48 protein-coding genes (1 of these 48 cut by a window edge) are annotated in these 57,373 nt (G+C 63.9%); 32 read left to right on the plus strand and 16 right to left on the minus strand.

Annotated elements, in window-relative coordinates:
- The first annotated feature begins 144 nt into the window (after positions 1-144).
- From ACJJV2_RS03910 to ACJJV2_RS03930, 5 genes are all read left to right on the plus strand, one after another.
- Positions 145-1,515, plus strand: coding sequence for a TolC family outer membrane protein (locus ACJJV2_RS03910; RefSeq protein ID WP_405278427.1), 1,371 nt, complete (start codon positions 145-147; stop codon positions 1,513-1,515).
- A 379-nt stretch (positions 1,516-1,894) separates the two neighbouring features.
- Entirely contained in the window at positions 1,895-3,046 is a 1,152-nt protein-coding gene (gene alr / locus ACJJV2_RS03915) for an alanine racemase (RefSeq protein ID WP_405278429.1), read from the plus strand.
- 60 nt (positions 3,047-3,106) lie between these two features.
- A complete protein-coding gene (gene lpxL / locus ACJJV2_RS03920) occupies positions 3,107-4,024 on the plus strand; it encodes an LpxL/LpxP family Kdo(2)-lipid IV(A) lauroyl/palmitoleoyl acyltransferase (RefSeq protein WP_216061341.1) in 918 nt (305 codons plus the stop codon).
- 8 nt (positions 4,025-4,032) lie between these two features.
- Positions 4,033-4,416 carry a hypothetical protein gene (locus ACJJV2_RS03925; protein ID WP_043331395.1) on the plus strand — a complete coding sequence of 128 codons (384 nt, stop codon included), beginning with the start codon at positions 4,033-4,035 and terminating at the stop codon, positions 4,414-4,416.
- Between the two features lie 431 nt (positions 4,417-4,847).
- On the plus strand, positions 4,848-5,009 hold the full coding sequence (locus tag ACJJV2_RS03930; RefSeq protein WP_043331394.1) for a DUF1328 domain-containing protein: 162 nt from the start codon (positions 4,848-4,850) through the stop codon (positions 5,007-5,009).
- Positions 5,010-5,230: 221 nt separating this feature from the next.
- On the opposite strand, the gene ACJJV2_RS03935 is transcribed toward ACJJV2_RS03930, so the two are convergent.
- The 5 genes from ACJJV2_RS03935 to ACJJV2_RS03955 form a co-directional block, all read right to left on the minus strand.
- The gene (locus ACJJV2_RS03935; RefSeq protein WP_159055846.1) at positions 5,231-6,580 is read right to left on the minus strand and encodes a DUF2254 domain-containing protein; all 1,350 of its coding nucleotides are present in this window, start codon (positions 6,578-6,580) and stop codon (positions 5,231-5,233) included.
- Positions 6,581-6,936: 356 nt separating this feature from the next.
- Positions 6,937-8,598: an energy-dependent translational throttle protein EttA gene (ettA, locus tag ACJJV2_RS03940; protein WP_043331392.1), complete on the minus strand. Its 1,662-nt coding sequence runs from the start codon at positions 8,596-8,598 to the stop codon at positions 6,937-6,939.
- Between the two features lie 193 nt (positions 8,599-8,791).
- Positions 8,792-9,037, minus strand: coding sequence for a PA3496 family putative envelope integrity protein (locus ACJJV2_RS03945; RefSeq protein WP_405278433.1), 246 nt, complete (start codon positions 9,035-9,037; stop codon positions 8,792-8,794).
- A gap of 299 nt (positions 9,038-9,336) precedes the next feature.
- On the minus strand, positions 9,337-9,777 hold the full coding sequence (locus tag ACJJV2_RS03950; RefSeq protein ID WP_043331389.1) for a PAS sensor domain-containing protein: 441 nt from the start codon (positions 9,775-9,777) through the stop codon (positions 9,337-9,339).
- A gap of 279 nt (positions 9,778-10,056) precedes the next feature.
- The gene (locus tag ACJJV2_RS03955; protein ID WP_234368299.1) at positions 10,057-11,364 is read right to left on the minus strand and encodes an MFS transporter; all 1,308 of its coding nucleotides are present in this window, start codon (positions 11,362-11,364) and stop codon (positions 10,057-10,059) included.
- A 352-nt stretch (positions 11,365-11,716) separates the two neighbouring features.
- Between ACJJV2_RS03955 and ACJJV2_RS03960 the strand changes: the two genes are divergently transcribed.
- Positions 11,717-12,040, plus strand: coding sequence for a SelT/SelW/SelH family protein (locus ACJJV2_RS03960; RefSeq protein WP_054555551.1), 324 nt, complete (start codon positions 11,717-11,719; stop codon positions 12,038-12,040).
- Positions 12,041-12,092: 52 nt separating this feature from the next.
- On the opposite strand, the gene ACJJV2_RS03965 is transcribed toward ACJJV2_RS03960, so the two are convergent.
- Entirely contained in the window at positions 12,093-13,118 is a 1,026-nt protein-coding gene (locus tag ACJJV2_RS03965; protein WP_213114228.1) for a zinc transporter ZntB, read from the minus strand.
- Between the two features lie 144 nt (positions 13,119-13,262).
- Between ACJJV2_RS03965 and ACJJV2_RS03970 the strand changes: the two genes are divergently transcribed.
- Complete coding sequence (locus ACJJV2_RS03970; protein WP_043331386.1) at positions 13,263-14,183, plus strand: DMT family transporter; 921 nt, start codon at positions 13,263-13,265, stop codon at positions 14,181-14,183.
- 39 nt (positions 14,184-14,222) lie between these two features.
- On the opposite strand, the gene ppk2 is transcribed toward ACJJV2_RS03970, so the two are convergent.
- Both ppk2 and ACJJV2_RS03980 read right to left on the minus strand, forming a co-directional pair.
- Positions 14,223-15,143 (minus strand): polyphosphate kinase 2, encoded by a 921-nt coding sequence (gene ppk2, locus ACJJV2_RS03975; protein WP_279839886.1) that lies wholly within the window; start codon positions 15,141-15,143, stop codon positions 14,223-14,225.
- 190 nt (positions 15,144-15,333) lie between these two features.
- Complete coding sequence (locus ACJJV2_RS03980; protein ID WP_405278437.1) at positions 15,334-16,074, minus strand: arylesterase; 741 nt, start codon at positions 16,072-16,074, stop codon at positions 15,334-15,336.
- Between the two features lie 92 nt (positions 16,075-16,166).
- On the opposite strand from ACJJV2_RS03980, the gene ACJJV2_RS03985 reads away from it, so the two are divergent.
- The 10 genes from ACJJV2_RS03985 (at position 16,167) to ACJJV2_RS04030 (ending at position 28,600) form a co-directional block, all read left to right on the plus strand.
- Positions 16,167-16,970 (plus strand): ABC transporter ATP-binding protein, encoded by an 804-nt coding sequence (locus ACJJV2_RS03985; RefSeq protein WP_405278438.1) that lies wholly within the window; start codon positions 16,167-16,169, stop codon positions 16,968-16,970.
- On the plus strand, positions 16,963-19,686 hold the full coding sequence (locus ACJJV2_RS03990; RefSeq protein ID WP_405278439.1) for an ABC transporter permease: 2,724 nt from the start codon (positions 16,963-16,965) through the stop codon (positions 19,684-19,686). The genes ACJJV2_RS03985 and ACJJV2_RS03990 overlap by 8 nt, the downstream gene beginning before the upstream one ends.
- A gap of 232 nt (positions 19,687-19,918) precedes the next feature.
- Positions 19,919-21,181, plus strand: a complete 1,263-nt coding sequence (gene glyA, locus ACJJV2_RS03995) for a serine hydroxymethyltransferase (protein WP_054555546.1) — start codon at positions 19,919-19,921, stop codon at positions 21,179-21,181.
- 277 nt (positions 21,182-21,458) lie between these two features.
- Positions 21,459-21,740 carry a DUF6506 family protein gene (locus ACJJV2_RS04000; RefSeq protein WP_153636358.1) on the plus strand — a complete coding sequence of 94 codons (282 nt, stop codon included), beginning with the start codon at positions 21,459-21,461 and terminating at the stop codon, positions 21,738-21,740.
- A gap of 222 nt (positions 21,741-21,962) precedes the next feature.
- Positions 21,963-22,847 (plus strand): FadR/GntR family transcriptional regulator, encoded by an 885-nt coding sequence (locus ACJJV2_RS04005; RefSeq protein ID WP_405278442.1) that lies wholly within the window; start codon positions 21,963-21,965, stop codon positions 22,845-22,847.
- A 92-nt stretch (positions 22,848-22,939) separates the two neighbouring features.
- Positions 22,940-24,022, plus strand: a complete 1,083-nt coding sequence (locus ACJJV2_RS04010) for a TRAP transporter substrate-binding protein (protein ID WP_405278444.1) — start codon at positions 22,940-22,942, stop codon at positions 24,020-24,022.
- A gap of 166 nt (positions 24,023-24,188) precedes the next feature.
- Entirely contained in the window at positions 24,189-24,845 is a 657-nt protein-coding gene (locus tag ACJJV2_RS04015; protein WP_153636355.1) for a TRAP transporter small permease subunit, read from the plus strand.
- Positions 24,845-26,146 carry a TRAP transporter large permease subunit gene (locus tag ACJJV2_RS04020; RefSeq protein ID WP_043331381.1) on the plus strand — a complete coding sequence of 434 codons (1,302 nt, stop codon included), beginning with the start codon at positions 24,845-24,847 and terminating at the stop codon, positions 26,144-26,146. The genes ACJJV2_RS04015 and ACJJV2_RS04020 overlap by 1 nt, the downstream gene beginning before the upstream one ends.
- Positions 26,147-26,450: 304 nt before the next feature.
- Complete coding sequence (locus tag ACJJV2_RS04025) at positions 26,451-27,347, plus strand: HAD-IIB family hydrolase (protein ID WP_348471454.1); 897 nt, start codon at positions 26,451-26,453, stop codon at positions 27,345-27,347.
- Between the two features lie 41 nt (positions 27,348-27,388).
- Positions 27,389-28,600, plus strand: coding sequence for a glycosyl transferase (locus tag ACJJV2_RS04030; RefSeq protein ID WP_405278448.1), 1,212 nt, complete (start codon positions 27,389-27,391; stop codon positions 28,598-28,600).
- An 88-nt stretch (positions 28,601-28,688) separates the two neighbouring features.
- Here ACJJV2_RS04030 and ACJJV2_RS04035 read toward each other — a convergent pair whose 3' ends face one another.
- Together ACJJV2_RS04035 and ACJJV2_RS04040 are read right to left on the minus strand one after the other, a co-directional pair.
- Positions 28,689-30,587: a sugar phosphorylase gene (locus ACJJV2_RS04035; protein WP_405278450.1), complete on the minus strand. Its 1,899-nt coding sequence runs from the start codon at positions 30,585-30,587 to the stop codon at positions 28,689-28,691.
- Positions 30,588-30,951: 364 nt separating this feature from the next.
- Positions 30,952-31,200: a GlsB/YeaQ/YmgE family stress response membrane protein gene (locus ACJJV2_RS04040; RefSeq protein WP_043331379.1), complete on the minus strand. Its 249-nt coding sequence runs from the start codon at positions 31,198-31,200 to the stop codon at positions 30,952-30,954.
- Between the two features lie 400 nt (positions 31,201-31,600).
- Between ACJJV2_RS04040 and nrdR the strand changes: the two genes are divergently transcribed.
- From nrdR to lon, 9 genes are all read left to right on the plus strand, one after another.
- The gene (gene nrdR, locus ACJJV2_RS04045; RefSeq protein WP_043331377.1) at positions 31,601-32,089 is read left to right on the plus strand and encodes a transcriptional regulator NrdR; all 489 of its coding nucleotides are present in this window, start codon (positions 31,601-31,603) and stop codon (positions 32,087-32,089) included.
- 258 nt (positions 32,090-32,347) lie between these two features.
- A complete protein-coding gene (gene ribD, locus ACJJV2_RS04050) occupies positions 32,348-33,502 on the plus strand; it encodes a bifunctional diaminohydroxyphosphoribosylaminopyrimidine deaminase/5-amino-6-(5-phosphoribosylamino)uracil reductase RibD (protein WP_404326983.1) in 1,155 nt (384 codons plus the stop codon).
- Positions 33,503-33,658: 156 nt separating this feature from the next.
- Complete coding sequence (gene ribBA / locus ACJJV2_RS04055) at positions 33,659-34,813, plus strand: bifunctional 3,4-dihydroxy-2-butanone-4-phosphate synthase/GTP cyclohydrolase II (RefSeq protein ID WP_405278453.1); 1,155 nt, start codon at positions 33,659-33,661, stop codon at positions 34,811-34,813.
- Between the two features lie 111 nt (positions 34,814-34,924).
- Complete coding sequence (ribE, locus tag ACJJV2_RS04060) at positions 34,925-35,407, plus strand: 6,7-dimethyl-8-ribityllumazine synthase (protein WP_405278455.1); 483 nt, start codon at positions 34,925-34,927, stop codon at positions 35,405-35,407.
- On the plus strand, positions 35,404-35,919 hold the full coding sequence (gene nusB, locus ACJJV2_RS04065) for a transcription antitermination factor NusB (RefSeq protein ID WP_043331373.1): 516 nt from the start codon (positions 35,404-35,406) through the stop codon (positions 35,917-35,919). The genes ribE and nusB overlap by 4 nt, the downstream gene beginning before the upstream one ends.
- Position 35,920: 1 nt before the next feature.
- Positions 35,921-37,039 (plus strand): thiamine-phosphate kinase, encoded by a 1,119-nt coding sequence (thiL, locus tag ACJJV2_RS04070; RefSeq protein ID WP_405278456.1) that lies wholly within the window; start codon positions 35,921-35,923, stop codon positions 37,037-37,039.
- Entirely contained in the window at positions 37,036-37,509 is a 474-nt protein-coding gene (locus ACJJV2_RS04075; protein WP_043331372.1) for a phosphatidylglycerophosphatase A, read from the plus strand. Before thiL ends, ACJJV2_RS04075 begins: the two co-directional genes overlap by 4 nt.
- A 115-nt stretch (positions 37,510-37,624) precedes the next feature.
- The gene (locus tag ACJJV2_RS04080) at positions 37,625-38,905 is read left to right on the plus strand and encodes a DUF945 family protein (RefSeq protein ID WP_043331371.1); all 1,281 of its coding nucleotides are present in this window, start codon (positions 37,625-37,627) and stop codon (positions 38,903-38,905) included.
- Positions 38,906-39,142: 237 nt separating this feature from the next.
- Entirely contained in the window at positions 39,143-41,593 is a 2,451-nt protein-coding gene (gene lon, locus ACJJV2_RS04085) for an endopeptidase La (protein WP_084589197.1), read from the plus strand.
- Between the two features lie 342 nt (positions 41,594-41,935).
- Here the strand turns inward: lon and ACJJV2_RS04090 are convergent, their stop codons facing one another.
- Positions 41,936-42,277, minus strand: coding sequence for a YegP family protein (locus tag ACJJV2_RS04090; protein ID WP_043331370.1), 342 nt, complete (start codon positions 42,275-42,277; stop codon positions 41,936-41,938).
- 430 nt (positions 42,278-42,707) lie between these two features.
- On the opposite strand from ACJJV2_RS04090, the gene ilvD reads away from it, so the two are divergent.
- A complete protein-coding gene (gene ilvD, locus ACJJV2_RS04095) occupies positions 42,708-44,552 on the plus strand; it encodes a dihydroxy-acid dehydratase (protein WP_107336223.1) in 1,845 nt (614 codons plus the stop codon).
- 170 nt (positions 44,553-44,722) lie between these two features.
- On the opposite strand, the gene ACJJV2_RS04100 is transcribed toward ilvD, so the two are convergent.
- The gene (locus tag ACJJV2_RS04100; protein ID WP_405278459.1) at positions 44,723-46,336 is read right to left on the minus strand and encodes a diguanylate cyclase domain-containing protein; all 1,614 of its coding nucleotides are present in this window, start codon (positions 46,334-46,336) and stop codon (positions 44,723-44,725) included.
- 826 nt (positions 46,337-47,162) lie between these two features.
- Positions 47,163-48,731 (minus strand): helicase HerA-like domain-containing protein, encoded by a 1,569-nt coding sequence (locus ACJJV2_RS04105; RefSeq protein ID WP_405278461.1) that lies wholly within the window; start codon positions 48,729-48,731, stop codon positions 47,163-47,165.
- 649 nt (positions 48,732-49,380) lie between these two features.
- On the opposite strand from ACJJV2_RS04105, the gene ACJJV2_RS04110 reads away from it, so the two are divergent.
- On the plus strand, positions 49,381-49,740 hold the full coding sequence (locus ACJJV2_RS04110) for a hypothetical protein (protein WP_405278464.1): 360 nt from the start codon (positions 49,381-49,383) through the stop codon (positions 49,738-49,740).
- A gap of 224 nt (positions 49,741-49,964) precedes the next feature.
- Here the strand turns inward: ACJJV2_RS04110 and nudE are convergent, their stop codons facing one another.
- Positions 49,965-50,561 (minus strand): ADP compounds hydrolase NudE, encoded by a 597-nt coding sequence (gene nudE / locus ACJJV2_RS04115; protein ID WP_317292952.1) that lies wholly within the window; start codon positions 50,559-50,561, stop codon positions 49,965-49,967.
- 201 nt (positions 50,562-50,762) lie between these two features.
- Between nudE and yrfG the strand changes: the two genes are divergently transcribed.
- The 4 genes from yrfG to ACJJV2_RS04135 all read left to right on the plus strand — a co-directional run bounded on the left by yrfG (position 50,763) and on the right by ACJJV2_RS04135 (position 54,800).
- The gene (gene yrfG / locus ACJJV2_RS04120; RefSeq protein ID WP_082388286.1) at positions 50,763-51,473 is read left to right on the plus strand and encodes a GMP/IMP nucleotidase; all 711 of its coding nucleotides are present in this window, start codon (positions 50,763-50,765) and stop codon (positions 51,471-51,473) included.
- Positions 51,470-51,862 (plus strand): RNA-binding S4 domain-containing protein, encoded by a 393-nt coding sequence (locus ACJJV2_RS04125; RefSeq protein WP_192837546.1) that lies wholly within the window; start codon positions 51,470-51,472, stop codon positions 51,860-51,862. Before yrfG ends, ACJJV2_RS04125 begins: the two co-directional genes overlap by 4 nt.
- Before the next feature lie 154 nt (positions 51,863-52,016).
- On the plus strand, positions 52,017-52,931 hold the full coding sequence (gene hslO, locus ACJJV2_RS04130) for an Hsp33 family molecular chaperone HslO (RefSeq protein ID WP_052384283.1): 915 nt from the start codon (positions 52,017-52,019) through the stop codon (positions 52,929-52,931).
- Between the two features lie 309 nt (positions 52,932-53,240).
- Positions 53,241-54,800, plus strand: coding sequence for a phosphoenolpyruvate carboxykinase (locus ACJJV2_RS04135; RefSeq protein WP_043331365.1), 1,560 nt, complete (start codon positions 53,241-53,243; stop codon positions 54,798-54,800).
- Between the two features lie 132 nt (positions 54,801-54,932).
- Here ACJJV2_RS04135 and ACJJV2_RS04140 read toward each other — a convergent pair whose 3' ends face one another.
- Positions 54,933-55,775 carry a lytic transglycosylase domain-containing protein gene (locus tag ACJJV2_RS04140; protein WP_405278467.1) on the minus strand — a complete coding sequence of 281 codons (843 nt, stop codon included), beginning with the start codon at positions 55,773-55,775 and terminating at the stop codon, positions 54,933-54,935.
- Between the two features lie 175 nt (positions 55,776-55,950).
- A protein-coding gene (locus ACJJV2_RS04145) for a proline--tRNA ligase (protein WP_043331364.1) crosses the window boundary here: on the minus strand, positions 55,951-57,373 show its 3' portion. The gene runs 308 nt beyond the window's last position; the window shows 1,423 of its 1,731 coding nt (coding positions 309-1,731); its start codon lies off the right edge, out of view — the gene reads right to left on this strand; its stop codon occupies positions 55,951-55,953.

Below are 57,373 nucleotides of genomic sequence, written 5' to 3' on the forward strand. Positions count from 1 at the left end.
AGACTAAGGCCACTTTTTCCACGACCCGCTTGAGCAGGGCTGAGGCAGTAGTCCAGCCGATGTGTGAGCTACCTTTTACCTTGTCCTGGTGCTTTCGAGGCGCCATGCAGGTCACGACTGTCACTGATCAGGAACAACGCATACATGGCCAACATTCGCATACTGCCACTGGTGCTGGCGATGGGTTTTGCGACCCAGGCTCAGGCTGCCAATCTGCTCGACATCACGCGTGATGCATTGACCCACAACGCCAGCCTGTCCTCCTCTCGCTCGCTCTATCAGAGCGTCGAGGACAATGAGCGTATCGAGCTTGCTGACCTGCTGCCCCAGATCACTGCCACGGGGACCGTGTCGCGTACCGATGTCACCGGCAATTCCCAGAGCGGCACCGAAGGCGATTACACCGACAGCAATATCGTGGTCAACGTCAACCAGCAGCTGTTCGATGCCGCCGACTGGTATGAGCTCGCGACCAGCAAGGACACCACCCGTCAGCAGAAACTGCTGCTGGATTCCGATCAGCAGCAGCTGCTCTATGACGTGGCGTCTGCCTATTTCACCATCCTGAACAATCGTGATGTGCTCGATGCGCGCATTGCTCAGGAAAAGGCCTTCTCCCGCCAGCTGGACCAGGCCAATCAGCAGTTCGAGGTCGGTCTGATCGCGATCACGGATGTGCAGGAAGCCAAGGCATCATTCGATGACGCGCGTGCCCAGCGCATCGCGGCCGAAGCCGATCTGCAGGTCAGCTTCGAGGCCCTGCAGCAGCTGACGGGCCAGCAGTACGATTCCATCGATGGTCTGGAAGAAGATCTGGCGATCGAAGCGCCGGTGCCGGCCAGCCGCGGCAAGTGGGTCGAGATGGCATTGTCCAACAACCCGCTGATCGGTGCTGCCCAGAAGGGTGTCGATGTCGCCAGAGGCGATGTGAAGACCTCCCGCGCAGGCCACCTGCCGGAAGTCGGCGCCTTCGCGACCTACTCCTACGATGAAACCGACATCGATACTGCCGGGGGGTATCAGGAATACAACCAGATCGGTATCCAGGCCTCCCTGCCGATCTATACCGGTGGCCGCACCTCCGCCCAGGTACGTCAGAGCACCCATCTGCTCGAGCAGAGCCAGTACGACCTGCTCGACCAGCAGCGCTCCACCACCCAGAGTGTGCGTTCGCTCTACAGCCAGGTGCGCAGCGACGTCCTGACCGTCAAGGCGCGCAAGCAGGCGATCGTCTCCAGCCGCAGTGCACTGGAAGCGACTCGCTCCGGTTATGAAGTCGGCACCCGTAACATCGTCGATGTGCTGGACGCCGAGCAGGCCCTGTATCAGGCGCTGGCGGACTATGCCTCCTCGCGTTACACCTATGTGCTCGACCTGCTCAACCTGCGTCAGGCGGCAGGTATCATCGATATCAACAGCGTGCGTGACCTCAACGAGAGCCTCAAGGCAGATCGTCAGGTATCCCTGGTGCTGAATGATGAGAGCTCCGACGAGCTGGAAAACGTGACGCCCTGATCGTCCCGCGCTGGCTTACGTCACGTGCTGCATGCACCCCCGCAGGCCTTGCCTGCGGGGGTGCATGCGTTTTGGGGCATGCGTTTGAGGGCATCAGTTGGTCAGGCCACTGATCGTCAGGCATGTGTTCACCAGGCAAGTGATGGTCAGACAGCAAGGCGCCAAAAAGCAGCGCGCAAGGGCAGCGCGGCCTCGAGGCAAGCGGTTTTGCAGTGGTTTCGGTCGAAAATCCTGCATGTGTTTTAACAGCTAGTGGTTTCTATCGGTAATTTGGGAAAAGTTTGGTGGTTTACAGCGTGACCTGACGGCGATGATGGAAAATAATTGAGGGGCTTGCTCTGCTGTCTGTCATTTTCACCGATCACTCTGGAGTCCCCACATGTCCCGCCCACTGCGCGCTGATATTGATCTCGATGCACTGCGTCACAACTATCAGCTGGCCTGCGAGCTGGCGCCGCATTCGCGCGCCCTGGCCGTGATCAAGGCGGACGCCTACGGGCATGGTGCGGTGGCGTGCGCGCAGGCATTGGCAGATCTCGCCCCCGCCTTTGCGGTGGCCACGATAGAGGAGGCGCTGGCGCTGCGGGCGGGCGGCATCTCTCATCCGATCGTGCTGCTTGAGGGGGTGTTCGAGGCCGCGGAGTACGCCTTGGCGGCCGAGCATGACTTCTGGTGCGCCATCCACAGCGAATGGCAGTTGGCGGCCCTCGAACAGAGTGAGCTTGCGCAGCCCTTGTCCTGCTGGATCAAGTTCGACTCGGGGATGCATCGTCTCGGCTTCACGGCCGAGCAGGTGCTGGACGCCAAGGCGCGCCTCGAGGCGAGTGGCAAGGCGCGTGATCTGCACCTGATGACGCACTTCGCCAGTGCTGACAGCCTGACGCCGGACTACTTCCAGCAGCAGATGGCCGCGGTGACGGCCCTGGCGGCCGAGGCGGAGCTGCCGCTGTGTCTGGCCAACTCACCGGCGACGCTTGCCTGGCCAGAGACGCATGCGGCCTGGAACCGCCCGGGAATCATGCTCTACGGGGCAGACCCGCTGGAAGGTGCCAATGACGCCAGTCGGCGCCTGAAGCCGGTGATGACGCTGTCTTCGGCCATCATCGCCGTGCGTGAGATCGCCATCGGCGAGCCGGTAGGGTACTCGGGGCGCTTCGTGGCGACGCGTCCGACGCGTATCGGTGTCGTCGCCTGCGGTTATGGTGATGGCTATGATCGCCACGCCGTGGATGGTACGCCAGTGCTGGTGGATGGTCAGGAAACGGTGCTGGCCGGCAAGGTGTCGATGGACATGCTGACGGTGGATATCACGGACCTGCCCGAGGCGGGTGTCGGTTCACGTGTGGTGCTGTGGGGCGAGGGGCTTGAGGTCAATCGCGTCGCCTCCAGCTGCGATACCATCAGCTATACACTGCTGACGGGGCTGCTGCCGCGCGTGCCCAGACGCTATCATGGCGGCGTTGGCAGTGTGGCGGACGACAAGGGTGTCGCGCAGTTGGCCAGCGCTCAGCCGCTGGATACGCACGCCTGACCTGACGGCAAGGCTCGCGCGGTCTACAATGGCCGCCGTTGCCCGTCGAACGAGAGAGTCATGGCCAAGAAGAGCTATCCCGAGAGTTTTGCACACCCCCGCTACTGGCTGACCTGGCTGGGCATCGGTGCCATGAAGGCCTCGGCCTATCTGCCCTGGTGCGCCAAGTTGTGGCTGGGGCGTGGCCTTGGTGAGCTGGCATGGCGCTTCGGCAAGCGTCGTCGTCATATCACCGACACCAACCTCAAGCTGTGCTTTCCCGAGTGGAGCGAGGCGGAGCGCGCGCGTCAGGTACGCAAGACCTTCCACGCCAACGGCATCGGTATCTTCGAGACGGCCACCGGCTGGTGTCGTGATCCGGAGCATATGCGTGATCGCGTGACCTTCAAGGGGCAGGAGCACATGGAGCGCGCCATGGCCCAGGGCAAGGGGGCGCTCATCGTGGGCATCCACTTCTCGACCCTGGATCTGGGCGGCGCACTGCACTCGCTGTTCTTCCCGGCCGATGTCGTCTATCGCCCCCACGACAACCCGCTGTTCGAGCGTTTCATGACCCGTGCGCGCAATCGCATCTTCGGGATCGCCATCGATCGTCACGACCTGCGGGGCGTGGTACGTCGCATCAAGAGCGGCCATGGCGTGTGGTATTCACCGGATCAGGACTTCGGCCGTGATGTCAGCGTGTTCGCGCCGTTCTTCGGCATCGATGCCGCTTCCATCAAGCTGACGGCCAAGATCGCCCGCATGACGGGCGCGCCGGTGATGCCCTTGATGTTCCACCGCAATCCGGACAATCGTACCTATACGCTGGAGTATCTGCCGGCGCTGGACAACTTCCCGAGTGGCGATGATGTCGCCGATGCCACGCGCATCAACGCCTTCATCGAAGGGGCGATCCGCAAGCATCCCGAGCAGTATCTGTGGCTGCACCGTCGCTTCAAGACACGTCCCGAGAAAACCGATCCGTCCCTGTACTGAGGTGAACCATGAGCAACGACATCTCTTCTCACGTCACCTTGGCCGAGGTGGAAGCGCGGCTGGCCGCTGGCGATACCTTCGTGCTCAATCAGGTCGCGGAATGGTGCCCGGATTGCACCGAGCGTCAGCGTCCGGCATTGCCTGCTTTCGAGGCGGCGCTTGCCCGTGGCGGTCTGCCACTGGTGACCCTGTGCGTGCAGCAGACCCGTGGGGTCTATCTCAGCGATGCTCATGCACAGCTGAGTGAGCGCATCGGCGGTGCGGGCTATCCACGCACCTTGCTGGTTCGCCACGGCCAGCCGGCGAGCCTCGACAGTGGATTGAACCGCGTCGAGGTGATGAGCGAACCCGATCTCGTCGCCTACGCCGAGGCCTTGATCGCCGCGCTGTAGACCGTCACCCCTGGCATCGATCATCTGCCGCTGTCAGGGGGATGACGCGAGTGATGCACACAGCAAAGACCCCCGTTCGGCATCTCGCCGAACGGGGGTCTTTGCTGTGCAAAGCGGCACCCGACAAGCAACATCACCTGCCCGAGCTGCATGCGTGCGGTCAACCGAGTGCCGCCTATCGTGTGCCTATGACAAGACGTGCGGATGACGGAGCAGGCTTTCAACCCATCAGAAGAGCTGAGGCAAATTCTTTTACTGAAGTGCGACATCATGTTGACAAAGCTTTAGTTTATTACCATCTTGGCAATAACGAGTCAGGTGGTTGACACGCCTCCTGATCGCCGCTTTCAGCACCCTGGGGTGCGCCTGAGGCGTCATCCGTCAGGGGCTGACTCCGCTGCGACAATTCTCACATGACATAAGGAATTGACATGCTCAACTACGCCATCATCTTTCTGATCGTCGCTGTCATTGCCGCCGTACTGGGCTTCGGCGGCATCGCCGGCACCGCAGCGACCATCGCCAAGGTCCTGTTCGTGATCTTCCTGGTGCTGTTCCTGGTGTCCTTCTTCAAGAGCCGCCGCAAGCCGTGAAGCTCTGACTTACTGCCACGGATCAGACTGACGGCAACAGGCCGCAAGCCATCACCTGATCGGATAGACGGCTTTGAGACAGTACGGCTCACGGACAGTACGACGTTGAGATAGTACGGCTCACAGACAGTACGGCTCAGAAATAGTACGACTCACAGACAGCAACGCCCGCGATGGTGATCGACCGTCGCGGGCGTTGCTCGTTCAGGCGCTGGCCTTTTTTACCACTGAGGGCTGGGCAGGTTCAGGCGATGGTGACCGGCCTGCAAGCCGTGTTCGATGAAGCGGCGATCCACCTCGAATTCGGCCTGGGCGAGAATCGCCTCCACCACCTTGTCGGCATGCTGTTGCAGCAGCACCAGATGGCCGTATTGCGCGCCCATCAGCGACAGGGTCTTCAATAGCTCCAGCAGGGCCAGACAGATCGAGAGGTCATCACGGCCATAATGCAGAATCGGCGTGATGGAGCGGTAGAGGAGGCTTGCGAAGGACTCCATCTGCCAGCTGACGCGAACGGCCTTGTGATCATCCACGCAACAATTGCACAGCGGCACCGACATGCGCTCGCTGAGCAGCTCCGTCAGCTGGTGCATGCACAGCCGTGCCGTGCCGGGGTCATTGATGCCGGGTGACAGTGCCTTGATGGCGACTTCCATCAACTGGGTCAGGCCATGCTCGTGCAGGTCCTCGACGGACTCCCCATCCAGATAGCCAAGCGCGGCACGCAGGTTCTTGATCAACTCGGCCTGCTGCTCTTCATCGAGTTCTTCCCCCGCCGTCGCGCCCTCTGGCAGGCCGTTGGGCCACTCGATGCGCATCAAGGGCATGCCGCTGACGATGAAGGCGCCCAGCGCGAAATCCAGATGCACCACCATGTCATGCTTGATGGCCAGCTGGCGTAGCGCCGAGAAATCGACCTGCTGGATATAGCCACGCCGGCGTGCCCGCAGCAGCTGGCACTGGTCGTCGTCACGGCTGACCTCACGCTCGCAGAAGCCATCGTCACGATTGCGCTGACGCAGGCGCTCCAGCGAGAGGCGGGTGCGCCCGGACAGGCGCCGTGCGACGGCATTGATCTGCACCGACTGCGAGACCTGATGGATGAAGTAGACGAACATCCCCAGGCAATTGACCATCATCAGCACGCCCAGATAGACCGCCAGCGAGCGCCACAGGGTCGGGGAGTCTCCCGTATTGGGCACCATCAGATTGACCAGCAGGAACAGCAGGCTGCCCAGGTAGTGGCCGAGCACCAGCTGGTGATGGCGCTCGGTCACCAGGCCCAGCAGCAGCTTGTGGGAGAACTGCGCGCCGGCCTGGGTGAGCACGCTCATCACCATGGTGAAACTGAAGACCATCAGCGAGATCAGGCCGCCGACCAGCGCCGCCAGCAAGGTGCGCGGGGTGTCATGTTGCTTGAAGGTCAGTGCTTCGAAAAAGTCGCTATTCGGCAGCGAGGAAGGGTCCGGCAGCCCGGAGGGCATCACCGAGATCAGTCCCAGCAGGGTATAGACCATGGCCAGCATGCTGGGGAGATAGGCGATGCTGGTGGTCCAGGTTCGCAGCCACATGAGGGGTTGCTGTAGCCAGCGATTCATAGACGATTCCCGAACGGATGGATTGGCAAGCTCCTGTTATGACGGCTCGCGCCGAGCACTGCAAGTCAGCATGACGTGCTGGCAGGAGGGTTCAGGGGGCGAGGAGGGGAGGAAAGAAGCAGAACAGGGCAGAGCAAAGCGGGCGGAACAGGGCGTACAGAGCGGCCAGAACCGAACAGGGCAGACTGAGCGGACGAACTGGAACGGACAGGCTGGAACGGGCAGACTGGAACGAACAGCAGGGCCCGATGGCAAGACGCCCCCACCGGGGGACCGGTGAGGGCGTCTTGCGGCTTGCGTCGATCAGCGTGGCTGACCCCGCCGGCTCATCAGGCGTCGATACGCTTGTACTTCATGCGCTTGGGAGCATCGTTGCCGACACGCGCGTGATAGTCCGCTTCGTACTCGGTATAGCTGCCTTCGAAGAACACCACGTTGGAGTCACCCTCGTAGGCGAGGATGTGGGTCGCGATGCGATCCAGGAACCAGCGGTCGTGCGAGATGACCATCGCGCAGCCCGGGAAGGCCAGCAGGGCCTCTTCCAGTGCACGTAGGGTCTCGATGTCCAGGTCGTTGGACGGCTCATCCAGCAGCAGCACGTTGGCAGCCTGCTTCAGGGTCTGGGCCAGCTGCAGACGGCCACGCTCACCACCGGACAGATCAGACAGACGCTTCTGCTGGTCAGTGCCCTTGAAGTTGAAGCGGCCGACATAAGCGCGCGACGAGACTTCATGGCCATTGATGTTGAGCATGTCCTGACCGCCGGAGACGGCTTCCCAGACGGTCTGATTGTCTTCCAGGCCATCACGCAGCTGCTCGACGTAGGCGACCTTGACGGTCTCGCCCAGCACGACTTCGCCGCTGTCCGGGGTGTCCTTGCCGGTCACCAGCTTGAACAGCGTGGACTTGCCCGCACCGTTGCCGCCGACGATACCGACGATGGCACCCTGGGGGATGGTGAAGGACAGATCATCGAACAGCAGCTTGTCGTCGAAACGCTTGGTGACGTTGTGCAGCTCGATGACCTTGTCGCCCAGGCGCGGTCCCGGCGGAATGTAGATCTCGTTGGTCTCGTTGCGCTTCTGGAAATCACCGGACTGCATTTCCTCGAAGCGGTTGAGACGCGCCTTGCTCTTGGCCTGACGGCCCTTGGGATTCTGACGAACCCACTCGAGCTCCTGCTGGATGGCCTTGTTGCGCGAGGCTTCCTGCTTGGCTTCCTGCTGCAGGCGAGCGTCCTTCTGCTCGAGCCACGAGGAATAGTTGCCTTCGAAGGGAATGCCCTGGCCACGGTCCAGCTCGAGAATCCAGCCGGCGACGTTGTCGAGGAAGTAGCGGTCGTGGGTGATGGCGACCACGGTGCCGGAGTAGTCGTGCAGGAAGCGTTCCAGCCAGGCGACGGATTCGGCGTCCAGGTGGTTGGTCGGTTCGTCCAGCAGCAGCATGTCCGGGCTCGAGAGCAGCAGGCGGCACAGTGCGACACGGCGGCGCTCACCCCCGGACAGCACGCCGACATTGGCATCCCACGGCGGCAGGCGCAGTGCTTCGGCGGCCACTTCCAGCTTGCGCTCGAGGTTGTGGGCGTCAGAGGCCTGGATCAGGTCTTCCAGCTTGGCCTGACGCGCGGCGAGGGCGTCGAAATCGGCGTCCGGCTCGGCGTAGGCGGCATAGACTTCATCAAGTTCGGTCTGGGCGTTCTTGATGTGGGCCAAGGATTCTTCCACGCACTCGCGCACGTTCTTGGAATCATCCAGTTCCGGCTCCTGGGGAAGGTAGCCGACATTCAGACCCGGCATGGGACGTGCTTCGCCGTTGTAGTCCTGATCGACGCCGGCCATGATGCGCAGCAGCGAGGACTTGCCCGAGCCGTTGAGACCGAGCACACCGATCTTGGCACCCGGGAAGAAGGACAGCGAGATGTCCTTGAGAATCTCGCGCTTCGGGGGAACGACCTTGCCCACCCGGTTCATGGTATAGACGTATTGCGCCATGGAATCCCAATTTGGTTGGAGAATGGAATGACGCGCAGATGATAGTGCCCGGCGTCACGCTTGGCCAGCCGGGCAGCCTGTGCCAGGCGAGCGCGGCGACTCACTGCATGACATTCCCTGTCCTGACGTCGACCCCTTCCATGGCCTGTCCGCTCCCTGGTATCCCTTCCCCTGCACGCCGCTGAAGGCGAGCTTACTCCTCTTCGCCCCAGTCGCTGGCGTCGATCAGATCATCGTCGTCGGCTTCATCGTCCCAGCCTTCGCGGATGGAGCGAGCCAGGGCGCGCTCCTCGAGCAGGGCTTCAAGACGTTGGCGGGAGTCATTGCGTTGTGGCTTGGCAGGTGCGCTGGAGGGCGACAGCTCGAAGTCCACATCGGTGGAGCTGTCTTCGGCGAGTGCCGTGGCATCGATATCATCGAGGAATTGTTCACGGGCCATGGGCGGACCTCACGATCTTGGAACGACCTGCCCGATATCCAGCGCCTGGACTGGCCTGTGACACCGGGCACCGCCAGCGGCGATGCGCCGAAGGCTCTCTGGCTATATACCGCCCGTTGACGAGGATGACAAGCCTTTCGCTCAGCCTGTCAGGGCTTTCGCCAACTGCCAAAGGCGAGAGGCCCACAACGACAACGCCCACCGGTGGGGTGGGCGTTGATGGTGCCATGCGGCACCAGATCTTCAGTGACTGCTCTTCAGTGACCGTTCTTCACTCGGCGGCCTTGAGCGTCCGGCGATCAGTTGGACTCGCTGGGGTGCTCCGCGCGCAGGCGTTCCAGCTCTTCCTTGGCGGTCATCAGGCCGGTGACATCCTTCTGGACGCCAACGAAATACTGCAGGTTGTCATGCTCATCGAAGACCGGTGTCATGGAAAGTTCATTCCAGAACAGGCTGCCATCCTTGCGATAGTTGCGCAGTATCTCGCGGCAGGGGCGCTTGTCGCGCAGCGCGGCACGGATGTTGTCCAGCTGCGGCTGATCGCGGTCATCATTCTGCAGGAAGCGGCAATCGCGGTAGAGAATCTCGTCGGCGCTGTAACCGGTGAGGCGCTCGAAGCCCTGATTCACGTAGATCAGGATGTTCTCATCGCCTTCCTGTTCCGCCACCACGATGCCATCGTCCGAGGCATTCACGACTCTCTCGAGCAGCTCGGGGCTGATCATGTGGGGTCTTTTCATCTGACTCTGATCCTTGCGGCTTAAGAACCCGGCCCTGAAGACCGAGCCCGAGAGTACGGGTATTAGGGTGCCTGTCCGTGTGCCCGGACATTCCAGCACCATGATCGGTTTCACTATGGCGGGGAGACGCGGCTTATGCAATCGCAGCCGCTAATGTGACAGGGCCCGACATCGTGGTCAGGCCCTGTCAGCGTAAGAGTCGATCAGATAAATAAGGGGGAGAGAGGGGTACAGGGGTAAAGGGGTAACAGGGGAGCCGTCACGCCCGCCCCGGCATGTTCAGTCGTCCTCCACCTCTGGCAGGCGCTGCGCGCAGAGCGCGGCACAGGCCGCGACGACCGCCAGGATCATCAGCAACCATTCACTGCCCAACCACTGGGCGAGCCCGCCGATCAATAGCCCCAGTACCAGCATCAGCACGCCGGTCAGGGTGTTGGAGAGCGCGACGTAGAGGGCGCGATTGTCAGAGGTGGCGAGATCGACCACGTAGGTCTTGCGTCCCAGGCGGATACCGGCGTGGGCGATCACCAGCAGCCCGTAGACCAGCGCGTAGCTCCAGATGTTGTCGGCCAGTGCCTGCGGCCACCAGGCCATGCTGCCGGCCAGGGCGCAGCAGACGGCGGCGCCGGCCCCTGCGTTGCGCATCACGCGGCGGCTGGAGGTGTCGGCTAGCCTGCCCCAGATGGGGCTGGCCAGCATGCCGGCCAGTCCTGACACCACCACCAGCACGCCCAGTCCGCCCAGGCTCTCACCGCTCTGCTGCTGGCCGAGCAAGGCGATATACGGCAGTGCCAGGGCGCTTGAGAGCAGCAGGGCGCGTGCCAGATTGAAGTTGCGGAAGGCGGCGTCATGCTTGAGCTGGATGACCCCGTCACGCACTGTCTCCCAGGCATTGGCACCGCCGCTGGTGGCACCGCTGTCCTCGCGGATCATGGCGGCGCACAGGGCATTGAGTGTCCAGCCCAGCGCCGCGATGGCCATCAGTATCGCCAGCACCTGCTGCCCGGGCTGCTCGCCCAGCAGCATCAAGGCGACACCGGCCAGCAGGGTCATCGCCCCCGCCACACTGCCACTCCAGCCCATCAGGCGCCCGCGGCGCTTCTTGGCGATGGTCTTGCCCAGCACATCCTTGGTGGCGATGGAGGCCACCCCGCGCCCGAGCGACAGCAGGATCAACAGGATCAGTACCAGGCTGCCCGCGAGGGTGCCATCGAGTCCGTGACGCGTGGCGAAGTTGCCCTCGGCCAGCAGGCTGATCATCACCAGCCCCAGTGCCATCAGCGCCTGGATGGAGGCCCCGGCAACCCATACCCACTTGCGTTGCGGCAACGGACGAATGAAGCCTGCCACCAGCAGCTGAGGCAGCAGGGCGCCCGCCTCGCGAATCGGCACCAGCAGCCCCACCATCCACACCGGCGCACCGATCAACCCCAATAGCCACGGCAGCACCAGCCGCGCACTGGCCATCTCGTCGGCCAGTTTGGTACCCAGCGAGGCCAGCAGATGACGCCAGAAATTGCCGGGTTGCTGGTGACAGGCATCCTCGGAGATGTCCTTGCACATGCGCGAATCTTCATCGCCGGTCATGCGCTCGAAGAAGCGACTCTGACCGCTGCCCGACGGCCTCTCGTGGGCTTTGTCTGCAGACTCCCGCTCAGTCTCGCGGTCTTGAGCGTCTGACGGTGAGGAGGCCTCGGTAGAGGAAGACAGGGGTGACATGTGGCCAGGGCTCCGCTATCGGCGTCGTGTACGGGAAGTCGTGATGCAGATCACGCCCGTGTCGCCGGTTGAAGAAGGATCGATCGCAGTGCGACGTCACTGAAGGAATGACTGCTCGAGTATAGTTTATGTACAGTTTGTGTGTAGGTTTTTGGTGTTGACCATTGCGCGACAGTGCAGTGAAGTGATCATTACATCATTGATTGGAGTAGGCACCACCATGGATCAGGCATCCACGCTGAAAGTCCGGATTCACTACTGCACCGGCTGCAACTGGCTGTTGCGAGCGGCCTGGTATGCACAGGAACTGCTGTCCACCTTCGGAGAAGACCTCGGTGAGGTGGCCTTGGCGCCGAGTCACGGCGGCCATTTCGAGGTGCTGTGCCAGGCCACTCCTGATTCGGAGTGGCTGGTACTGTGGGAGCGCAAGCGCGACGGCGGCTTCCCCGACAGTCGTGATCTCAAGCAGCGCGTGCGTGATGTCCTCGACCCTGAGCGTGATCTGGGTCATATCGACCGCGCCAGTCGTGAGCAGGGCTCGTAAGCAGCGCTTGTAAGTAGCGCTTGTAAGCAGCTCCGCTACGCCATGGGCGCGCTCACCACCATTTCTTGCGCTTGAGCAGCCACATCTGCATCGCCACCACGCCCAGCGTGATGCCGACGAAGGCAGCGAAGCCCCACTGGCTGTCGCTGCCCGGTATGCCGCCGACGTTGACTCCCAGCAGGCCGGTGAGAAAGCCCAGCGGCAGGAAGACGGCGGTGATCACCGACAGCAGATACATGCGCTGGTTGAGCTGCTCGTTGTGCTCACTCATGCGCTGTTCATGGATGATCAGCGCGCGCTCCTGCATGGCCTGGAAATCCTCCACATAGCGCGACAGCTGGTTGGCGATCTCACGCAGGTCCAGACGCGCCTGTTCATCGATCCACAACGGCCCCTGGGAGAGTTGTGCCAGACAGTCGCGCTGCGGCCCCATGAAGCGTCGCAGGGTGATCAGGGGGCGCCGCAGGCGGGTAATGTCATCGGGGTCGATCTCGACATCATTGAGCTGGTCTTCCTCGATGATGGCGAGCTGCTCATCAAGGCGATGGCTGAGCTCCGCCACGCGATCGACCAGCGCATCGCTGAGCATCGCCAGCAGCCAGGAGATGCTTTCCGCGCCCTGGCCGGCTTCCAGTTGCTCACGCACCTGAGTGATCGACTGGAACGGTCGGCGGCGCAGGGTGATCAGGCGGGTCGGGCTCATCCACAGGCGCAGTGACAGCAGGTCCTCCGGCGCGGCGCCCGGATTGAGGTTGATGCCGCGCAGCGTGGTGACCATGCCACCGCCGAAGCGCGCCACGCGCGGGCGGGTGTCCAGCTCGGTCAGGGCCTCGATGCTCGGCTCATCCAGCTGGGCAAGGTCGTCCAGGTAGTCATTGACGTCGCCGCGGGTGTAATCGAGGTGCATCCAGATCAGCGCGTCGGGGTCCTGCCATTGCTCGCGCAGGCTGTCGTCATCGAGCAGACTGGCGCCGCCCTTGCCATCCAGGCGATAGGCGCTGACCAGTGCCGTGGTCGGGGCATCTCCCGCGGGGGGCGCAGGTGTCGGCGCGGCTTGCGGATCGGTGGCATCAGTCATTCACGAAATTCCTTTTTGGTGGCGCGGCTTGCAGCAGCGGGCAGGGCACGCGATGCTCGAATGTCAGGCCGTGGGCATTGTCGCTGCCATCGCCATGACACTCATCGCCAGGAAGGCGATACCCGAAATGCGAGGAAGGATGCCATGAGTCAGGATAGGGAAGCCATGCTCTACGGCCTGGGCGCCGTGGCCCTGTGGTCGACGGTGGCGACCGCCTTCAAGCTGGCGCTTGAGCAGATGTCGCCGCTGGAGCTGGTATGGCTGGCGGCGCTGGTGTCGTGGCTGTTGATCGGCGTGCTGATGTGGCGTCAGGGCAAGCTGCGCGAAGCGCTCACCACCGGCTGGCGGGGCGGCTGGCGTACGGCACTCTGGGCCGGGCTGATGAATCCGGTCGGCTACTATCTGGTGCTGTTCGGCGCCTACGCGCGGCTGCCGGGCCAGGAGGCGATGGCGCTCAATTACACCTGGGCACTGGCGATGGCCTTTCTCGCCGTGCCGATCCTCGCGCAGCGCTTGACGCGCATCGATGTCGCGGCGGGGCTGATCGCCTACGCCGGTGTGTGGACCATCGCTACGCGAGGCGAGATTTTCAATGTCGCCTTCGCCGACCCGCTGGGCGTCGGGCTGGCGCTGGGCTCGACCCTGCTGTGGGCGCTCTACTGGTTGCTCAATGCGCGTGACCCGCGCGCGCCGCTGGTCGCCCAGTGGCAGAATTTCAGCATCGCCTTGCCGGTGCTGACGCTGCTGGTGGCCTTCGGGCCGGGCTTTGGCAACTTCATCGGCGCAAGCGCCAACCCCCAGGCGCTGACGGCGGGCATCTATGTCGGCCTGTGCGAGATGGGTATCGCCTTCGTGCTCTGGCAGCTGGCGGTGCACAAGGTGTCGCGCACCGCCAAGGTCTCCAACCTGATCTTCCTGTCGCCGCCCATCTCCTTGACGCTTCTGCACTTCATCGTCGGCGAGCCGATCCTGACCTCGACGCTGGCGGGGCTGGTACTGATTCTGGCCGGACTCGGCCTGCAGCAGCTGCAGAAGGCGCCGGCGGAGCTGTCACAATCGACCTGAGCGAGCCGCGCCGTCAGCGCACAGTCCGCCACTCGATCGTCAGTCGTCGGGCAGGATGAGGCGATCGGCATCCACCACGATCAGCGGGTCCGGGGTGCCGATCATCTTCTTGTCCTTGCCGGGGTAGTCGAGCTGACTGAGTACATGGCGCAGCGCGCCGATACGGGCCCGGCGCTTGTCGTCGGAGCGGATCAGCGTCCAGGGCGCATGATCGCTGTGCGTGCGCGCGAACATCGCCTCGGCGGCATCGGTGTACTCATCCCATTTCTTCTGCGCCACGGCGTCCATCGGTGACAGCTTCCAGTGGGTCAGCGGGTCGGCGGCGCGCTTGGCGAAGCGGATCGATTGCTCCTCGCGGGAGACCGAGAAGTACAGCTTGACCAGGTGCAGGCCATCCTCGACCCACAGGCGCTCCTGCTGGGGCACCTGCACCAGAAAGCGTTCGACTTCCTCCGGCGTGGCGAAGCCCATCACCGCCTCGACCCCCGCGCGGTTGTACCAGCTGCGATCGAACAGCACGATTTCCCCACTGGTGGGGAAGCGCGAGACATAGCGCTGGAAATACCACTGACCCTTTTCCGTCTCGTTGGGCTTGTCGAGGGCGACGATGCGCGCGAAACGCGGATTGAGATACTCCATGAAGCGCTTGATGGTGCCGCCCTTGCCGGCGGCGTCACGCCCCTCGAACACGATGGCCAGACGCCCGCCACTGTCACGCAGCCAATGCTGCACCTTGAGCAGCTCGATCTGCAGCGCGCGCTTCTCGGCCTCATAGACCTTGCGCTTGAGTCGCTCGTCGTAGGGGTAGGCGTCACTGGAGACCGGCCCCAGCGTCATGCGCGGGGCATCGCCAGTGGCGTGCTTCTTGCTGGCCTTGCCCTTGGCGTCCTTGCTCTTGGCATCCTTGGCCTTCGAATGCGCCTTGCCGGCATCCGCCTTCCTGTTGTTGGATTTACTCATGGCAGTACTCCCTGTGAGGATGGGGCCTGGCCCCGACGACCGACGACCCGGGCTGATGATGTCAGCGCTGCAAGGCCTCATGGCCCAGATGGCCTGCCTGACAGGCACTGATCAGGCAGGCGCGGATTGTCATCTCGCGGCAAGGTAGGCGCATGCAAGCTGTCGTGACATGCGCCGCGCCTGATATTGATCACTCCGCTGACGCCGCGTGTTGCGCCAGTGGTGCGAGTGTCGGCCAGATGGTGTCGAGCAGCTGAGGTTGCGCCTTGGCGGTGGGGTGAATGCGGTCCTGCTGCATCAGCTTCTCGCTGGCCGGGGCCGTGGCGATGCCTTCGAGGATGAAGGGCACCAGCGGCACGGAATATTCGTCGGCCAGATCCCGATAGACCTGACGGAAGGCATCGGTGTAGGCCGGGCCGTAATTGGGGGGAATCTCGATGCCGAGCAGCACGGGCTGGGCATCGGCGTCCTCCACGGCCTCGATCATGCTGGCCAGATTGGCCTGCATGCGGGCGGGGGGCAGGCCACGCAGGCCGTCGTTGCCGCCCAGTTCGATCATCACCAGTGAAGGGTCGTGTCGCGCGAGCAGGGCCGGCAGACGGTTGAGGCCGCCTTCGGTCGTGTCGCCGCTGATGCTGGCATTGATGACCTCAGGCGCATCGCTGCCCAGGTTGTCCTCGAGGCGCTCGTCGAGCAGCGCGACCCAGCCCTGGCTGCTGTCGATGCCGTAGCCGGCCGAGATGGAGTCACCGACCACCAGCCACGGGGCCGGCGCATCGGCCAGCGCCACCTGAGGCGTCAGCACGGCCACGAGGCTCAGTGCCGTACTGGCGAGGGCATTGCGCAGCCGCTTGAGTCCCGGCGTGCCGGGGGCTTTGCCACCGCTCGCCAGGCTCTGGGTGTCACGGCGATTCACTAGCCATTTCTGCATTCATCATCTCCATCATCTGCACACTATTCATACCCGTTTCGGGGTCTGGAGTTCGTGCCCACCCCGTTCTCTACCATAAGCGAGCAGACACGATGTCACATAACGCCTCCATTAACGACGCGACGCATGCGTCGGATCAAACCTCGTCAGACGCGCAGGCCAGCGCAACGCCTGCGGCGGTGCTGGAAGTGAGCGGGCTGGCGCAGCGGGTGACCAGTGGCGAAGGGCGCCTGACCATCCTCGAGGACCTGGAGCTTGCCGTGCAGGCCGGGGAGAGCGTCGCCATCATCGGGGCCAGTGGTTCCGGCAAGTCGACGTTGCTGGGCCTGCTGGCGGGGCTGGACAGCCCGAGCGAGGGTGATATTCGCCTGTTCGGAAGTTCGCTTGCAGGGCTTGATGAGGATGGCCGTGCGGCGCTGCGCGCGGGACAGGTCGGCTTCGTGTTCCAGAACTTCCAGCTGCTGCCGACGCTGACGGCGCTGGAGAACGTGCTGATGCCGCTGGAGCTGGCCCCGCAGGGCGATATCGAGGCGCAGGCGCGTGACTGGCTGACGCGGGTCGGGCTGGGAGAGCGACTCGATCACCTGCCGCGTCATCTGTCCGGCGGCGAGCAGCAGCGCGTGGCCATCGCGCGTGCCTTCGTCGCGGGGCCGGGACTGGTGTTCGCCGATGAGCCGACCGGCAATCTGGATACCGCCACCGGCGAGCGCATCGCGGAGCTGCTGTTCACCCTCAACCGCGAGCGGGGCACCACGCTGATTCTGGTCACCCATGATCTGACGCTGGCCAGGCGTTGTGATCGCTGCCTGAATCTCGAGGCCGGCAAGCTGGTGGAGTGGAAGGATGAGGCGAGTGCGCCGGCCGTGGCGACGCCACAAGGAGGCGACGATGTCTGAGCCCCGGGTGTCTGACCGCGCGGCGACATCTTCCGCCAACGCGCAGCGCCCGCGTGGGGCGCGCCTGCCGCTGGCGCTGCGTGGCCTGCTGCGTGACCTGCGCGCCAGTGATGTGCGCGCGCTCTTTCTGGCGCTGATGCTGGCGGTCGCCGCGACCACCATGATCGGCTTCTTCCTGGATCGTCTCGACCGTGGACTCAATCGCCAGGCGAGCCAGCTGCTCGGCGGAGACCTGGTGCTGGAGTCCAGCAACCCGCTCGACCCGCGCTTCGCCGAGGCCTTCCGCGCAGCGGGGCTTGAGATGTCGCCGCAGCTGGGCATGGTCTCGATGGCCTCGCACGACGACAGCTTCGTGCTCTCGAGTCTCAAGGCGGTGTCGCCGGGCTATCCGCTTGCCGGCCGGGTGGAACTGGAGTCGGATGCCTCGGGTGAGGAGGCTCAGGCGTCAGGCACCAGTTCACGCTCGGAGATCCCGCCGCCGGGCGAGGCGTGGATCGTGCCGCGCCTGGCCATGGCGCTGTCGGCCGAGGTCGGCGATACCCTGACGGTCGGACGCAAGCAGCTGACCATCAGTGGCCTGATCACGCGTGAGCCTGATCAGCAGGGCGGCTTTTCCGAGTTCAGTCCGCGCCTGATGTTCAACATGGAAGATCTCGACGCCACCGGTCTGATCCAGCCCGGCTCGCGGATGGAATATCGCCTGCTGGCGGCGGGCGATCCGGCGGCGGTGCAGCAGGCACGCGACGCCATCGCGCCGCTGCTGGCGAGTGCCGACAACGCCGAGGTACGCCTCAAGGACGTGCGCGAAGACCGCCCGCGTCTGGGGCGCTCACTGGAGCGTGCCGACAAGTACCTGAGTCTGGCCGGGCTGGTGGCGGTACTGCTGGCCGGGGTCGCGGTGGCGATGTCGACGCGCCGCTATGTGGAGCGTCATCTGGATAGCGCCGCGCTGTGGCGCTGCTTCGGTGCCTCTCAGCGTCAGTTGTCACGGCTGTTCGCGGCCCAGCTTGGCTGGTTGGCCCTGTTGGCGAGTACCGGGGGTGCGGTGCTGGGCCTGCTGGGACAGATGGGGCTGGTGGCGCTGCTGGAGCGCTTCCTGCCACTGGAGCTGCCTGCACCGGGGCCGCTGCCGCTGGCATTGGGAATCCTGACGGCGCTGGCGGTGCTGGTCGGTTTCGCCGGCCCGATGCTGCTGCGCCTGCGTCAGGTCAGCGCGCTCAAGGTGCTGCGGCGTGAACTGGCCCCGCTGCCTGCCTCGGCGTGGGTAGTGGTGGCGATCGCCAGTCTGGTGTTCGGCGCCCTGATGTGGCTCTACTCGGGTGACCTCATGCTGGCGGCCGGCCTGCTGGTCGGTGGCATCATCGCGCTGGGTCTGCTGATGGTGGTGGGGCAGCTGCTGCTGTCGCTGATGCTCAAGGTAGTGGCACGCATGCGCGGTCAGGGCGGCTGGAGCCGGCCGATTCGCCTCGCCGGCGGCATGCTGGCCAGGCGACGCGGTGCCAGCCTCGGTCAGCTGGTCGCCTTTGCCGTGACCTTCGCGGCGATGGCGTTGATCGCGCTGGTACGCGGTGACCTGATCACCCGCTGGCAGGCGCAGATTCCGACCAATGCGCCCAATCACTTCGCGATCAATATCCAGCCTGGAGAGCAGCAGGCCTTCGGCGAGCAGCTGACCGCGATGGTGGATGAGCAGGCCGGCGACAGCCAGAGCGAGCTCTACCCGATGGTGCGTGGACGCATCACGGCGCTCAAGGGCGAATCCCTGCTGGGACGCACCCAGCAGCGCCTGCAGGCAGCCCAGTCGGATCAGCCGGCGGCAGGCGGCATGCAGGAAGGACGCAGCGACGAGGGGGATGGCGAGCAGCAGGGCGTCCCGCAGCGTGAGCTGAACCTGACCTGGCATCGTGATCTGCCGGACCACAACCGCCTGTCGGCGGGTGAGTGGACGCCGATCAGTGACTTCGCCGATGCAGACAGCGAGGCGCGCAGCCGCCTCGCCGCCACGCGGGGTGTGCCGGTGTCGATGGAGGAGGAGCTAGCCGAGCGCATGGGGCTGGTCATCGGTGACAGCCTGTCGTTCACCATCGGCAGCGAGACCGTCAAGGCGCAGGTGGTCAATCTGCGCCATGTCGACTGGGACAGCTTCCTGCCCAACTTCTACGTCATCTTCCCGCCCGGCGCGCTCGAAAGCTTCGCCCACAGCTACATGACGGCGTTTCATCTCGAGGACGAGCGCAAGCTGGCGCCGCTGGTGCGCGACTACCCCAGCGTGTCGTTGATCAATATCGACGCCATCCTGACCCGCGTGCAGGAGCTGATCGCCCAGGTGTCGCGTGCGGTGGAGCTGATTCTGGGGCTGGTGCTGCTGGCGGGGGCCAGCGTGCTCTACGCGGCGCTGGTGGCCAGTCGCCCGGCACGTGAGCACGAAGGCGCGCTGTACAAGGTGTTCGGCGCAGGCCAGGGACTGCTGGCACGCCTGCAGGCCGCTGAGTTCGTGCTGCTCGGCCTGCTCAGTGGGCTGCTGGCGGCGATGCTCGCCGAAGGCGCGGCGGTCGGACTCTATTCCGGCTGGCTGGGGCTGCCGGTGGTGCTGCATCCGTGGCTGTGGGTGCTGCTGCCGCTGGCGGGTGGCGTGTTGATCGGCGGGCTGGGCTTCTGGCTGTCGAGAGAAGTGAGGCGCCAGCCGCCTATGGCGGGGCTGCGCGCCCTGCAGTGAGCGCCATCAGGCCTCGTCATCGCAGTGCCGGATGATGACGCCTGACGACGTCAACCTGCGGCCTCATGATCGCTGTCTCGGTCATGGGGCCGTCTTGCGTTAACAATGATGCTGATTCATGTGAATCGGACCGCTGGCTGAGGTATCATGCTGGTCCTGATCTTACCCCCAGATGGCGAGCCGGCCGCGCCGGAATTCGCTGTCGTCATCACCCTTCAGGCGAGGACACCCGATGTTCACCCGTGACATGCAGATTGCCGGTTTTGATGATGCGCTCCTGAGCGCCATGGACGACGAAGTCGTTCGCCAGGAAGCTCACATCGAGCTGATCGCCTCCGAGAACTACGCCAGCCCCCGCGTCATCCAGGCGCAAGGCTCCCAGCTGACCAACAAGTACGCGGAAGGCTACCCGGGCAAGCGTTACTACGGCGGTTGCGAGTTCGTCGACAAGGTCGAGCAGCTGGCCATCGATCGTGCCTGCGAACTGTTCGGTGCTACCTACGCCAACGTTCAGCCGCACGCCGGTTCCCAGGCCAACAGTGCCGTCTTCCAGGCGCTGGTCTCGCCGGGCGACACCATTCTGGGCATGAGCCTGGACGCGGGGGGTCACCTGACTCACGGTGCACGTCCGAACTTCTCCGGCAAGCACTACAACGCCGTGCAGTACGGTCTGGGCGAGAACGGCCTGATCGACTACGCCGAAGTCGCGCGTCTGGCGCGTGAGCACAAGCCGAAGATGATCATCGCCGGCTTCTCCGCTTACTCCCAGATCATCGACTGGGCCGAGTTCCGCAAGATCGCCGACGAAGTGGGTGCCTACCTGCTGGTCGACATGGCCCACGTGGCCGGTCTGGTCGCCGCTGGCGTCTACCCGAGCCCGCTGCCCCACGCCCACGTCGTCACCACCACCACGCACAAGACCCTGCGCGGTCCGCGTGGCGGCCTGATCCTGTCCGCCGAAGGCAATGCCGACATCGAGAAGAAGCTGAACTCCGCTGTCTTCCCGGGCGGCCAGGGCGGCCCGCTGATGCACGTCATCGCGGCCAAGGCGGTCTGCTTCAAGGAAGCGATGGACCCGGCCTTCACCACTTACCAGAAGCAAGTGGTCAAGAACGCCAAGGCGATGGCTTCCGTGTTCCTGGAGCGCGGCTTCGAAGTCGTCTCCGGCGGCACCGAAGACCACCTGTTCCTGCTGTCTCTGGTCAAGCAGGGCCTGACCGGCAAGGACGCTGACGCTGCGCTGGGCCGTGCCCACATCACCGTCAACAAGAACGCCGTACCGGGTGACCCGCAGTCGCCGTTCGTCACCTCCGGTCTGCGTATCGGTACCCCGGCCGTCACCACGCGTGGCTTCCAGGAGCAGGAGTGTCTGGAACTGGCCGGCTGGATCTGCGATATCCTCGATGCGATGGTCGCCGGCGATTCCGCCGCTGCCGAAGCCGAGGTGCAGGCCAAGGTCTCCGCCGTCTGTGCACGTCTGCCGGTCTACGCCTGAGGCGTGACGAGGTGCCACCCCGGCTGGCCCTCACCGCAGCAGTGCTGACAGTGGCGTAACGCTGTCATGCACCAGACAAGAAACGCCTGCCGCGCAAGCGGCAGGCGTTTTTTTGTGCCCGCACCACGGCCAGCCGAGGCCGAGTGGTGTGATGCACAGCGGGGTGGGAGAGTGGTCAACCAGCGCTCAGAAAGATCAGCCTGTGCCTGGGAGCGGACGCGCTACGCTATTCTCGATGCCGGACACACTCTGCTCATCTTCGTGCAAGGAGGCTTTCATGGCCGTCATGCAGCACCATGCCTTTCTGATCCTGGTCGAGAACAGCGGCAATACCTCACTGAGCAGTCAGGGCAGCGGCGAGGTCCGCATTTCCGTCGCCACGCTGGGGACGCTGCGAGCGGCCGAGCGGCTGGTCAGTGAGCTGGTCGCCCAGGGCGTCAGCCAGATCGAGCTGTCGGCTAGCTTCGGCGCGGCAGGCGAGGCAGCGCTGAGAACGGTGGTCGCGGACAGCGGTGCCGAGCGTACGGTGTCGATCGGCCGCGTGCGATTCACGGCCTGACGCCAGCACACGGGGAAATTGCCAGTACCTGAATAGTCCTTGCGCAACATGGAGTTGCGTAAAGGTGTGACCAAAGTCGGGTCTCACCCTTGGTCTAGGGTGTCTTGTTGGCATGTCTGACATGGGCTATTCCTTGACGGACAAGAGCGCGCCGCGATGCATCCCGTGAAGGATGTGCGCGAGCAACAAATGACGCGCCACGCCATCAAGGAACGTTCGATCATGACCACGCCTCCCACGAGTGCCGCTGGCGGCAGCCCGCGCACCAATGCCTCTTCTGGAACGTCTGCCTCAGCTGGCGACACCGCGACCGCGCGTGTCGATGTCGCCGAATGGCTGGCGCAGGCCATCTTCGAGAATCGCTACCCGCCGGGCAGCCTGATTCCTCGTGAGCTGGACCTGTGCGATCAGCACGCCCAGAGCCGCGCCACCGTGCGCACCGCGATCCAGAGCCTGGTCAATGCCGGGATTCTCACCCGCACCACCGGCCAGGGCACCCGCGTCAATCCGCTCAGCGAGTGGCATCTGCTCGATCCGCGCGTGACCGGCTGGATGACGCGCTACGCGATGCCGCATCCGCAGCTGGCACGGGACATCTACGCCTTCCGTATCTCCATCGAACCCTTCGTCGCCGCCCTGGCGGCCACCGAGGCCACCGCCCAGGACCTGTCCGCCATCGAGCAGGCCTACGACGGCATGGCCGCTGCGGTGCATGGCGGCAGCGCCATGGAGGAGTTCGACCGCGCCGATATCGCCTTCCACGACGCCATCTTCGCCGCGACCCACAACGTCATCTGGGCGCAGCTTGGCCATGTGCTCAAGCCGTCGATCAGCTTGCTGGTGGCGACTTCCAATCACAATGCCTCGGAGCTGGGTGACAGCCTCGGCCGCCATCGCGCGGTGATGGAGGCGATTCGTCTGCGCCAGCCCGATGCCGCCCACGCCGCGACCCTGCATGTGCTGGACCGCACCGGCCAGGACCTCGGGCTTGCCATGCCTGCGGCCTCTGAAGGTAGCCATCCCGCCGGGCGCGCCCAGGAACCGCTGGAGCTGCTGCGCCGCTTCGGCCAGCTGCCCAGCCTGTCTGCACCGCTATCAAGCGAGTGAACGGCACCTCGCGGCGTTTCGCCACGCCGGGAAGTGCCTGCACGTCTTCCACTGACCCTAGAACGTCATAACAACAAGCCAGGAGTTTCACCATGCCGCGTTCCACTATCTCGCCGCTCACCACTACCTCGCCGCTCACCACTGTCGCTCCCGCCCGTGTCACGCTCAAGGCGCTGGCCCTGTCCACCGCCGTGGCCGCCACGCTGATCGCCACACCGAGCTGGGCCGCCGAGTACGAATGGACCTTCCAGACCTCCGAGACGGCCGGGGAGCCGCAGTTCGAGGTCAAGAAGGCCTGGGCCGACAGCATCAAGACCATGTCGGATGGCCGCATCGCCATCGAGATCCTGCCGGTCAATGCCGTGGTGCAGGCCAATCAGACGCTGGACGCCGTCAGCGCCGGCATCCTGCAGGGCCACCTGACCGATCCGTCCTACTTCTCGGGCCAGAATCCGGCCTTCGGCATGCTGGGCAACCTGGTGGGTGCCTGGGGTGACCCGCTGGAATATCTCGAGTACATGCAGCACGGCGGCGGTGAGGAGCTCTACAACGAGCTGGTCGAGCCCTACGGCGTGCACCTGATCGGCGCGGGCGCCACCGGGCTTGAGTCCTTCGTCTCCAAGAAGCCGGTGCGCACCGTCGATGACCTCAAGGGCCTCAAGGTGCGTGCCCCGGAAGGCATGGTCTACAACATCTTCCAGAAGGCCGGCGCGGCGCCCGTCAACCTGCCGGGCTCCGAGGTCTACACCGGCCTGGAGAAGGGCGTGATCGACGCGGCGGATTACACCGTCTTCGCCACCAATGATGACCAGGGCCTGCACAGCTTCGCCAAGTACCCGTCCTACCCGGGCTTCCACTCGTTGCCGATGGTGGCGGTGTCGATGAACAAGGGCATCTGGGACGGCCTGCCGGCGGACCTCAAGGCGATCATGGAGACCGCCACCGACGCGATGGCCTACGACATGGTCTTCACCCTCAAGGCGCGTGACATCAAGGCGGTGAGCGCGGCGCGCGCCAATCCGGATATCGAGGTGATCGACATGGCGCCGGAGGAGCGCGCCAAGTTCCGTCGCATCGCGCAGCAGGAGTGGAAGGTGTGGGCCGAGAAGAATGAGCTGACCGGCAAGGTCTACGAGTCCGTGGTCAGCTTCCTGACCGACCGCAACCTGATGTGAGCCCGCTGGCGCGCGGGGTGGGCGCCAGCCGCCGTGTGGCAAGAGGCAGCTAGCCACGCTTTTGGCGACACGATCGCAGAACGATAACGACGCGGGAGATCAAGGTCGGCGTGCTCACTGGGCGCGCCGATTCTCCTTGAGGCAGCGAGTCAGCAAGGAATTCGATATGGCAGAACATGATGTGGCGTCGCCGGGGCTACCCGAGGCGTCGGATGACCACGACCCGAATCTGGGCACGCGGACACCGCTGGACCGCCTGGTGGGCAAGGGCACGCGCGCCGCGGCGTGGCTGGTGTTGCTGGCGATGGCGATCAGCGTATTCGAAGTGGTGATGCGCTACGGCCTCGATTCGCCGACCTCCTGGGTGCATGAGACGGTGATCTTTTTGGTCGCGACCAGCTTCGCGCTGGGCGGTCCGGCGGCACTGGCCAACAATCGCCATATTCGCGTGCGTGTGCTCTACGACCTGGTCGGCACGCGCTTTCGCTACGTGCTGGACTGCTTCAATGACGTGATGACGTTCGTCTTCTGTCTGGCGATGAGCTATGCGGGCTGGGTGATGTTCTGGCGTGCCTCGCACAGTCCGCTGGGCGAGTGGCAGCTGGAGCGTTCCGGCACCTCATGGAATCCGCCGTTTCCGGCGCTGACCAAGGGTGTGATCCTGTTCGCGCTGGCGGTGATGACCCTGCAGGCGCTGTGGCATCTCTACCAGACCTTCTTCTCGCCCCGTCCGCCCGAGGGCGGCAGTGAGGGAAGTGGCGCATCCGACGCCACTTCCGATGCCGCTCCCGACGCTACAGCTGACCACAAGGAGCCGCGCTGATGGATATCGCAACAGCTACGATGCTGCTGGTCGGCGGCATCTTCGCGCTGCTGGTCACCGGCCTGCCGCTGGCCTTCGTCACCGGCCTGGTCGCGCTGGCCTACACCTTCGGCTGGTTCGGCCCGATGGCGCTGCCATTGGTCACCAGTCGTGTCTATGGCTTCGTCACCGAGTATTCGCTGGTGGCGGTGCCGATGTTCGTGTTGATGGCCTCGCTGCTCGATCGCTCAGGCATCGCCAAGGACCTGTTCAATGCCATGCGCGTGATGGCAGGGCGACTGCCCGGCGGCGTGGCGATCCAGACCATCGTGGTGGCGTTCTTCCTCGCCGCGATGTCCGGCATCATCGGCGGCGAGATCGTGCTGCTGGGGATTCTGGCGCTGCCGCAGATGCTCAGGCTCGGCTATGACAAGCACATCGCCATCGGCGTGGTGTGTGCCGGCGGCTCGCTGGGCACCATGATGCCGCCCTCCATCGTGCTGATCATCTATGGCCTGATCGCCAACCAGTCGATCGCGGACCTGTTCACTGCGGCGATCACCCCGGCCATCGTGCTGATGGCAAGCTACATCATCTACGTGCTGATCCGCTGTCTGCGCAACCCTTCGCTGGGGCCAGTGATGCCCGAGGAGGAGCGCCGCGCCAGCTTCCAGAGCAAGCGTGAGCTGCTCAAGGCCATCGGTGTGCCGGCGGTCATCGCGGGGCTGGTGCTGGGCTCCATCTACGGTGGCGTGGCCTCGGTGACCGAAGCCGCGGCGATGGGCAGCTTCGGCGTGCTGGTGGCGGTGATGCTGCGCGGCGAGTTCTCCATCACCCTGATGCAGCGTGCGCTGTCCCAGACCATGAACACCTGCGGCATGATCATCTGGATCGGTATCGGCGCGGCGGCGCTGGTCGGGGTCTACAACCTGATGGGCGGCAACCGCTTCGTGTCGAGCATGATTCTCGGCCTGGATATCCCGCCGCTGGCGATCATCATGGTGATGATGGCGATCCTGCTGCTGCTGGGGCTGTTCCTCGACTGGATCGGCATCGCGATGCTGACCCTGCCGATCTTCGTGCCGATCATCGTGCAGCTCGGCTACGACCCGGTATGGTTCGGTGTGCTGTTCGCGGTCAACATGCAGGTGTCCTTCCTGTCGCCACCCTTCGGGCCTGCCGCCTTCTATCTGAAAGGCGTGGCACCGGAAGGCATCAGTCTCAAGGATATCTTCGTCTCGCTGCTGCCGTTCATCGCCATCCAGCTGTGCGTGCTGGCGATGTTGCTACTGTGGCCGCAACTGTCGCTGTGGCTGGTCTAGGCTCTACAGACGTTACCCGCTTGCCCAAGACTCGACGCCCTCGCAGATGCGAGGGCGTCGTCGTTGGTGACGAAAGATTTGCGCCGTCGTGTGGCGAGGCATCATGCAAGGCAGTCTTTGTGCTCTTTTATGGTGCAAATGAGCGGACGCACAAACACGGTCACGGTGAGAGGGGTCAGGCTGTCATGGCAGCTGCACCATCTTGGCACATTCCCTGCAATGCTCTTGCAATACCTGTCCGGTGCCACGAGATCCTGTCGAGGTGACCCCTGACACGCTGCAGCACTTCACGAGGAGAGTTCACATGTCAGAGACTCAAGCACCGCTGTTGTTGCTGACCGATCTGGATGGCTCGCTGCTGGATCACCACGATTACTCGCCGGGCCCGGCGCGCAGCTGGCTGACCCGCCTGCGCGCGCGCGGTGCCTGGATCGTCCCCAACACCTCCAAGACGGCGGCCGAACTGGCGCCGCTGATGGACTCGCTGGGCTTGGCGGGCCAGCCGTGGATCGCCGAGAACGGCGGCGTGGTGGCGTTGCCGGCCGATTGGCTGAGCGCCTACCCGCTGGAAGAGGCCAGCGCCCCGGATGCACACGGCCTGTGTCGTATCGCGGTGGCGATGCCCCGCGACAGGATTCTCGCGGTGCTGGAGGAGCTGAGCGGGGAGTTCGCCTTCGAGGGCTTCGCCTCGATGTCGGTGGCGAGAATCAGTGAGCTGACGGGGCTGGGGGAGGGCGACGCGGCCCTGGCGGGACAGCGTGATGCCAGTGAACCGCTGGTGTGGCGCGACGCGCCGGAGCGTCTTGAGGACTTTCGCACGCGTCTGGCCAGTCATGGCCTCAAGCTGACACGTGGTGGGCGCTTCCACCATGTGACCGGGGACAGCGACAAGGGCGTGGCAGCGCGCTATCTGATCGCCCGCTACCGGCTCTGCGAGAGGGTACGCCCCTGGACGCTGGGCTTCGGCGATGGCGCCAATGACCTGCCGCTGCTGGCCGCCGTCGACAACGCTGTGCTGATCCCCGGCGTCGGTGATACCTCTCAACGTGATCGGGAGCTTGCCGATTATCCGCAACTGGCGGATGAACGCCGCTGTTTTCGCGCCAATCTCCCCGGACCGCAGGGATGGGTCGAGGGATTGCGTCACTGGCTGGCCAATGGCCAGCCGGAAGAATGGACATCCAGAGGTCTGGGCGCCTGACGCCTGCCTGATGCGTGTCTTCGGCATGACAAGGAGCTGACATGAGCGATTTCTACCAGAATGGCATCATCACCAACTTCCATAACCTGACCGATCGTCCGGTGGAAGATCTCGAAGCGGACCTGATGCGCTTCTCCCGCAAGCGGCCGATGAGCCTGATTCTGCCGTCGCTGTATTCCGAGCTGGAAGGCCCTGCGCTCAAGAATATCGTCGATGAACTGGCCCAGGTGCCGTATCTCAGCGAGATCGTGATCGGGCTGGACCGCGCCGACCGTGACCAGTTCGAGCATGCCAAGGAGTTCTTCTCACATCTGCCGCAGCATCACCGCATCCTGTGGAACGACGGCCCGCGTCTGCGGGCGCTGGATGAGGAGCTGACCGAGCATGGCCTGGCGCCGATGGAGGCCGGCAAGGGGCGCAATGTCTGGTACTGCTCCGGTTACGTGCAGTCCTCGGGCATCGCCGAGGCGGTGGCGCTGCATGACTGCGATATCGTCACCTATGACCGCGGTCTGCTGGCGCGCCTGATCTACCCGGTGGCCCATCCGCAGTTCAACTACGAGTTCTGCAAGGGCTACTACTCGCGTATCGCCCAGGGCAAGCTGAACGGCCGCGTGGCGCGCCTGATGGTCACGCCGCTGATCCGCGCACTCAAGAAGGTCTATGGCCCGCTGCCGTACCTGGATTATCTCGACAGCTATCGTTATCCGCTGTCCGGCGAGTTCTCGATGCGCACCGACGTGCTGGCGGATATCCGCATTCCCAGCGACTGGGGGCTGGAGATCGGCGTGCTGTCAGAGGTCCATCGCAACTATTCCACCAAGCGCCTGTGTCAGGTGGATATCGCTGATGCCTATGATCACAAGCATCAGCCGCTGTCCGAGGAAGATGCACTGGGCGGCTTGAATCGCATGAGTCTGGACATCGCCAAGGCCATGTATCGCAAACTGGCCACGCTTGGCGTCGAGATCCACGGCGAGACCTTCCGTACCATCAAGGCGACCTATTACCGTATCGCGCTGGACCTGATCGAGACCTACTACAACGATGCCGTCATGAATGGCCTGACGGTGGATCGTCACAGTGAGGAAGCGGCGGTGGAGCTGTTCGCCTCCAACATCATGGATGCCGGCAGCGCCTTCCTCGACAATCCGCGCGACAAGCCCTTCATTCCGAGCTGGAACCGGGTGCAGTCAGCCGTGCCGGACCTGCTCGAGCGCATGCACGAAGCGGTGGAGCTGGACAACCAGTAACGCTCGCGGCGGGAAACAGCAAGACCAACGACAACGGGGCTGCCACTGGCAGCCCCGTTGTCGTTGGCAGGAGGAGAAAAAGAGGGCGTCAGACAACCTCGATGGCCGGCGGGCGCACGGTTTGCTCCATCAGCCAGGCCGCCTGATAGGGACGGCGAGCCATGGTGGGGTCGTAGGCCTTGTCGTGGCACAGGTGGTCGGTCAGCGCGACGCCTTGCCAGCTTTCCGGCAGCGGCAGCACGCGCGGCTGATCGGTGACATTGAGGGCGAACAGCAGGCGACGCCCTTCATGGGTGACGCGCTCGAAGACGAAGAAATCCGGGCCGACATCGAAGACATTCTGGTCGGCATCCGGGTGGAAGCAGGGTTCGTTGCGGCGCAGTGCCATGCGGCGCTTGAGGGCGTGGAAGACCTCATGGGTCGCGGTGTTGGGGCTTGCCAGCAGCGCTTCCAGTTCATCGCGCTGCCACTTGCGGCGGTTGATGGCGCGCAGGTGGCCATCGCGCTCGACGCCTTCCTGGTGGTTGGGGGTCGCGGTCAGCGAGTGGATGTATAGCCCCGGGATGCCCTGCAGGCTCAGCATCAGGGTCTGACTGGCGATGAAGCGCTCGATCTGCCACGGGTCCTGGCCGCGCCGCGTGCCCTTGAGCGCATCGAAGTAGCTGATGTTGAGCTCATAGGGGGTGTCGGCGCGCCCGGGGTTGGCGCGCATGCTGACGTAGCCACCGAAGTCATGCACCAGCCGCACCAGGGTGTCGCGCTCGTGATCGGGCAGCAGGCCCTCAAGGGCGCGAACGCCGATACCATCGTGACTGGCGGTGAAGTTGAAGTAGCTGCAGCCGGAAGGCAGGGATGGCAGGCTGGTGGCCCACTGGGTCAGGGCGCTGGCATCGCCGGAGGTCAGGGTGTGCAGGGTCAGCGGCGGCAACGTGAACTGATAGATCAGGTGCGCTTCATCGGCCTGGGCGCTGCCCTCGATGGCGGTGAGGTCGTGCTGTGACAGGCGATCGAGTCCGAAGTAGGACATGTTCTCGGCGTGGGGCACGTTGGTTTCGGTGATCAACAGGCTGCCCGGCGCCAGATGGTCGACGATGGCGCGCAGCAGGCGCACCACGGCGTGTGTCTCCGGCAGGTGGATACAGGAGGTGCCCTGGCGTTTCCACAGGAAGGCCACTGCATCGAGGCGGATGATGCCCGCGCCCTGCTCGAGGTAATAAAGCAGGATGCCGATGAATTCGAGCAGCACATCGGGATTGGCGAAGTTCAGGTCGATCTGGTCATCCGAGAAGGTTGCCCAAAGATGGCGCAGGCCACGACGGGTATGCACCGGCGTGAGCAGGGCAGATGGGCGCGGGCGCACGACCTCGGAGACATCGGTGTCGGGGTCCATCTCGATGAAGTAGTCGCGGCCGGGCTGCACGCCGGCCAGATAATCGGCGAACCACAGTGACTCGCGTGAGCAGTGATTGATGACCAGGTCTGCCATCAGGTCGCGCTGCTCGCTCAGGCGCCGGATGTCCTGCCAGTCGCCGAGGACCGGATTGACCTCGCGATAGTGGATGACGCTGAAGCCGTCATCGCTGCTCCACGGAAAGAAGGGCAGCACGTGGACACCGGACAGGCTGTCGTCCAGTCGGCTGGCGAGGAAGTCGTGCAGGGTCGCCAGTGGCGCCTCGCCTTCCTGCTGCAGGCTGTCGCCGTAGGTGATCAGCCACTGGTCGCGCTCGCTCCAGAGCGGCTCGCCTTCCGGTACGCGGGGGTAAAGGCGCGTGCGATGGAAATCCAGCACCGTCTCCAGGCGTCTGAGGACTTCCTCATGACGCTGTGGGTAGATCTCGGCGAGCAGGCGCGTGGCGTGTGCCTGGAAATCAGCTTGCGAGAGGCGTTTGGCGAGAGAGACTCTGGCCCGTGGCCTGGCGCTGCCCTCGCTCGGCGCAGGATCGGAGGCAGTGGATGTCGAGTGATCGGGAGATGACGTATCGGACATGGGCAATCCTCGTGGCAGCAAAAGCGGTCAGACTCTGCCTCATGAGCCGCAATGGGCAGAGCGTGTCGCGGGTGATCTTCGGGAAGCCCGCCGGCGCAATCCTGCGGGGGCCGGTGGTAAGACTGGAAATCACAGATCAGATGAAGTCGGCTGGCCGTCGCTTGGTGAAATCCCTGAATAGCGCATCGCTGAGCGGCGCCCGTGGGTGACGGCCTGGCGACTTTACTCATGAGTCATGCACGCCTCGGGCCAGATTCGTCAAGCCTGCAAGGCAGGACGGCCAGCCTGCATGTGCTGGCTGGCCGTCCTGTCCGGCGTCATGTGGCCTGCAGCGAGCTGACGCCACTGCGCTTCATGACATGCTTTACTTGCGCAGCACGCGATACAGAATCAGCAGAATGACGGCGCCGAGCACGGCGATGACAAAGCTGGCCAGATTGAATCCCGTCACTTCACCGAAGCCCATCAGGGTGCCGACCCAGCCACCGACCACGGCACCCAGGATGCCGATGATGCTGGTGACGATGATGCCACCCGGGTCCTTGCCGGGCACGATCACCTTGGCGATGATGCCGGCAATAAGACCGAATATGATCCATGCAATGATTCCCATGTCGCAGCTCCTTGCGTCATCGTGATCAATCTCGCGGCAGAGATCATCCGCCGCCAGTCGTGAAAGGATTTCACGGCTCGGGCAAGCGTCCTTGTGAGGCGCTGCACCCTGATGTCATCTTTCGGTTATCGCGCGGGGATTTCAAGCCTGCCGGGCAGGTTGATTGACGCTTTCGCCGCGGTGCCCGCCCCCCCCGGGGCGACAATGCAGGAAACTCCTGTCGCCCTTTGGTCGCTCCCCAAGGCTAGTTCAGATAGGTCGGGGCTGACATAGGCTCCCGTGGCGGGGCCTTAACGGTTACAATACCCGCCATTCGCTGTCATTCGGCTGCGCTGCGCCACTTCCTCTCTGTGCTTCGCGCGGGGCCGCAGCCACCTCGCACCCAAGCAGGCTCTCCAACATGCACTGTCCCTTCTGTGGAACTCATGAAACCAAGGTCACGGATTCCCGACTGGTGGTCGAGGGTGACCAGGTGCGGCGGCGTCGCCAGTGCGCGGCCTGCGGTGAGCGTTTCACGACCTACGAAACGGCGGAGCTGGTCATGCCGCGCGTGGTCAAGGGTGACGGTTCGCGTGAGAGCTTCGATGAGCACAAGCTGCGTGCCGGCATGCTGCGCGCGCTGGAAAAGCGCCCGGTTTCCTCCGAGCTGATCGAGGCCGCGGTGGAGCGCATTCGTCAGCGTCTGCGTGCCACCGGCGAGCGTGAGATCGAGGCGCGGCGCATCGGGGATGAGGTCATGCAGCAGCTCAAGCGGCTGGATCAGGTCGCCTATATCCGCTTCGCTTCGGTCTATCGTCGCTTCCAGGATCTTGATGAGTTCCGCGCCGAGATCGACCGTCTCGCCCAGGAGCCCAGTTTCCTGCCGGGCGAGGAAGACGCGCGGCCCTGATGCCTCGACACGGCCATCCTTGCAGATGCCCTCGAGGCCTGCGCCTGCTGGTCCTGTCGCGTCACGCTGCGTGGCTCAGGCCTTGCCTCAGACCTCAGGCCTCAGGCATCGAAGTATTGACCACCGCCTGGGCTACGCCTGACCTTCTCTCGTTTCACGCCAAGGTATCGCATGTCTCTTTCTCCTCATGCTTCTCATGCTCCCCGTGACAGCCACTCTCACGAACGCAGTGCTCCCTCGGCGCGTGATGCGCGCCACATGGCCCACGCCCTGCGCCTGGCGCGACTGGGCAGCTACACGACGCAGCCCAATCCGCGTGTCGGCTGTGTGCTGGTAGAGGCCGAGACCGACGAGGTGATCGCGAGCGGCTTTCACGTGCGTGCCGGGGAAGGGCATGCCGAGGTCAATGCGCTGGCAGAGGCGGGCGAGCGCGCGCTGGGCTGCGTGGCCTATGTGACGCTGGAGCCCTGCTCCCACACCGGGCGTACCGGCCCTTGCTCACTGGCCCTGATCGCGGCGGGCGTCTCGCGGGTGGTGATCGCGATGCGTGATCCGAATCCGCAGGTTGCCGGGCGCGGCATCGCGCTGCTGCAGGGCGCGGGCATCGCGGTGACGGTCGGGGTGATGGAGCAGGAGGCGCGAGCGCTCAATCCCGGCTTCCTGTCACGCATGGAGCGCGGTCGGCCCTTCGTGCGCCTCAAGCAGGCCATGAGTCTGGACGGGCGCACGGCGATGGCTTCCGGCGAATCCCAGTGGATCACCGGCCCCGAAGCGCGCAGTGCCGTGCAGCGTCTGCGCGCGCGCTCCAGCGTGGTGATGAGCGGCATCGAGTCGGTCATCTTCGATGATTCGCGTCTCAACGTGCGTGCCGACCAGCTCGGGCTCGAAGACCATCCGCTGGGGCTCGAGGCGCTGGTGGCACGTCAGCCGTTGCGCGTGGTGGTGGACAGCCACCTGCGTCTGCCGCTGGCGGCGCGCATTCTGGCGCAATCCGGTCGTACGCTGCTGGTATGTGTCGCGGATGAGACAGCGGCGCTGGCTGAGCGACGTACCTTGTTGGAGGCGGCCGGTGCCGAGGTGCTGGCGCTGCCGGCAGGCGAAGATGGCCGCGTGGACCTCGAGGCCCTGCTGCGCTATCTGGCCGAGCACGAGCAGGCCAACGAGGTACTGCTGGAAACCGGCGCGGTACTGGCAGGGGCCATGATTAATGCGGGGCTGGTCGATGAGATGCAGCTCTTCATGGCCCCGACGCTGCTGGGCGGCGAGGCTCGCCCGCTGCTGGCGCTGCCGGGGCTGGATCACATGGCGCAGCAGCGCCGGGTCGAGATTCGCGATATCCGGGCGGTGGGGCGTGATTGGCGCATCACCGCGGTGCCAGTAGCATCGCCAGACCCGCAGGAGAGCGGCGACTGATTTCTTCTTGTCACGCAAGCACTTGCCGCCGTCTGGCGACAGCGGCGTCGCTGGGTGCTGGCGCAAAACGGGGTGGCGGGGTACCCTGACGCCCGACTTTTTGATAATACGCGTGGGTCCGGCATGGGCCGGCGCAGCCCGTAAAGTGGAGCAAGCATGGCGCTATCAGGCATCGCAGCACTCGTCGAGGATATCCGGCAAGGCAAGATGGTCATCCTCATGGATGACGAGGATCGTGAGAATGAAGGCGACATCATCATCGCCGCGGAAGCCGTGACAGCCGAGCACATCAACTTCATGGCACGCCACGCGCGTGGCTTGATCTGCATGCCGATGTCGCGTGAGCATTGCGAACAGCTCCAGCTGCCACTGATGGTTCAGGCCAACGGTTCCGGCTTCGGCACCAAGTTCACGCTCTCCATCGAGGCCACCGAAGGCGTCACCACCGGCATCTCGGCGGCTGACCGCGCCCGTACCGTGCAGGCTGCCGCCGCGCGCAATGCGCGCCCGCAGGACATCGTCCAGCCGGGGCATATCTTCCCGCTGATGGCGGAACCGGGTGGCGTGCTGCGTCGTGCCGGCCATACCGAGGCGGCCTGTGACCTGGCGTCCATGGCGGGCTTTGGCGCGACCGGCGTGATCTGTGAGGTCATGAACGACGACGGCAGCATGGCGCGTCGTGAAGAGCTCGAGCGCTTCGCCGCCGAGCACGACCTCAAGGTCGGCACCATTGCGGACCTGATCGAATATCGCATCCACAATGAGCAGACCGTGGAAGTGCTGGACAGCGAGCAGGTCGAGACCGCCTTCGGTGAGCTGACACTGCATTGCTTCAGCGATCGCATCCAGGGCCGTCACCATCTGGCGCTGGTCAAGGGCACGCCGGACGCCGAGTCTCTGACCACCGTGCGCGTGCACGTGCAGGACCCGATGCGTGACCTGCTGACCCTGCGTCAGCAGGGCAGCAGCAGCTGGGCGCTCAATGATGCGCTCGCCGAAGTCGCCGCCGCCGATGCCGGCGTGCTGGTACTGCTGGACACCGGCAGCGACGCGATGGATTACAAGGATCGTCTCGATGTCTTCCTCGGACGACGTCGTACGCCGCGCACCAACGAATCCGATGGTGCGGGCAATTATCTGACCACCGGTACCGGCGCCCAGATCCTTCGGGATCTCGGTGTCGGCCGGATGCGTCTGCTCAGCTCGCCGTGGAAATTCTCTGCCCTGTCCGGGTTTGGCCTCGAAGTGGTCGAACTGGTCGGCAGTGATGACACGGCAGGCGAGACAGGCGCAGACGCCGCAGGCGCGTAAGCGCTTCGGCACCCCAAATGGCGGGGGAGGTCGCGCAATTCTGGCGGCCTTCCCCGGTATGATTGATATCCCCGCCCCGGTTCTCCGGGGCGCTAGCATTGTGGACTGACCATGCAACCGATTGCTCAACTCGAAGGCACTTTCACCAATGTCGATGGCCGTTACGTCATCGTCGTCGGGCGTTTCAACCACCATGTCGTCGACAGCCTGGTGGAGGGCGCGGTCGATTCTCTCGTACGCCACGGCGTCGATGAGGAAAACATCGACCTGATCCACGTGCCGGGTGCCTGGGAAATTCCGCTGGCCGTCAAGGCCGTGCTGGCCAAGGTCAAGCCGCACGCCGTCATCACACTGGGTGCGGTGATCCGCGGTGGTACGCCGCACTTCGAATACGTCGCCGGTGAGTGCAACTCCGCGCTGTCGCGTCTGCAGCTCGAATTCGACACCCCGGTCGCCAATGGCGTGCTGACGGTGAATTCCATCGAGCAGGCCATCGAGCGTGCCGGCACCAAGGCTGGCAACAAGGGTACCGAAGCGGCCATGGCGGCGATGGAAATGGTCTCCCTGCTCAAGGCCCTGGGAGGTGACGCGTGAGCGAACGCAAGGAACGTACCGAGCGCGAGCCGTCCAAGCAGCAGCAGGCGCGTCGCGCCGCTCGTGAGCTGGCTGTGCAGGGCATCTACCAGTGGCAGATGACCGGCAAGAACATGACCACCATCGAAGCCGAGTTCCGTGGTCAACAGGTCGACGATGACGTCGAGCTGCACGAGAACTGGGTCGAGGTGATGCGCATCGCCGACCAGGCCCTGTTCCACGAGCTGCTGCACAACGTGCCGCGCTTCCAGAAAGAACTGGATGCCAGCATCAGCCCGCTGCTCGACCGTCGCCTGCAGGACCTCGATGAGATCGAGCTGGCCATCCTGCGTCTGGGCGCCTACGAGCTGTCCAAGCGCATGGAAGTGCCGTATCGCGTGGCGATCAACGAAGGGGTCGAGCTGGCCAAGACCTTCGGTGCCACCGACGGGCACAAGTACGTCAACGGGATCCTCGACAAGCTGGCAGTCAAGCTGCGCAGTGCCGAGGTGACCCAGGCCCGCCTGCGCTGACATGCCAGGTGAATTCGAGCTGATTGCCCGCTACTTCCAGCGCGATCTGTCCGGGGCACCGGGCGTGTTGCTGGGGCCGGGTGACGACTGTGCACTTCTTGCCGCCAGTGATGGCATGCAGATGGCGGTCAGTGTCGATACCTCGGTGGCGGGGGTGCACTTCCCGCCGGATGCGCCTGCGGCGTCCATTGGCCATCGCGCCCTGGCCGTCAATCTGTCTGATCTGGCGGCGATGGGCGCGACCCCGCGCTGGGCGTTGCTGGCTCTGACGTTGCCGGACGTGGATGAAGACTGGCTGCATGGTTTTGCGGCCGGTTTCCACGCGCTGGCGGATCGCTACGGCATCGCGCTGGTAGGCGGCGACGTCACGCGCGGCCCGCTCTCCATCACGATCACCGTGCATGGCGAGCTGCCGTGCGTGCTCGAGCCCGCCCAGCAGGCCGACAGCGTGACCCGCCCGATTCTGCGACGTGACGGCGCCCGTGAGGGGGATCTCATCGCGGTCACCGGCCTGCCGGGGTTGGCGCATGCCGGTCTCAAGGCCTGGCAGGATGGCGTACGCGATGTGCTGAATCCTTGCCTGGCGGCCTACCTGCGACCAGAACCGCGGGTCGATGCGGGGCTGGCGCTGCGTGAGCTGGCCAGTGCGGGCCTGGATGTCTCCGATGGCGTGATGGGCGACCTGGCACACATCTGTCGTGCCAGTCAGCTGTCGGCGGCGCTGGAGCTTGGCGAACTGCCGCTGGCGCCGGAGCTGATCACGGCGCTGGGCGAGCAGGGCGCCCGCGAGGCGGTCCTCAATGGCGGCGACGATTACGAGCTGTTGCTCACGCTGCCCCAAGAGAACCTCGAGGCTGCCATGACAGCATTGCGCGCCTTGAATCTCTCGCTGACCGTCATCGGTCACATGCATGCCTCCACTGGAGAGGCCAGTCGGGTTCACCTGCTGGAAGATGGCGTGGAGCAGGCAGTATCAGGGCGTAGCTGGCAGCATTTCTCTGCCTCGAAGGCTTCTGCCACACAGGGCTCTGACACACAGGTCTCTGTCACGCAGGCCTCTGGGCCAGACGGCTCCTGCGACGATGCGTCGTCAAGCAACGCGAACGGGGTGGCACCATGAATCGCGCTCCCGCCAGTGTCTGGCGGCGCCCTGTCCACTTCCTGGCCTTCGGGCTGGGCAGTGGTACCGCGCCCTTTGCACCGGGCACCTTCGGTACTCTCGCGGCAATCCCTTTCTACTGGCTGATGACCAACCTCACGCTGTGGCCGTATCTGGCCATCGTGCTGGTCGCGTCGCTGGTCGGGATCTGGATCTGTGATCGCACCTCGCGCGATCTCGGCGTGCATGATCACTCCGGGATCGTCTGGGACGAATTCGTCGGCTATTGGATCACGATGGCCGCCGTGCCATTCTCTTGGCAGGCAGCGCTATGGGGCTTCGTGGTCTTCCGGGTCTTCGATATTCTCAAGCCATGGCCGATTCGCTGGGCCGACCGCCGGGTTGCCGGTGGCTTCGGCATCATGCTGGATGACGTCTTCGCCGGTATCTATGCCTGGTCGACGATGCATCTGTGGCTGTGGTTGCACTGACGCTTCGCTGCCTTGGCGGCGAGGCTCACGCACATGTTTCACTGATGGAAGCAGATGCGACAAGAGGCACCGCGCAGACGGTGTGATGCTCCAATAACGGACAAGGGTTAATGCGATGGGCAAGGGACTGGTAACCGCGACGGCAGTGGTCGTCATCGGGGCAGCCGGCTATGTCGGCGGCGTGGCTTACTCAAGCCAGCGCTTTGAAGATGAGATGGCCCGCATGGTGGCAGAGCTCGACAGGAGCTCCGACATCAAGGCGACCCGTGAGGATGTCGACAGCGGCTGGTTCGGCTCCACGGGCCGGGTAGAGATGGAACTCGCCACCGGGGACGGTGAAGGTCCCATGCGCATCGTATTGCCCTATGAAGCCGGCCACGGCCTGCTGTCGACCACCATGCAGGGCAACGTCAAGGTGCTGTACGGTACGCCGTCACGCGACGTCTTCGCCGAAGTGCTCGGCGATGGCAAGGCGATCGCCTTCGATGGCAGCGTCGACAACTTCAGCGGTGCCAGCGACACCACCCTGACCTTGCCGGCCTTTGACTGGCAGGACCCGGAGAGCGGCACGCGCATCGACTTCCAGGGCGGCGAGCTGCTGGCCTCCCACGATGGCGGTGACACGCCGGAAATTACCGTGGATGGTGAGATCACGCCGTTCGATATCACCAATGGCGCCGAGAAGGTCAGCGTCGGCACCCTGAGCCTCAACGGCATCTATCGTGGGGCGGACAATGACTTCCGCCAGGACGACAAGATCGTGCTGGACACCCTGACCATCGACAACGGCACCGGTCAGCCGCCGGTGGTCGCCAGTGATATCCGTTACAGCGGCGAAACGCGCCTGGACCCGACCGAGCTGCGCTATCTGATGAAGCTGTCGGTGCAGGATGTCAGCGCGGGTGATCAGCAGATGGCCAGCGGCGACGTGTCCATCTCGATCGACCGTCTGCAGGGTGCGGCCGTCTATGACTTCATCACCCAGCTGCAGGGCTTGCTGGAAGAAGCGGGCAAGCCGTTCGAGGAGCTGAGCGAAGAGCAGCAGGTCGCCATCCTCGAGAAGGTCGAAGCGCCGCTGTTCACCATGCTGAGCACCTCTCCGCGCATGACGCTGGAATCGCTGAATGCCAAGAGCGATGCCTTCGGTGTCGACATGCAAGGTGATGGCCAGATGATTCTCGATGGTGCCGACATCACTGATCTGACCATCCAGGAGCTGCAGACCGTGCCGGGTCAGCAGGCCTTCCTGAATCGTCTGAGCGGGCGCTTCGAGTTCCGCAACGTGCCGCCGATGATGGCCATGATGGCGGGTGTCTCTCCGCAGGCCGCCGATCGCAATCTCGTGGTCGAGATCGACGGTGACAGCGTGAAGATCAACGGCACCCCGATCTACTGAGGGGAATGCGAGACGCGGTATCACGAGCGATCAGTGACGCCAGCGCCACGCAGTATGCTGGAAACGACAATGCCCGCCTCATGGCGGGCATTGTCGTTTCCAGGGGGCGCATCAGGTGCCACCCTGAACACGCAGTGTTGCGCCCCCGGTGCGGCAAGCCTGCCTTGATAAAGTGGCTAACTGGCCGCATTGGTGGAGATGATCGCCTCAACCGAGGCCTGGTTTCATGAGGGTTGCATGCCACGTCACGAAGAGATTTCCGATAACGACGATATTCTTGCCGGCTTCGAGGATGACAGCCAGTCACAAGAGCCTTCTTCTTCTGCCTCGGGTGGGCTGGTGCCGAGTGGTGACCAGCTGCCGGAGCGCATCTACCTGCTGCCGATTCACAATCGCCCGTTCTTCCCGGCCCAGGTCCAGCCGCTGGTGATCAACAAGCAGCGTTGGGCCGAGACCATGCAGCTGGTCGGCAATACGCCGCATCATGCTGTCGGTCTGGCCTTCGTCGGCGATGTCGAGGTGGATGAGCTGGGGGTCGAGCACTTCCCCGAGATCGGCTCCGCCGTGCGCGTCCACAAGCCCGAAGACGGCGATGACCAGGTGCAGTTCATCGCCCAGGGACTGCGCCGCTTCCGCATCACGCGCTGGCTGTCGCGCAAGCCTCCCTATCTGGTCGAGGTCACCTACCCGCGTGAGCCGGTCGATGCCGAGAGCGATGAGGCGCGCGCCTACGCGATGGCGATGATCAACGGCATCAAGGAATTGCTGCCGATCAACCCGCTGTACGGCGAGGAGCTCAAGCAGTATCTCAACCGCTTCAGCCCGCATGAACCGGGTCCGCTGACCGACTTCGCCGCCGCCATCACCTCGGCCAAGGGCGCTGAGCTGCAGGAGGTGCTGGAGTCGCTGCCGGTGATGGAGCGCATGCAGAAGGTGCTGCCCCTGCTGCGCAAGGAAATCGAGGTCGCACAGCTGCAGACCGAGATCTCCCAGCAGGTCAATGCGCAGATGGAGAAGCATCAGCGCGAATTCTTCCTGCGCGAACAGCTCAAGGTCATCCAGCGTGAACTGGGCATCTCCAAGGATGATCGCGAGAACGACGTCGATACCTTCCGCGGCCGTCTCGACGAGCTCAAGGTGCCGGAGCGGGTCCAGTCGCGCATCGATGATGAGCTCGACAAGCTGTCGGTGCTGGAGACCGGCTCGCCGGAATACGGCACCACACGCAACTATCTCGACTGGCTGACCTCGCTGCCGTGGGGCATCACCTCCACCGATCAGCTCAATCTGGCGCATGCGCGCACCGTGCTCAATCGCGATCACGATGGGCTGGATGATGTGAAGTCACGTATCGTCGAGTTTCTGGCCGAGGGCACCTTCAAGGGCGATGTCGGCGGCTCGATCCTGCTGCTGGTCGGCCCGCCCGGCGTGGGCAAGACCTCCATCGGGCGCTCCATCGCCCAGGCGCTGGGTCGTGAGTTCTATCGCTTCTCGATCGGTGGCATGCGCGATGAGTCCGAGATCAAGGGCCATCGCCGCACCTACGTGGGCGCCATGCCCGGCAAGCTGGTGCAGGCGCTCAAGGAGGTCAAGGTCGAGAATCCGGTGATCATGCTCGATGAGATCGACAAGCTGGGGCAGTCCTTCCAGGGCGACCCAGCCTCGGCGCTGCTCGAGGTGCTGGACCCGGAGCAGAACGTCGACTTCCTCGATCACTACCTCGATGTGCGCCTCGATCTCTCCAAGGTATTGTTCGTGTGTACCGCCAATACGCTGGATAGCATTCCCGGCCCGCTGCTGGACCGCATGGAGCAGATTCGCCTCTCCGGCTACATCGCCGAGGAGAAGATGGCGATTGCCAAGCACCACCTGTGGCCGAAGCTGCTGACCCGCGACAACATCCCCAAGAAGCGCATCAATCTGAGTGACGCCGCGCTGCGTCAGGTCATCGAGGGCTATGCGCGTGAGGCCGGCGTGCGTCAGCTGGAGAAACAGCTGCACCGTATCGTGCGCAAGGCGGCGGTGAAGTTGCTGGAAGAGGAGCTTCCGACCGTGAAGGTCTCGGTCAAGAATCTCGAGGAATTCCTCGGTGCGCCGATCTTCCGTCGCGAGAAGGTCCTGGCTGGTGAAGGCGTGGTGACCGGGCTTGCCTGGACCAGCATGGGCGGTGCGACCCTGCCCATCGAAGCTACCCGGGTGCATGGCCTGACACGTGGTTTGAAGTTGACCGGCAAGCTGGGCGACGTGATGCAGGAGTCGGCCAACATCGCCTACTCCTACACCCTGGCCAATCTCGAGGCCTACGATGCCGAGGCGGACTTCTTCAACGAGTCCTTCATTCACTTGCACGTGCCTGAAGGTGCGACGCCCAAGGACGGCCCCAGCGCCGGCGTGACCATGACCACGGCGTTGATGTCGTTGGCCAAGCATCAGGCGCCGCGCAAGGGGCTGGCGATGACCGGTGAGCTGACCTTGACCGGTCAGGTGCTGCCGGTGGGCGGTATCCGCGAGAAGGTGATTGCCGCACGGCGCAGTGATATCTACGAGCTGATTCTGCCGCAGGCCAACCAGCGCGATTACGATGAGCTGCCGGAATACCTGAAGGAAGGCATGATCGTGCACTTCGCGGCGCGCTACGCGGATGTCTCGCGTGTGGTCTTCGACAGTGACAGCGCCCAGCGTCATTGAGTGGTGTGTGATCAGCGGCGAGGCGTGAGTGACAAGCGCTGATTGCCAGGCCCTGAGCGCCAGATGTTGAGCTCAACCAGCGCCGAAGTCAGCCGCAATACGACAGAGGCCCCGCCAATTGGCGGGGCCTCTGTCGTTGCTGTGCTTTCTGCTGCCTGTGCTTACTGCTGTCTGTGCTTTCTTCTTGCTGTGCTTTCTTCTTGCTGTGCTTTCTTCTTCCTTGGCTTGGGTCTGGCGATTCCGGGAGAGTCTGGGAGAGCGATTGGGAGAGCGATTGGAAGGGCGATTGGAAGAATGATCGGGAGGGTGATCGGGAAAGGGGCTGGTCAGCCTGGTTCGTTCTCAGGCGGTGTCGAGTTGCTCGAGGACGGCCGCCTCGGCGGCATTGCGACCGACGCTGGCGATGCCGTTGTCGCGGCCGGATTCCGACTTGTACATCTGACTGCGACCGATCTGCTGGCTGTTGGCGGCCAGCAGCGTGAAATAGAAACGTCCGTCCTTGGCGACTTCCCGAGTGAAGCGTTTTTCCTCGACGGCATTCTTGCGCACGGACTCCACGCCGTTCAGGCAGCCGCGCTTGTCGGCATAGCCCTGACTCTGCAGGATCTTCTCGCCGTTGCCTGCCTTCAGCGCAAAGTAGAACTTGCTGTCCTTGCCCCGAGTGATGACGAATTTTCCGGCCATGGGTGACTCCTGTTCCTTGTGGGGTGTCTGGCATTGCCTGATGTGTCGTCCTTCAGTGTAATCAGCGCCTCCCGCCGCAGGCCCACGCTAGAGACCGCTTCATTCAACGCTTTCGGCGCTTGTCGGCATCTTTCGGGGCTGCTGATGGCGTGGACGGCGCTATCTGGTAGGCAAGCGGGGCCGGTACATGACAGAATTGACCCTAGGCAGACAGCGTTGACCCATGAGGCGCGCGTCTCCTCTGGACACCAGGTGTGCGTACCCCGAGCGGGGCGCCGCCTGACCAAAACAGAAGCCGCTCCCGTGCGGAGTGATTCTGCAGCGGATTGCGCAGAAGGGCGGCGTCAGTTTCCTGATCCTGCCAGGCGCAATTCCATGAATCAGTCCCTCTTCGCACAGGAGAGCGGCCAAGCATTGAATGAGGTTTACCATGCCAGAGTATCGCTCCCGTACGACCACCGCAGGTCGTAACATGGCCGGCGCTCGCGCCCTGTGGCGCGCCACCGGCATGAAAGATGGCGACTTCCAGAAGCCGATCATCGCCGTTGCCAACTCCTTCACCCAGTTCGTGCCGGGCCACGTCCACCTCAAGGACATGGGTCAGCTGGTCGCGCGCGAGATCGAGAAGGCCGGCGGCGTCGCCAAGGAATTCAACACCATCGCGGTCGATGATGGCATCGCCATGGGTCACGACGGCATGCTGTATTCGCTGCCGTCGCGTGACCTGATCGCCGATAGCGTCGAATACATGGTGAATGCCCACTGTGCGGATGCGCTGGTGTGCATCTCCAACTGTGACAAGATCACCCCGGGGATGCTGATGGCCGCCATGCGCCTCAACATCCCGGTCATCTTCGTCTCCGGCGGCCCGATGGAAGCCGGCAAGACCAAGCTGCTGGATCACGGCCTCGATCTGGTCGATGCCATGGTCATCGCCGCCGATGATAGCGTCGACGACGAGACGGTCGCCGAGATCGAGCGCAGCGCCTGCCCGACCTGTGGCAGCTGCTCGGGCATGTTCACGGCCAACTCCATGAACTGCCTGATGGAAGCGCTGGGTCTGGCATTGCCGGGCAACGGCACCGTGCTGGCTACGCACTCCGATCGTCGTCGCCTGTTCGAGAACGCCGGGCATCGCATCGTCGAGCTGGCGCGCCGTTACTACGAAGGCAACGAAGAGCATCTGTTGCCGCGTGCCATCGGCTCCCGCGCCGCCTTCGCCAACGCGATGACGCTGGATATCGCCATGGGTGGCTCGACCAACACCATCCTGCATCTGCTGGCCGCCGCTCAGGAAGCCGGTGTCGACTTCACCATGTCTGACATCGACAAGCTGTCCCACAGCGTGCCGCAGATGTGCAAGGTGGCGCCGAACACCCAGAAATATCATATCGAGGATGTCCATCGTGCCGGCGGCATCATGGGGATTCTGGGCGAGCTGGATCGCGCCGGTGTGCTGGATACCTCAGTGCCGACCGTCTACGGCGACTCGCTGTCTGCGGCGCTGGAAGAGTGGGACATCATGCGTTCGCCCACTGATGAAGTCGTCGAATTCTATCGCGCCGGCCCGGGCGGTATTCCGACCCAGACCGCCTTCTCGCAGAGCGCGCGCTGGCCGAGTCTGGATGGTGATCGCGCCCAGGGCTGTATCCGCGATTACGACCATTGCTTCTCCACCCAGGGCGGCTTGGCCGTGCTGTACGGCAACATCGCACTGGATGGTTGCGTGGTGAAGACCGCTGGCGTCGATGACTCCATCCTCGTCTTCGAAGGCCGTGCCTACGTCTGCGAGTCCCAGGATCAGGCGGTGGAAGACATCCTGGCCGACAAGGTCAAGGAAGGCGACGTCGTGATCATCCGCTACGAAGGGCCGAAGGGCGGTCCGGGCATGCAGGAAATGCTCTACCCGACGTCCTATCTCAAGTCCAAGGGGCTGGGCAAGGCGTGTGCGCTGCTCACTGACGGTCGTTTCTCCGGCGGTACCTCGGGCCTGTCCATCGGCCACGCGTCTCCCGAAGCGGCGGCGGGCGGCGCCATCGGCCTGGTCGAGCATGGCGACACCATCCTGATCGACATCCCGAACCGCACCATCAACGTCAAGCTGAGCGACAGCGAGCTGCATGAGCGCCGTGAAGCGATGGATGCCCGTGGCAAGGATGCCTGGAAGCCGAGCATCCAGCGCAACCGTCGTGTCTCCGCCGCGCTCAAGGCCTATGCCTTGCTGGCGACTTCCGCTGACAAGGGCGCCGTGCGCGACCTGAGCAAGCTGGACTGAGAATCGGCTTCAGATATCTGACCCGGTCTCTGAGCAGGCCTCTGCGCTGAGACACCGCGCAAGCCTGTGTGAGTCAAACGACAACGGCCACCCTTCGGGGTGGCCGTTGTCGTTGATGGGGATATGCCTGAAGGGCACCCGCGGCAGGTCGCACACACGAAAGGCGCCACTCAGGGCAGATCGGGTGAGGGGAAGCCGCTCGGGGCCTGGGGGCTTGCGAAGGTGTCCGTCGGGATGACCGGCTCAAGCTCCAGGAAGCGCACGCGATTGCGCCCCTGGCGTTTGGCTTTCTTGAGTGCGTGCTGGGCGCGCTCGCAGAGCTCGAGCCGGTTGGCCAGCGTAAGCGTATCGGGCGCCGGGTGATAGCAGGTCAGCCCGATGCTGCAGGTGACCGGTCCATCGAGACCATGCAGTTCTGCCGTGGCATGACGGACGCGCTCGGCGAGGATGATGGCGCCGCTGGAATCGGTCTGGCCCAGTACTGCAATCAGCGAGCCATCGTCGCGCTGACTGAGCAGGTCGCTCTTGCGTGTCGCGTTGCGCAGGATGGTGGAGACCTGCTGCAGTGCGCGGTCTCCTGCGGCGCGGCCGTACTGGCGATTGAAGTCGGTAAAGGCATCCACGTTGAGCAGCAGGATCGACAGTGGCTGCCCATGGCGTGCACTGCGCGCGATCTCACCATCCAGCTGTTGCGCGAAGATCTCCGTGGGCAACAGCTTGTCCAGCACCGACGGCACGGCCGGGCCCGAGGGCGCCATGCTGGCGAGCTTGTGCCGCATGCGGGCCAGGCTCTCCTCGTGGGAGCGCTGCTCGCTGAGGTCCTGGTGCTGGCTGAGAATGACGCCGGAGTGGCTGTCGATCACATCCAGATACAGCATGACTTCGATGATCTGCCCCTGTCTGCCCAGATAGCGATGCGGTTGCTCGAAGTGTGTGATCTCGCCGGCCTGCATGGCCAGAAGCGCCTCCTGACAGGCCTGCATGTCAGCAGGGTGGGAGACATCCTCCAGCGCGCCACGCTGCAGTTCACTCCTCTCCGTCCCCAGCAGTTGGGCCAGCGCGGGATTGAGACGTGTCCAATGGCCATGGAAGTCCATGATCGCCATCGAGAGCTGGCAGCGCGAGAACAGCAGCTCCATCTCCTGGTAGGCGAGGCGCAGGTTGCCCAGTTCACTGGTCAGCCGCTTGCGCGCATTCTCGCGATCGATCAAGCCTCCCAGCAGGCTGGCCAGTGTCTCGACCAGTGCACGATCGCTGGCGCTGAAATCTGCCGCGCGCGGTGAGTTGTCGCCGAAGCAGACGGTGCCGGTCAGACGGCCTTCGGTCCATACCGGTGCGGCGATATAGCTCTGGAAGGGCATCGACTTGAGGGCCGGATGAGCCTCGAGTGCTGGCGTGGTCGCGATATTGGCGTAGGCGATGCAGCCTGCCTGCTCAACGACTTCATTGCAGAAGGTCTCGTTCAGCGGTGCGATCGCGCCCTCGATCTTCCCGGGCGGCGGATTGACGGCCGCCATGATTTCATAGCGACTGGCCTCTGCATGGCCGAGGATGCCGGTGGTCATCCCCAGCAGGCGGCAGGCGGTCACCAGGTACTCTCTGAGCTGTTCGCTGAAGGTTCCCGCAGGCGCGAGTGTCAGGGCAAACAGCGCTTGCAGCTGGGCGGGTCCGAGATTCTCATTGAGGAAGACAGTCGCGGCGGCGGCTTGTGGCGAGAGCTCTGAGGTATCAACTGGACTCGAGCGTCCCGAGGAGGGCAGTGGCGAGGGAGGGGTCGGCAGCATGTGACATCCTTATCTTGCATGGTGCGGGCGGAAATAGATCAAAGGGCGATTATGGCGCTTGAAAGGGGGGATAGGGGCCTTTGATATACCAATAAATCAACTGTCCATACACGTAAGTCTTATGAGCTATTGAGTGGGTGGCTGCTGAAGGCACACCAGGCCTTGAGCCTGATGGCAGCGCAAAAGAAACGGGGAGACCGGTCGATGGCTGATCGACGGTCTCCCCGACAAGTTCTTTCTCTGCCCACCATGATGCGTCGTCATGCGTGGCAGAGTCTGTATGCCGCTTGTCCTGTCATCCGTGTCCTGTGCCGTTTCACACCTGATGTCACCGGTGGGGCAGGCAGGATCCTGCTGTTGTCATGCGTATCGCTCCTGGCTCAGGCGGCTTCGGCCAGCTGAGGTTCCGCTGTCGCTTCCATATCGATGGCTTCCAACGCCAGTTCGATCGAGAACCAGTTGTCGTTCAGCCACAATTCCAATGCTTCATTGCTCATGCACATCGTCAAGTCTCCCCGAGAGTAGTGGCAAGCGCGTGTGTGTCATGGAGTGCTGCCGGTAAGCAGCAATCATCAGTATGGCGTCTCCTTGCCGAGAGCGAATGAAGTTTGCGCGACGATATGATGTCAGCAGCCTTGGATAGCGAAAGCAGGACATCACCCATGGTCATTTGACCATGGGTGATGTCCTGCTTTTCGTGAAGGATGAGTCTCTCAGTCTCGAGAGCTTGCTTGCCGGGAAAAGCCTTTCCTTGCCAAGGAGCGCTTCAGCCTGATGGCGAGGCGTCACGCTGTTGGCGTGGTGTCAGGCTGAAAGGGAGCGAGCCTCAGCGGCGAGTGAAGGAGCGCAGCAGACTGCGAATCAGCGTCCGTCCCAGCTGTGACCCCACGGCGCGCATCACGGACTTGAGCAGGGTCTCCATGACGCCCTGACGCTGTCTGCCGCCTGTGCGCGGGGCGCTTTCGGCCACCGGGCTTGTTTGCTCGGAGTCGCGGCTGGCAGCGGCTTGAGCGCTTCCATCCCGTTCTGTGGCAGGCGGCGTGGTGTCAGGCGTTGCCGCTGGTGTCTCCTGCGGCCGAACCTGGGCCGTCGCCGAGCTCGTCAGTTGCGCCTCGAGACGCTCGTGAGCCGATTCACGATCTATCACCTCATCATAGCGACCGGCCAGTGATGAGCTTGCCAGCAGCGCTGTGCGCTCGCTGTCACTCAACGGGCCGATCCGCCCACGCGGCGGCGCGATCAAGGTGCGCTCCACCTGGGTGGGCGTGCCCTTGCTGTCGAGCACCGAGACCAGTGCCTCGCCCACGCCCAGCTCCGTGATCACCTGAGCCGTATCGAGGGCCGGGTTGGGGCGGAAGGTCTCGGCAGCGGTCTTGACGGCCTTCTGGTCGCGTGGAGTGAAGGCGCGCAGGGCATGCTGGATCCGGTTGCCCAGCTGGCCGAGCACGTCATCGGGGATGTCGGCGGGGGATTGGGTCACGAAGTAGACGCCGACCCCCTTGGAGCGAATCAGGCGCACCGTCTGCTCGAGGCGCTCAAGCAATGCCTTGGGAGCGGCGTCGAACAGCAGGTGGGCCTCGTCGAAGAAGAACACCAGCACCGGGCGGTCGGCATCGCCGCGTTCTGGGAGGGTGCGAAAGAGCGTCGACAGGAACCACAGCAGGAAGGTGGTGTAGAGACGTGGACTCTGCATCAACTCACGCCCATCGAGCAGATTGATGAAGCCGCGTGTCTGGTCTCCCTCGCCCGTGGTCGCCAGCATGTCATTGATGTCGAGCGCCGGTTCGGCGAAGAAGCGCTCGCCGCCCTGGGTGGCCAGCACATGCACCCGGCGCAGCATGGCACCGAGGCTCTGGGGGCTGACACTGCCATAGCGCTCCTCGAAGCCCTCGCGTTCACGCTCGATATGCTTGAGCAGGCTGATCAGGTCCTTGAGGTCGATCAGCTCCAGCCCTTCACGCTCGGTATGATCGAAGGCCAGGTGCATCAGGCCACTCTGGGTGTCGTTCAATTCCAGCAGGGTTGACATCAGCTCAGGCCCCATGGAAGCCACGCTGGCGCGCACTGCATGTCCGCTCTTGCCGAACAGATCCCACAGTCTGACGGGCGCGGCCTGAGGCTGCCAGTCATTGATGCCGAGGCTGGCGAGACGTTCATCGACGCGCGGATGCGGGGCACCCGCCGCGGCGATGCCGGAGAGGTCACCCTTGACGTCGGCGGTGAACACCGGCACTCCCATGCGCGAAAACTCTTCTGCCAGCACCTGCAACGTGACGGTCTTGCCGGTACCTGTCGCACCAGCGACCAGGCCGTGTCGATTGGCCAGTGCCCCGGCTAGCGTGATGTGGCCCTTGGGTCCCTGTCCTGCGAGTCCCCCGATCAGCACGTCTGGCATGTGAGTCTCCTGTCATTCAGGTGATGGCGGTGCTTGCAGAGGGAGGTGTGACGACCACTGCCGATGACCGCAGAGATGGGCGATGTCGTGGAATCATAGAGTTACAAAATGTTTCGTTGAGTAAAATACTGCAAGCCATCTTGCGCCGCTTGACGCATGGCGTCAGGCAACCGACGCGCGACAAGCCGCCTGATGAGCGGCCAGCAGCCCATATGGGCGCTAATTAAACGCGAGCCGATATCTCACTCTTGTATAGGAAATCTGGAAGAAAGATATTTTTCTTTCCCTTCTCTGCTTGAAAGTCCGGCCCTGTAGTTCCATATCTTTAGGCATCAGGGCGCATGTGACGCAACACGCCTCGGCAGATTGACGCTTTCGACAAGAATGACACCGGCAGGTTCGGGTACAACTCTGGTGACGTTTTTTTGAAGAATGCTCCGACAAGCAGCCGACACTTGAGAGGGTGTTCGATCCATGCGCCACAAAGATTTGATGCAGTACCACAAGACGTCGTTGAGATAGGTAGGAAGCGTCTTGTGGAGCCTGGATCTCGAGACATTCAGTCTCGGGATTTCTGAAGGCTTACCGGCAACGGCCGAGCGAATCATCTGCTCGTCTCTTGCAACAGACCGCTACTGGAGGATGGATCATGAAGAAGCTGACTGCTGCACTTTTCGCGACTGCCCTGGCACTGCCGACCACTGCTGCCTTTGCCGAGCACCACGAATCCAGCAACACCGGTTCCGCCAACACTGGCGCCCACTCCACCAAGGTAGAGGGCGGCACTGCTGCGGGTCATGAAGATGGCAAGGTGTATGATGATACCGAGCGCAACACCGAGAGTGGTTCTGCCAACACCAAGAAGGACTCCATGATGGTGGAAGGTGGCACGGCCCAGTCCGAGTCCGCCAAGCACGGCAAGGTCATGGATAAAGGCGAAGACCACATGGGCGTCAGCCCGGAATCCGGTTCGTCCAACACCGCTGATGGCAGCATGAAGACCGAATGATCGTGTCTTGACGGTCTGGTCTCAGGCCAGACCCGCAATGGATCTTGCGGTGCCTGAACGAGTCGCCAGCACGACCCGCTTGAGCGCATCGCGAGTGAAACGACAAGCCCCCGCCATTGGCGGGGGCTTGTCGTCGTATGGGGGCACGCAAGGCAGGGTGTGAGGGGCAGGAAAGAGGGGGATGGCCCCTCAGGTGCTTGTCATCGTTGCTTGCCATCAAGCCCCTACCACCAGCGAGGGCTGTAGGTATCTTCCCCGGCCAGCAGGCGTTCGCGGGCCATGAACAGCGCCGCGATCGCGCGCGCCTCGTGGAAGTCCTCACGCGCCAGCAGCGCCGGCAGCTCATCGAGGCGGTGGCGCTCGACGACCAGCGGTTCCGGCTCATCCCCCGGCAGGCGCTTTTCGAACAGATCGCGCGCCAGCATCACGTTCATGCGGTGATCCATGTAGTTGGGCGCCAGGCTCAGTTCGGCCAGTGGCTCGATGTTGTGCGCGCCATAACCGCATTCTTCCATCAATTCGCGATTGGCGGCGGTCACCGGGTCCTCGCCCGGGTCGATCAGTCCCTTGGGCAGGGTCAGCACATATTGCTCAGGGCCAGCGGCATATTCGCGGATCAGCAGCACGTGGTCGGGGTCGGGCATGGCGACGATCATCACCGCGCCGTGACCGCCGCTCTTGAGGCGCTCGAAGCTGCGGGTGGCGCCATTGGAGAAGGTCAATTCCAGCGCTTCGACGGCGAACAGGCGCGAGCGTGCGACCTCGCGGCGTGAGTCGATCCGCGGTGGCGTCAGCGCGTGGCTGGCGTCTGAATGACTCATGGTCGGGTGAACGGTATCTGGCGCATCATCCATCGCAAGTCCTCGCGAGGCAGTATGAGAAGAGAGAACACTGTCGCTCATCGTGGCAGGCCGCCGCGAGCGGGGCAATCACAAGCCGTCATCCCCCCTCGTTGCACATGCGCGCCCGTGGGCCATGCTTTACACTATGAGGCCAAATTTCCCTCTGGCTGACAGAATCCGATGCTTGACTGGAACACTATCGACACCGTGCTGTTGGACATGGACGGCACTCTGCTTGACCTTCACTTCGACAGCCACTTCTGGCTCGAACACCTGCCCAGGCGCTATTGCGAGCTGCACCGCCTCGATGAGGCGCTGCAGGCCGATCTCAAGGCGCGCATCATCAGCGAGTCCGGCACGCTCAACTGGTACAGCCTCGATTACTGGAGCCGTGAGCTCGAGCTCGACGTCGTCGCCCTGAAGCGTGAAGTACAGCATCTGATCGGCTATCGCCATGAGGCCGAGGACTTCCTCGCCTGGCTGCGCGATCAGCCGCAACGCGTGGTGCTGGCGACCAACGCCGACCGTCATGGCATCGATCTCAAGTTCGCGCTGACCGGCATGGGTGACTACTTCGACGCCGTGGTGTCGTCCGCGGATCTGGGCCACGCCAAGGAAGAGCAGGCCTTCTGGCACAAGCTCAACGAGATCGAGCCCTTCGACCCGGCGCGTACCCTGTTCATCGATGACAACCCTCAGGTGCTGGAAAGTGCCCACACCTATGGCATTGCCCATCTGCTGGGCGTGCGTCAGCCGGACTCGAAACGCCCTGCGCGTGATTTCGAGCGTGTGCACGGCCTGGACGGCTTTGCAGTGCTGACCGAGGGCGCGGGCCCCGAGGTGGCCAATGCCGGAGTCTCGAGCGACGGGGAGGGCAAGGAGGCGTCATGAGCGATCAGGTACGTATCGACAAGTGGTTGTGGGCGGCGCGCTTCTTCAAGACGCGTGGCATGGCCAAGAAGGCCATCGAAGGCGGCAAGATCCAGTACAACGGCGGCAAGGTGAAAACCTCCAAGACCGTCGAGGTCGGCGCCCTGATCGAGGTGCCGCAGGGCTGGGATCGCCTCGTCGTCGAGGTGCTGGCCCTCAGCGACCAGCGCCGTGGCGCCCCCGAGGCCCAGAAGCTCTATCAGGAGACGCAGGAGTCCCGCGAGCGCCGTGAGCGTGAGGCCGAGACGCGCCGCCTCGGCAATCAGGGCATGACGCCGCCTCCCGGTCGTCCTGACAAGAAACAGCGTCGCAACATCCATCGCTTCCAGCGCCAGGATGCCGATAGCTGAGCCAGCGCGAGTCACCGCCGGATGCCTTGGCACCGACCGGCACAATTTCCATACCGATGTGTGTCAGCACATCGTTGTTGGCGGCCTGATATGGGAGCGCTTGTGCGCTCTCCCTTCACGCCTGCCTTGAGGTCCCTCAATGAGCGAACACGACATGCAAGATTCCCATTCCACTGACGATGCGGCCGCGCCGAGCTTCGATCAGATCCAGCGCTTCCTGTTCGATGCCACCAACGTGCGTGGCGAGATCGTCACACTCGACAAGGCCTACGCCGAGGTGCTCGATCGTCACTCCTACCCGCAGGCCATCTCGCGCCAGCTGGGCGAGATGCTGGCGGCCGTGGCGCTGCTGACCGAGACCATCAAGCTCGATGGCACCATGACGCTGGAAGTGCGCGGTACCGGTATCGTGCGCCAGCTGATGGCCGAGTCGAACCCCGGCGGCGAGCTGCGCGCCATCGCACGTCTCAGCGATGAGGCGGTGTTGCCGACGGAAGAGTCCAGCCTGCAGGAGCTGGTCGGCCAGGGTCAGATCGTGATCACCCTCGACCCGCGTGAAGGCAAACGCTATCAGGGCATCGTGGCCATCGATCAGGACAGCCTCGCCGGCTGCCTGGAGAGCTACTTCAGCCAGTCAGAGCAGCTGCCGACCCGCCTGTGGCTGATGGCCGATGGCAAGCGCACCGGCGGCGTGATGCTGCAGCAGCTGCCCAACGATGATGCCAACAAGGACCCGGATGCCTGGGAGCGCGTCGTGCATCTGGCCGAGACCCTCAAGGCCGAGGAGCTGCTGACGCTGGACCAGCAGGAAGTGCTGCATCGTCTCTATCACGAAGAAACCGTGCGCATCTATGAACCCAAGGCGCTGCGTTTCGGCTGCACCTGTTCGCGCGAACGTCTGGGCGCTGCCCTGCACAGCATCGCCGCCGACGAGCTGCGTCAGATCGTCGCCGAGCAGGGCGAGCTGGCCACCCAGTGTCACTTCTGCCATACCCGCTATTCCTTCAGTGCCGCGGAAGTGGAAGCGATCATCGAAGATCCTGACGCCGAAAGCCCCGTCGTGCATTGAGCATTTCCCGACGCGCCGGCGGCTGGCCACGGGGATGATGATTGTCTGACATATCGTCGTCCGTCAGGCGAAGGCGCCTGCGCCAAAGTGTTGCAACAATGGGCGTTTCCGCCCGACACCCTTTTTGCCATAATGCCTTGCCAGCACAGGGCCGGATGCCCTGTGCTGGTGGTATCGACGGTGTCATGGCATGCCGTCATGCGCGATCGGGCAGCAACGATCGATCACAAAATAAGCCTGTGGCATGTACCTCGGGCATCTGGCTTCAGCCATCAAGAGAGAGGGCGGCCCTGAGCCGCGGAGACGCGAATGAGCAAGCATCAAGACAGTGCGGTGACCACTCACACCAATCTCAGCAGCGCAGAGCTGATCGAGCTGGCAGTGGCTCGCGGCGAAGGACGTCTGGCCGACAACGGCGCGCTGGTCGTGGAGACGGGAGCCCGTAGCGGACGCTCCCCGAACGACCGCTTCATCGTCGACGAGCCGTCCACCTCGGACGCCATCGACTGGGGCAGCGTCAATCGCCCGTTCAGCCCGGAGCGTTTCGACGCCCTGTGGGAGCGCGTCGAGGACTACCTCGGCGAGCGCGACAGCTTCGTCTCCGAGCTGCATGTCGGGGCTGACCTCGAGCACTACCTGCCGATCCGCGTGACCACCGAGACGGCCTGGCACAACCTGTTCGCGCGTACCATGTTCGTGCGTCCGGACAGCTTCAATGCCAAGGACAAGAGCGAGTGGACCATCCTCAACGCGCCGCACTTCACCTGCGAGCCACAGCGTGATGGCACCAACTCCGATGGCGTCGTGCTGATCAACTTCGCGCGTCGTCGCGTCCTGCTGGCGGGCATGCGTTACGCCGGTGAGATGAAGAAGGCCATGTTCTCGGTGCAGAACTTCCTGCTGCCGGAAAAGGACGTGCTGCCGATGCACTGCTCCGCCAACGTCGGTGACGACGGCGAGACCACGCTGTTCTTCGGCCTGTCCGGCACCGGCAAGACCACCCTGTCCGCTGACCCGGCGCGTTACCTGATCGGTGATGACGAGCATGGCTGGGGCGAAGGCACCGTCTTCAACATCGAAGGCGGCTGCTACGCCAAGTGCATCGATCTGTCCCAGAAGAACGAGCCGGTGATCTGGAACGCGATCAAGTTCGGTGCCGTGCTGGAAAACGTGGTGCTGGATGATCGTCGTGGCGCGGATTACGGCGATGACCGTCTGAGCCAGAACTCGCGTGCCGCCTACCCGTTGGAGCACATCGAGAAGCGCGTGCCGGAAAACCGTGCCGGCGAGCCGAATGCCATCGTCTTCCTGACCTGCGACATGTCCGGCGTGCTGCCGCCGGTGTCCGTGCTCAGCAAGCAGGCCGCTGCCTACCACTTCCTGTCCGGCTACACCGCCAAGGTCGGCTCTACCGAGATGGGCTCCACCGCCGGTCTCGAAGCCACCTTCTCCACCTGCTTCGGCGCGCCGTTCTTCCCGCGTCCGGCACGTGAATACGCCGACCTGCTGATCAAGCGCATCGATGCCTTCGGCTCACGCGTCTACCTGGTCAACACCGGCTGGACCGGTGGCTCCTACGGTGAGGGTGGTTCACGCTTCTCCATCCCGACCACGCGCGGCATCATCAGCGCGATCCAGAACGGTGCGCTGGCGGACATCGAGACGCGTCACATCGACGTGCTCAACCTGGATGTGCCGGTACGCGTGCCGGGCGTCGATTCCAGTCTGCTCGACCCGCGTGAGACCTGGGAAGACCGCGCCGCCTACGACAGCAAGGCGCGTGACCTGTCAGCCAAGTTCGTCGAGAACTTCAAGAAGTTCGCCGGCGTGGATGAGGCGATCATCGCGGCAGGCCCGACCCTGGTCTGACGATCAGCGAGATTGATCGCAAGCGGTAAGCAGAAAGCCTCGCCCGGTGTTCCGGGCGAGGCTTTTTCGTGTCTGCTGCTTTTCTCGGCCACAGCTGCTGTCATCACCTGCTGTCGGGCGTGTCAGGGTCTGTCAGGGACTGCCGCCGGCGGCCAGCGAGCGGTTGGCAGGGCCGTCGAAGGTGTCCTCGGCGGCGAGCGGTTCCAGGCCTGACTCAGTGGTGCTGGTCTCGGCGCGTCGTGACGCGTCTTCGTCGACGGTGTCGACAAGGCCTTCGGGCGTGCGTTCGGCGACGAAGGGCGCCGGCGCCTGATACCACCAGCGGGTGGTCCAGGCGCGCATCACCCGCTCCGGGTACCAGGTCTTGCCGAGGCTGCCGTTGTAGCGCGCCAGCGCATCGGTGATGTCGCCTTTCTCGCGTTTGAGATAGTGGGCAAGGATGGTGGCGCCGTAACGCAGGCTGGTGTCCTGATCGAGCAGGTTGTCGTCGGGCTCGCCGATCTCACGCTTCCAGAACGGCATGACCTGCATCAGGCCGCGAGCACCGGCGTGGGAGACCGCGGTGGGTTTGAAGGCGCTCTCGACCTGGATGACGGACAGGATCAGCTCCGGTGCCAGGCCTGTGCGCGTCGCTTCGCGGCGTACCTTGCGCAGCAGGTCGATGCGCGCGGCGCGGTCCGGCATGTAGCGCTCCAGACGCTGCTGCATGCTCAATACCCAATGCAGGGCATCGATGGGGTCCTCGAAGGCCTCGGGTTCGGCCAAGGCCTCGCGCAGGCTGTCACGTAGCCCCGGCGACAGCCCATGCTCGGGGATCGCGGCGGCGGCCTGCACCGAGGGGCTTGTCAGTCCGGTAGACGCGGCGCTCAGCGTCAGCAGGACAGCGGCCAGCCACGGGCGCAGGCGGCGGTGTGAGGTGCCACCTGCAGCGCCATTTACGGGCGGCGCTGAAGGGGAAATCGATGAGATGGTCATGCGCAGTCCCTGCGTATCAGTCATGGCGCCATTATGCCGTTACCGCGGCGTTGACGGTAATGGGGAGTTCAAGGAAGGCAGATAACGAGACAGCCCGCCCCTCGAGAAGAGGAGCGGGCTGTCTTGGGGACTGCGATAGCGCCAGCCGTGAGCGAGTGGCTCAGGCTGCTCGAGTTCAGCTCGCGCTGCGCTCGGCCAGGAAGTCCAGCAGGCTGTCGACGGCGATCATGGTCGCTTCGCCATCGGTGCGACCCTTGTACTCGTACTCGCCATTGTCGAGACCGCGATCACCGATCACCAGGCGATGCGGAATGCCCAGCAGCTCGCCGTCGGCGAACTTGTTGCCCGGGCGCAGATCACGATCATCCAGCAGCACGTCGTAACCGGCGGCGGTCAGCTCCTGATAGACGCGCTCGGCGGTCTCGCTGACACGCACGGACTTGTGGGCGTTCATCGGCACGATGGCGACCTGGAAGGGTGCGATGGCTTCCGGCAGCACGATGCCGCCCTTGTCGTTGCCCTGCTCGATGGCAGCGGCGACCACGCGGGTCACGCCGATGCCGTAGCAGCCCATGGACAGCGGCTGTGCCTTGCCGTTCTCGTCGAGCACGGTGGCGTTCATGGCTTCGGAGTACTTGGTGCCGAGCTGGAAGATGTGACCCACCTCGATACCGCGTGCGATGTCGATCACGCCCTGGCCGTCCGGTGACGGATCACCGGCGACGACGTTGCGGATATCGGCGATTTCCGGCAGCGGCAGATCGCGCTCCCAGTTGAGGCCGAAGTGGTGCTTGCCTTCGATATTGGCACCGGCACCGAAATCGCTCATCAGCGCGACGCTGCGATCGATGATGATCGGCATCTCGAGGCCGACCGGACCGAGGGAGCCGAAACCGGCACCGACGGCGGCGCGCACTTCCTCGTCGCTGGCCATGGTCAGCGGCTCGGCGACCTGCGGGAGGTGCTCGGCCTTGATCTCGTTCAGCTCGTGGTCGCCACGCACCATCAGCGCGATCAGACCACCTTCGACGCCTTCGGCCGCCTTGACGATCAGCGTCTTGACGGTCTTCTTGATGTCCAGACCGTGCTGCTCGACCAGCGCGGCGATGGTCTTGGCGTTCGGCGTGTCGACCAGCTGCATCTCCTGGGTCGGTGCCGCGCGCTCAGGCGTCTCGCCCAGCGGTGCCGGCAGCGCTTCACACTTCTCGATGTTGGCGGCGAAGTCGGAGCCGGTGGAGAAGGCGATGGCGTCTTCACCGGAGGCGGCCAGCACGTGGAATTCGTGGGAGCCGGTGCCACCGATGGAGCCGTTGTCGGCGATGACGGGACGGAAGTCGAGACCCAGGCGCGTGAAGATGCGCACGTAGGTGTCGTACATCACCTGATAGGTCTCTTTCAGGGATTCCTCGCCCAGGTGGAAGGAGTAACCATCCTTCATCACGAACTCGCGTGAGCGCATCACACCGAAGCGCGGACGAATCTCGTCGCGGAACTTGGTCTGGACCTGGTAGAAGTTGGCCGGCAGCTGCTTGTAGCTGTTCAGCTCACGACGCGCGAGGTCGGTGATGACTTCCTCGTGGGTCGGGCCGACACAGTAG

It is taken from the genome of Cobetia sp. Ld8, assembly GCF_045066615.1.
Taxonomy (GTDB): domain Bacteria; phylum Pseudomonadota; class Gammaproteobacteria; order Pseudomonadales; family Halomonadaceae; genus Cobetia; species Cobetia amphilecti.

What these genes read in the sequence shown, in the direction of transcription:
- ACJJV2_RS03910 (WP_405278427.1), top strand. Translation starts at nt 145, where the DNA reads ATGGCCAACATTCGCATACTGCCACTGGTGCTGGCGATGGGTTTTGCG.
- alr (WP_405278429.1), top strand. Translation starts at nt 1,895, where the DNA reads ATGTCCCGCCCACTGCGCGCTGATATTGATCTCGATGCACTGCGTCAC.
- lpxL (WP_216061341.1), top strand. Translation starts at nt 3,107, where the DNA reads ATGGCCAAGAAGAGCTATCCCGAGAGTTTTGCACACCCCCGCTACTGG.
- ACJJV2_RS03925 (WP_043331395.1), top strand. Translation starts at nt 4,033, where the DNA reads ATGAGCAACGACATCTCTTCTCACGTCACCTTGGCCGAGGTGGAAGCG.
- ACJJV2_RS03930 (WP_043331394.1), top strand. Translation starts at nt 4,848, where the DNA reads ATGCTCAACTACGCCATCATCTTTCTGATCGTCGCTGTCATTGCCGCC.
- ACJJV2_RS03935 (WP_159055846.1), bottom strand. Translation starts at nt 6,580, where the DNA reads ATGTGGCTGCGAACCTGGACCACCAGCATCGCCTATCTCCCCAGCATG.
- ettA (WP_043331392.1), bottom strand. Translation starts at nt 8,598, where the DNA reads ATGGCGCAATACGTCTATACCATGAACCGGGTGGGCAAGGTCGTTCCC.
- ACJJV2_RS03945 (WP_405278433.1), bottom strand. Translation starts at nt 9,037, where the DNA reads ATGGCCCGTGAACAATTCCTCGATGATATCGATGCCACGGCACTCGCC.
- ACJJV2_RS03950 (WP_043331389.1), bottom strand. Translation starts at nt 9,777, where the DNA reads ATGAAAAGACCCCACATGATCAGCCCCGAGCTGCTCGAGAGAGTCGTG.
- ACJJV2_RS03955 (WP_234368299.1), bottom strand. Translation starts at nt 11,364, where the DNA reads ATGACCGGCGATGAAGATTCGCGCATGTGCAAGGACATCTCCGAGGAT.
- ACJJV2_RS03960 (WP_054555551.1), top strand. Translation starts at nt 11,717, where the DNA reads ATGGATCAGGCATCCACGCTGAAAGTCCGGATTCACTACTGCACCGGC.
- ACJJV2_RS03965 (WP_213114228.1), bottom strand. Translation starts at nt 13,118, where the DNA reads ATGACTGATGCCACCGATCCGCAAGCCGCGCCGACACCTGCGCCCCCC.
- ACJJV2_RS03970 (WP_043331386.1), top strand. Translation starts at nt 13,263, where the DNA reads ATGAGTCAGGATAGGGAAGCCATGCTCTACGGCCTGGGCGCCGTGGCC.
- ppk2 (WP_279839886.1), bottom strand. Translation starts at nt 15,143, where the DNA reads ATGAGTAAATCCAACAACAGGAAGGCGGATGCCGGCAAGGCGCATTCG.
- ACJJV2_RS03980 (WP_405278437.1), bottom strand. Translation starts at nt 16,074, where the DNA reads ATGCAGAAATGGCTAGTGAATCGCCGTGACACCCAGAGCCTGGCGAGC.
- ACJJV2_RS03985 (WP_405278438.1), top strand. Translation starts at nt 16,167, where the DNA reads ATGTCACATAACGCCTCCATTAACGACGCGACGCATGCGTCGGATCAA.
- ACJJV2_RS03990 (WP_405278439.1), top strand. Translation starts at nt 16,963, where the DNA reads ATGTCTGAGCCCCGGGTGTCTGACCGCGCGGCGACATCTTCCGCCAAC.
- glyA (WP_054555546.1), top strand. Translation starts at nt 19,919, where the DNA reads ATGTTCACCCGTGACATGCAGATTGCCGGTTTTGATGATGCGCTCCTG.
- ACJJV2_RS04000 (WP_153636358.1), top strand. Translation starts at nt 21,459, where the DNA reads ATGGCCGTCATGCAGCACCATGCCTTTCTGATCCTGGTCGAGAACAGC.
- ACJJV2_RS04005 (WP_405278442.1), top strand. Translation starts at nt 21,963, where the DNA reads ATGACCACGCCTCCCACGAGTGCCGCTGGCGGCAGCCCGCGCACCAAT.
- ACJJV2_RS04010 (WP_405278444.1), top strand. Translation starts at nt 22,940, where the DNA reads ATGCCGCGTTCCACTATCTCGCCGCTCACCACTACCTCGCCGCTCACC.
- ACJJV2_RS04015 (WP_153636355.1), top strand. Translation starts at nt 24,189, where the DNA reads ATGGCAGAACATGATGTGGCGTCGCCGGGGCTACCCGAGGCGTCGGAT.
- ACJJV2_RS04020 (WP_043331381.1), top strand. Translation starts at nt 24,845, where the DNA reads ATGGATATCGCAACAGCTACGATGCTGCTGGTCGGCGGCATCTTCGCG.
- ACJJV2_RS04025 (WP_348471454.1), top strand. Translation starts at nt 26,451, where the DNA reads ATGTCAGAGACTCAAGCACCGCTGTTGTTGCTGACCGATCTGGATGGC.
- ACJJV2_RS04030 (WP_405278448.1), top strand. Translation starts at nt 27,389, where the DNA reads ATGAGCGATTTCTACCAGAATGGCATCATCACCAACTTCCATAACCTG.
- ACJJV2_RS04035 (WP_405278450.1), bottom strand. Translation starts at nt 30,587, where the DNA reads ATGTCCGATACGTCATCTCCCGATCACTCGACATCCACTGCCTCCGAT.
- ACJJV2_RS04040 (WP_043331379.1), bottom strand. Translation starts at nt 31,200, where the DNA reads ATGGGAATCATTGCATGGATCATATTCGGTCTTATTGCCGGCATCATC.
- nrdR (WP_043331377.1), top strand. Translation starts at nt 31,601, where the DNA reads ATGCACTGTCCCTTCTGTGGAACTCATGAAACCAAGGTCACGGATTCC.
- ribD (WP_404326983.1), top strand. Translation starts at nt 32,348, where the DNA reads ATGGCCCACGCCCTGCGCCTGGCGCGACTGGGCAGCTACACGACGCAG.
- ribBA (WP_405278453.1), top strand. Translation starts at nt 33,659, where the DNA reads ATGGCGCTATCAGGCATCGCAGCACTCGTCGAGGATATCCGGCAAGGC.
- ribE (WP_405278455.1), top strand. Translation starts at nt 34,925, where the DNA reads ATGCAACCGATTGCTCAACTCGAAGGCACTTTCACCAATGTCGATGGC.
- thiL (WP_405278456.1), top strand. Translation starts at nt 35,921, where the DNA reads ATGCCAGGTGAATTCGAGCTGATTGCCCGCTACTTCCAGCGCGATCTG.
- ACJJV2_RS04075 (WP_043331372.1), top strand. Translation starts at nt 37,036, where the DNA reads ATGAATCGCGCTCCCGCCAGTGTCTGGCGGCGCCCTGTCCACTTCCTG.
- ACJJV2_RS04080 (WP_043331371.1), top strand. Translation starts at nt 37,625, where the DNA reads ATGGGCAAGGGACTGGTAACCGCGACGGCAGTGGTCGTCATCGGGGCA.
- lon (WP_084589197.1), top strand. Translation starts at nt 39,143, where the DNA reads ATGCCACGTCACGAAGAGATTTCCGATAACGACGATATTCTTGCCGGC.
- ACJJV2_RS04090 (WP_043331370.1), bottom strand. Translation starts at nt 42,277, where the DNA reads ATGGCCGGAAAATTCGTCATCACTCGGGGCAAGGACAGCAAGTTCTAC.
- ilvD (WP_107336223.1), top strand. Translation starts at nt 42,708, where the DNA reads ATGCCAGAGTATCGCTCCCGTACGACCACCGCAGGTCGTAACATGGCC.
- ACJJV2_RS04100 (WP_405278459.1), bottom strand. Translation starts at nt 46,336, where the DNA reads ATGCTGCCGACCCCTCCCTCGCCACTGCCCTCCTCGGGACGCTCGAGT.
- ACJJV2_RS04105 (WP_405278461.1), bottom strand. Translation starts at nt 48,731, where the DNA reads ATGCCAGACGTGCTGATCGGGGGACTCGCAGGACAGGGACCCAAGGGC.
- ACJJV2_RS04110 (WP_405278464.1), top strand. Translation starts at nt 49,381, where the DNA reads ATGAAGAAGCTGACTGCTGCACTTTTCGCGACTGCCCTGGCACTGCCG.
- nudE (WP_317292952.1), bottom strand. Translation starts at nt 50,561, where the DNA reads ATGAGTCATTCAGACGCCAGCCACGCGCTGACGCCACCGCGGATCGAC.
- yrfG (WP_082388286.1), top strand. Translation starts at nt 50,763, where the DNA reads ATGCTTGACTGGAACACTATCGACACCGTGCTGTTGGACATGGACGGC.
- ACJJV2_RS04125 (WP_192837546.1), top strand. Translation starts at nt 51,470, where the DNA reads ATGAGCGATCAGGTACGTATCGACAAGTGGTTGTGGGCGGCGCGCTTC.
- hslO (WP_052384283.1), top strand. Translation starts at nt 52,017, where the DNA reads ATGCAAGATTCCCATTCCACTGACGATGCGGCCGCGCCGAGCTTCGAT.
- ACJJV2_RS04135 (WP_043331365.1), top strand. Translation starts at nt 53,241, where the DNA reads ATGAGCAAGCATCAAGACAGTGCGGTGACCACTCACACCAATCTCAGC.
- ACJJV2_RS04140 (WP_405278467.1), bottom strand. Translation starts at nt 55,775, where the DNA reads ATGACCATCTCATCGATTTCCCCTTCAGCGCCGCCCGTAAATGGCGCT.